59 protein-coding genes (2 of these 59 running past the window's edge) are annotated in these 54,812 nt (G+C 66.2%); 30 read left to right on the forward strand and 29 right to left on the reverse strand.

Features of this window, described 5'->3' with window-relative positions; translation table 11 throughout:
* Nucleotides 1–352, reverse strand: partial view of a VOC family protein gene (locus tag EAH76_RS18145; RefSeq protein WP_140851681.1) — the 5' portion only. 65 nt of this gene lie to the left of the window's left edge; only the first 352 of its 417 coding nucleotides appear in the window; its start codon is at nucleotides 350–352; its stop codon lies beyond the left edge, outside the window.
* 217 nt (nucleotides 353–569) lie between these two features.
* On the opposite strand from EAH76_RS18145, the gene lnt reads away from it, so the two are divergent.
* Both lnt and metK read left to right on the forward strand, forming a co-directional pair.
* Entirely contained in the window at nucleotides 570–2,114 is a 1,545-nt protein-coding gene (gene lnt, locus EAH76_RS18150) for an apolipoprotein N-acyltransferase (RefSeq protein WP_140851682.1), read from the forward strand.
* Between the two features lie 73 nt (nucleotides 2,115–2,187).
* Nucleotides 2,188–3,408 (forward strand): methionine adenosyltransferase, encoded by a 1,221-nt coding sequence (metK, locus tag EAH76_RS18155; protein WP_140851683.1) that lies wholly within the window; start codon nucleotides 2,188–2,190, stop codon nucleotides 3,406–3,408.
* A gap of 42 nt (nucleotides 3,409–3,450) precedes the next feature.
* On the opposite strand, the gene EAH76_RS18160 is transcribed toward metK, so the two are convergent.
* The 3 genes from EAH76_RS18160 to EAH76_RS18170 form a co-directional block, all read right to left on the reverse strand.
* The gene (locus tag EAH76_RS18160; RefSeq protein WP_140851684.1) at nucleotides 3,451–4,080 is read right to left on the reverse strand and encodes a hypothetical protein; all 630 of its coding nucleotides are present in this window, start codon (nucleotides 4,078–4,080) and stop codon (nucleotides 3,451–3,453) included.
* 97 nt (nucleotides 4,081–4,177) lie between these two features.
* A complete protein-coding gene (locus EAH76_RS18165; RefSeq protein WP_140851685.1) occupies nucleotides 4,178–4,780 on the reverse strand; it encodes a phosphatase PAP2 family protein in 603 nt (200 codons plus the stop codon).
* A gap of 61 nt (nucleotides 4,781–4,841) precedes the next feature.
* Nucleotides 4,842–5,651, reverse strand: a complete 810-nt coding sequence (locus tag EAH76_RS18170; RefSeq protein ID WP_140851751.1) for a formate/nitrite transporter family protein — start codon at nucleotides 5,649–5,651, stop codon at nucleotides 4,842–4,844.
* 82 nt (nucleotides 5,652–5,733) lie between these two features.
* On the opposite strand from EAH76_RS18170, the gene trmB reads away from it, so the two are divergent.
* The 6 genes from trmB (at nucleotide 5,734) to EAH76_RS18200 (ending at nucleotide 11,477) form a co-directional block, all read left to right on the forward strand.
* Nucleotides 5,734–6,423, forward strand: a complete 690-nt coding sequence (gene trmB / locus EAH76_RS18175; RefSeq protein WP_140851686.1) for a tRNA (guanine(46)-N(7))-methyltransferase TrmB — start codon at nucleotides 5,734–5,736, stop codon at nucleotides 6,421–6,423.
* Between the two features lie 109 nt (nucleotides 6,424–6,532).
* The gene (locus EAH76_RS18180; protein WP_140851687.1) at nucleotides 6,533–7,384 is read left to right on the forward strand and encodes a glycoside hydrolase family 75 protein; all 852 of its coding nucleotides are present in this window, start codon (nucleotides 6,533–6,535) and stop codon (nucleotides 7,382–7,384) included.
* Nucleotides 7,381–7,674, forward strand: a complete 294-nt coding sequence (locus tag EAH76_RS18185) for a hypothetical protein (protein WP_140851688.1) — start codon at nucleotides 7,381–7,383, stop codon at nucleotides 7,672–7,674. Before EAH76_RS18180 ends, EAH76_RS18185 begins: the two co-directional genes overlap by 4 nt.
* Nucleotides 7,675–7,786: 112 nt before the next feature.
* The gene (locus EAH76_RS18190) at nucleotides 7,787–8,284 is read left to right on the forward strand and encodes a 2Fe-2S iron-sulfur cluster-binding protein (protein WP_140851689.1); all 498 of its coding nucleotides are present in this window, start codon (nucleotides 7,787–7,789) and stop codon (nucleotides 8,282–8,284) included.
* The gene (locus tag EAH76_RS18195) at nucleotides 8,281–9,255 is read left to right on the forward strand and encodes an FAD binding domain-containing protein (protein WP_140851690.1); all 975 of its coding nucleotides are present in this window, start codon (nucleotides 8,281–8,283) and stop codon (nucleotides 9,253–9,255) included. Before EAH76_RS18190 ends, EAH76_RS18195 begins: the two co-directional genes overlap by 4 nt.
* Nucleotides 9,252–11,477 carry a xanthine dehydrogenase family protein molybdopterin-binding subunit gene (locus EAH76_RS18200; protein WP_140851691.1) on the forward strand — a complete coding sequence of 742 codons (2,226 nt, stop codon included), beginning with the start codon at nucleotides 9,252–9,254 and terminating at the stop codon, nucleotides 11,475–11,477. Before EAH76_RS18195 ends, EAH76_RS18200 begins: the two co-directional genes overlap by 4 nt.
* Nucleotides 11,478–11,600: 123 nt before the next feature.
* On the opposite strand, the gene EAH76_RS18205 is transcribed toward EAH76_RS18200, so the two are convergent.
* Nucleotides 11,601–11,873: a UvrB/UvrC motif-containing protein gene (locus EAH76_RS18205; protein WP_140851692.1), complete on the reverse strand. Its 273-nt coding sequence runs from the start codon at nucleotides 11,871–11,873 to the stop codon at nucleotides 11,601–11,603.
* A 172-nt stretch (nucleotides 11,874–12,045) separates the two neighbouring features.
* Nucleotides 12,046–13,128, reverse strand: coding sequence for a GNAT family N-acetyltransferase (locus EAH76_RS18210; protein WP_140851693.1), 1,083 nt, complete (start codon nucleotides 13,126–13,128; stop codon nucleotides 12,046–12,048).
* 83 nt (nucleotides 13,129–13,211) lie between these two features.
* On the opposite strand from EAH76_RS18210, the gene EAH76_RS18215 reads away from it, so the two are divergent.
* Nucleotides 13,212–13,664, forward strand: coding sequence for a DUF2721 domain-containing protein (locus EAH76_RS18215; protein ID WP_140851694.1), 453 nt, complete (start codon nucleotides 13,212–13,214; stop codon nucleotides 13,662–13,664).
* Between the two features lie 154 nt (nucleotides 13,665–13,818).
* Here EAH76_RS18215 and EAH76_RS18225 read toward each other — a convergent pair whose 3' ends face one another.
* Together EAH76_RS18225 and EAH76_RS18230 are read right to left on the reverse strand one after the other, a co-directional pair.
* Nucleotides 13,819–15,396: an amidase gene (locus tag EAH76_RS18225; protein WP_140851696.1), complete on the reverse strand. Its 1,578-nt coding sequence runs from the start codon at nucleotides 15,394–15,396 to the stop codon at nucleotides 13,819–13,821.
* Between the two features lie 527 nt (nucleotides 15,397–15,923).
* Nucleotides 15,924–16,478: a hypothetical protein gene (locus EAH76_RS18230; RefSeq protein WP_140851697.1), complete on the reverse strand. Its 555-nt coding sequence runs from the start codon at nucleotides 16,476–16,478 to the stop codon at nucleotides 15,924–15,926.
* Between the two features lie 190 nt (nucleotides 16,479–16,668).
* Between EAH76_RS18230 and EAH76_RS18235 the strand changes: the two genes are divergently transcribed.
* Complete coding sequence (locus EAH76_RS18235; protein ID WP_010185384.1) at nucleotides 16,669–17,037, forward strand: PRC-barrel domain-containing protein; 369 nt, start codon at nucleotides 16,669–16,671, stop codon at nucleotides 17,035–17,037.
* Between the two features lie 147 nt (nucleotides 17,038–17,184).
* Here EAH76_RS18235 and EAH76_RS18240 read toward each other — a convergent pair whose 3' ends face one another.
* The 3 genes from EAH76_RS18240 to uvrB all read right to left on the reverse strand — a co-directional run bounded on the left by EAH76_RS18240 (nucleotide 17,185) and on the right by uvrB (nucleotide 19,963).
* Nucleotides 17,185–17,403: a type II toxin-antitoxin system HicB family antitoxin gene (locus tag EAH76_RS18240; protein ID WP_140851698.1), complete on the reverse strand. Its 219-nt coding sequence runs from the start codon at nucleotides 17,401–17,403 to the stop codon at nucleotides 17,185–17,187.
* Nucleotides 17,400–17,657: a type II toxin-antitoxin system HicA family toxin gene (locus EAH76_RS18245; RefSeq protein ID WP_140851699.1), complete on the reverse strand. Its 258-nt coding sequence runs from the start codon at nucleotides 17,655–17,657 to the stop codon at nucleotides 17,400–17,402. Before EAH76_RS18245 ends, EAH76_RS18240 begins: the two co-directional genes overlap by 4 nt.
* A gap of 98 nt (nucleotides 17,658–17,755) precedes the next feature.
* Entirely contained in the window at nucleotides 17,756–19,963 is a 2,208-nt protein-coding gene (gene uvrB / locus EAH76_RS18250; protein WP_140851700.1) for an excinuclease ABC subunit UvrB, read from the reverse strand.
* An 81-nt stretch (nucleotides 19,964–20,044) separates the two neighbouring features.
* On the opposite strand from uvrB, the gene EAH76_RS18255 reads away from it, so the two are divergent.
* Entirely contained in the window at nucleotides 20,045–20,608 is a 564-nt protein-coding gene (locus EAH76_RS18255; RefSeq protein WP_140851701.1) for a DUF3617 domain-containing protein, read from the forward strand.
* A 146-nt stretch (nucleotides 20,609–20,754) separates the two neighbouring features.
* On the opposite strand, the gene EAH76_RS18260 is transcribed toward EAH76_RS18255, so the two are convergent.
* The 5 genes from EAH76_RS18260 to EAH76_RS18285 all read right to left on the reverse strand — a co-directional run bounded on the left by EAH76_RS18260 (nucleotide 20,755) and on the right by EAH76_RS18285 (nucleotide 24,673).
* On the reverse strand, nucleotides 20,755–21,210 hold the full coding sequence (locus EAH76_RS18260) for a hypothetical protein (RefSeq protein WP_241659776.1): 456 nt from the start codon (nucleotides 21,208–21,210) through the stop codon (nucleotides 20,755–20,757).
* Between the two features lie 154 nt (nucleotides 21,211–21,364).
* Nucleotides 21,365–22,279 carry an EamA family transporter gene (locus tag EAH76_RS18265; protein WP_206667905.1) on the reverse strand — a complete coding sequence of 305 codons (915 nt, stop codon included), beginning with the start codon at nucleotides 22,277–22,279 and terminating at the stop codon, nucleotides 21,365–21,367.
* A gap of 135 nt (nucleotides 22,280–22,414) precedes the next feature.
* Nucleotides 22,415–22,699 (reverse strand): GIY-YIG nuclease family protein, encoded by a 285-nt coding sequence (locus tag EAH76_RS18275; RefSeq protein WP_140851702.1) that lies wholly within the window; start codon nucleotides 22,697–22,699, stop codon nucleotides 22,415–22,417.
* Between the two features lie 112 nt (nucleotides 22,700–22,811).
* Nucleotides 22,812–23,081 carry a CopG family ribbon-helix-helix protein gene (locus EAH76_RS18280; RefSeq protein ID WP_140851754.1) on the reverse strand — a complete coding sequence of 90 codons (270 nt, stop codon included), beginning with the start codon at nucleotides 23,079–23,081 and terminating at the stop codon, nucleotides 22,812–22,814.
* Between the two features lie 74 nt (nucleotides 23,082–23,155).
* A complete protein-coding gene (locus EAH76_RS18285) occupies nucleotides 23,156–24,673 on the reverse strand; it encodes a fumarate hydratase (RefSeq protein ID WP_140851703.1) in 1,518 nt (505 codons plus the stop codon).
* Nucleotides 24,674–24,813: 140 nt separating this feature from the next.
* Here EAH76_RS18285 and EAH76_RS18290 point away from each other — a divergent pair, with 140 nt between their 5' ends.
* On the forward strand, nucleotides 24,814–26,922 hold the full coding sequence (locus EAH76_RS18290) for an EAL domain-containing protein (protein WP_140851704.1): 2,109 nt from the start codon (nucleotides 24,814–24,816) through the stop codon (nucleotides 26,920–26,922).
* Nucleotides 26,923–27,427: 505 nt separating this feature from the next.
* On the opposite strand, the gene EAH76_RS18295 is transcribed toward EAH76_RS18290, so the two are convergent.
* On the reverse strand, nucleotides 27,428–28,126 hold the full coding sequence (locus tag EAH76_RS18295; protein ID WP_140851705.1) for a hypothetical protein: 699 nt from the start codon (nucleotides 28,124–28,126) through the stop codon (nucleotides 27,428–27,430).
* A gap of 124 nt (nucleotides 28,127–28,250) precedes the next feature.
* Here EAH76_RS18295 and EAH76_RS18300 point away from each other — a divergent pair, with 124 nt between their 5' ends.
* From EAH76_RS18300 to EAH76_RS18320, 4 genes are all read left to right on the forward strand, one after another.
* A complete protein-coding gene (locus tag EAH76_RS18300; protein ID WP_140851706.1) occupies nucleotides 28,251–28,910 on the forward strand; it encodes a response regulator in 660 nt (219 codons plus the stop codon).
* Between the two features lie 172 nt (nucleotides 28,911–29,082).
* A complete protein-coding gene (locus EAH76_RS18310; RefSeq protein ID WP_140851707.1) occupies nucleotides 29,083–30,573 on the forward strand; it encodes an ATP-binding protein in 1,491 nt (496 codons plus the stop codon).
* 401 nt (nucleotides 30,574–30,974) lie between these two features.
* Nucleotides 30,975–32,915: a ribonucleoside-diphosphate reductase subunit alpha gene (locus tag EAH76_RS18315; RefSeq protein WP_140851708.1), complete on the forward strand. Its 1,941-nt coding sequence runs from the start codon at nucleotides 30,975–30,977 to the stop codon at nucleotides 32,913–32,915.
* 85 nt (nucleotides 32,916–33,000) lie between these two features.
* Nucleotides 33,001–33,396, forward strand: coding sequence for an endonuclease domain-containing protein (locus EAH76_RS18320; protein ID WP_140851709.1), 396 nt, complete (start codon nucleotides 33,001–33,003; stop codon nucleotides 33,394–33,396).
* A 77-nt stretch (nucleotides 33,397–33,473) separates the two neighbouring features.
* On the opposite strand, the gene EAH76_RS18325 is transcribed toward EAH76_RS18320, so the two are convergent.
* Nucleotides 33,474–33,734, reverse strand: coding sequence for a DUF2171 domain-containing protein (locus tag EAH76_RS18325; RefSeq protein WP_140851710.1), 261 nt, complete (start codon nucleotides 33,732–33,734; stop codon nucleotides 33,474–33,476).
* Nucleotides 33,735–33,805: 71 nt separating this feature from the next.
* Between EAH76_RS18325 and EAH76_RS18330 the strand changes: the two genes are divergently transcribed.
* From EAH76_RS18330 to EAH76_RS18355, 6 genes are all read left to right on the forward strand, one after another.
* Nucleotides 33,806–34,114, forward strand: a complete 309-nt coding sequence (locus tag EAH76_RS18330; RefSeq protein ID WP_140851711.1) for a hypothetical protein — start codon at nucleotides 33,806–33,808, stop codon at nucleotides 34,112–34,114.
* Nucleotides 34,111–34,311, forward strand: a complete 201-nt coding sequence (locus EAH76_RS18335; protein ID WP_140851712.1) for a hypothetical protein — start codon at nucleotides 34,111–34,113, stop codon at nucleotides 34,309–34,311. The genes EAH76_RS18330 and EAH76_RS18335 overlap by 4 nt, the downstream gene beginning before the upstream one ends.
* Before the next feature lie 275 nt (nucleotides 34,312–34,586).
* On the forward strand, nucleotides 34,587–35,651 hold the full coding sequence (locus EAH76_RS18340) for a ribonucleotide-diphosphate reductase subunit beta (RefSeq protein ID WP_140851713.1): 1,065 nt from the start codon (nucleotides 34,587–34,589) through the stop codon (nucleotides 35,649–35,651).
* A 4-nt stretch (nucleotides 35,652–35,655) separates the two neighbouring features.
* Nucleotides 35,656–36,237 (forward strand): hypothetical protein, encoded by a 582-nt coding sequence (locus EAH76_RS18345; RefSeq protein WP_140851714.1) that lies wholly within the window; start codon nucleotides 35,656–35,658, stop codon nucleotides 36,235–36,237.
* A gap of 354 nt (nucleotides 36,238–36,591) precedes the next feature.
* Complete coding sequence (locus EAH76_RS18350) at nucleotides 36,592–36,828, forward strand: DUF4160 domain-containing protein (protein WP_277754300.1); 237 nt, start codon at nucleotides 36,592–36,594, stop codon at nucleotides 36,826–36,828.
* Nucleotides 36,818–37,084 (forward strand): DUF2442 domain-containing protein, encoded by a 267-nt coding sequence (locus tag EAH76_RS18355; protein WP_206667906.1) that lies wholly within the window; start codon nucleotides 36,818–36,820, stop codon nucleotides 37,082–37,084. The genes EAH76_RS18350 and EAH76_RS18355 overlap by 11 nt, the downstream gene beginning before the upstream one ends.
* Here EAH76_RS18355 and EAH76_RS18360 read toward each other — a convergent pair.
* From EAH76_RS18360 to EAH76_RS18365, 3 genes are all read right to left on the reverse strand, one after another.
* Entirely contained in the window at nucleotides 37,081–37,368 is a 288-nt protein-coding gene (locus tag EAH76_RS18360; protein WP_140851716.1) for a type II toxin-antitoxin system RelE/ParE family toxin, read from the reverse strand. The genes EAH76_RS18355 and EAH76_RS18360 overlap by 4 nt on opposite strands.
* Nucleotides 37,358–37,531, reverse strand: a complete 174-nt coding sequence (locus tag EAH76_RS24005; RefSeq protein WP_161989088.1) for a hypothetical protein — start codon at nucleotides 37,529–37,531, stop codon at nucleotides 37,358–37,360. Before EAH76_RS24005 ends, EAH76_RS18360 begins: the two co-directional genes overlap by 11 nt.
* Before the next feature lie 201 nt (nucleotides 37,532–37,732).
* Nucleotides 37,733–38,431 (reverse strand): DUF6629 family protein, encoded by a 699-nt coding sequence (locus EAH76_RS18365; RefSeq protein WP_140851717.1) that lies wholly within the window; start codon nucleotides 38,429–38,431, stop codon nucleotides 37,733–37,735.
* A gap of 236 nt (nucleotides 38,432–38,667) precedes the next feature.
* Between EAH76_RS18365 and EAH76_RS18370 the strand changes: the two genes are divergently transcribed.
* Nucleotides 38,668–39,255, forward strand: coding sequence for a hypothetical protein (locus tag EAH76_RS18370; protein ID WP_140851718.1), 588 nt, complete (start codon nucleotides 38,668–38,670; stop codon nucleotides 39,253–39,255).
* A gap of 89 nt (nucleotides 39,256–39,344) precedes the next feature.
* Here EAH76_RS18370 and dxs read toward each other — a convergent pair whose 3' ends face one another.
* Nucleotides 39,345–41,270, reverse strand: a complete 1,926-nt coding sequence (dxs, locus tag EAH76_RS18375) for a 1-deoxy-D-xylulose-5-phosphate synthase (protein WP_140851719.1) — start codon at nucleotides 41,268–41,270, stop codon at nucleotides 39,345–39,347.
* Nucleotides 41,271–41,388: 118 nt separating this feature from the next.
* Here dxs and EAH76_RS18380 point away from each other — a divergent pair, with 118 nt between their 5' ends.
* Nucleotides 41,389–41,928, forward strand: coding sequence for a GNAT family N-acetyltransferase (locus EAH76_RS18380; RefSeq protein ID WP_140851720.1), 540 nt, complete (start codon nucleotides 41,389–41,391; stop codon nucleotides 41,926–41,928).
* 7 nt (nucleotides 41,929–41,935) lie between these two features.
* Here the strand turns inward: EAH76_RS18380 and EAH76_RS18385 are convergent, their stop codons facing one another.
* Nucleotides 41,936–42,394 carry a Fur family transcriptional regulator gene (locus EAH76_RS18385; protein ID WP_140851721.1) on the reverse strand — a complete coding sequence of 153 codons (459 nt, stop codon included), beginning with the start codon at nucleotides 42,392–42,394 and terminating at the stop codon, nucleotides 41,936–41,938.
* A gap of 53 nt (nucleotides 42,395–42,447) precedes the next feature.
* Nucleotides 42,448–42,840, reverse strand: a complete 393-nt coding sequence (locus EAH76_RS18390; RefSeq protein ID WP_140851722.1) for a MerC domain-containing protein — start codon at nucleotides 42,838–42,840, stop codon at nucleotides 42,448–42,450.
* Between the two features lie 142 nt (nucleotides 42,841–42,982).
* Here EAH76_RS18390 and EAH76_RS18395 point away from each other — a divergent pair, with 142 nt between their 5' ends.
* The 5 genes from EAH76_RS18395 to EAH76_RS18415 all read left to right on the forward strand — a co-directional run bounded on the left by EAH76_RS18395 (nucleotide 42,983) and on the right by EAH76_RS18415 (nucleotide 47,280).
* Complete coding sequence (locus EAH76_RS18395) at nucleotides 42,983–43,564, forward strand: hypothetical protein (RefSeq protein WP_241659778.1); 582 nt, start codon at nucleotides 42,983–42,985, stop codon at nucleotides 43,562–43,564.
* Between the two features lie 68 nt (nucleotides 43,565–43,632).
* Nucleotides 43,633–44,670: a COX15/CtaA family protein gene (locus EAH76_RS18400; protein WP_140851723.1), complete on the forward strand. Its 1,038-nt coding sequence runs from the start codon at nucleotides 43,633–43,635 to the stop codon at nucleotides 44,668–44,670.
* A gap of 150 nt (nucleotides 44,671–44,820) precedes the next feature.
* Nucleotides 44,821–45,300 (forward strand): 50S ribosomal protein L13, encoded by a 480-nt coding sequence (gene rplM, locus EAH76_RS18405; protein WP_010185350.1) that lies wholly within the window; start codon nucleotides 44,821–44,823, stop codon nucleotides 45,298–45,300.
* Nucleotides 45,300–45,860, forward strand: coding sequence for a 30S ribosomal protein S9 (gene rpsI, locus EAH76_RS18410; RefSeq protein WP_133186622.1), 561 nt, complete (start codon nucleotides 45,300–45,302; stop codon nucleotides 45,858–45,860). Before rplM ends, rpsI begins: the two co-directional genes overlap by 1 nt.
* Nucleotides 45,861–46,008: 148 nt before the next feature.
* Complete coding sequence (locus EAH76_RS18415; RefSeq protein ID WP_140851724.1) at nucleotides 46,009–47,280, forward strand: sensor histidine kinase; 1,272 nt, start codon at nucleotides 46,009–46,011, stop codon at nucleotides 47,278–47,280.
* Between the two features lie 11 nt (nucleotides 47,281–47,291).
* Here EAH76_RS18415 and EAH76_RS18420 read toward each other — a convergent pair whose 3' ends face one another.
* The 3 genes from EAH76_RS18420 to EAH76_RS18430 form a co-directional block, all read right to left on the reverse strand.
* The gene (locus EAH76_RS18420) at nucleotides 47,292–48,059 is read right to left on the reverse strand and encodes a metallophosphoesterase family protein (RefSeq protein ID WP_140851725.1); all 768 of its coding nucleotides are present in this window, start codon (nucleotides 48,057–48,059) and stop codon (nucleotides 47,292–47,294) included.
* Nucleotides 48,056–48,886 (reverse strand): diacylglycerol/lipid kinase family protein, encoded by an 831-nt coding sequence (locus EAH76_RS18425; RefSeq protein WP_140851726.1) that lies wholly within the window; start codon nucleotides 48,884–48,886, stop codon nucleotides 48,056–48,058. Before EAH76_RS18425 ends, EAH76_RS18420 begins: the two co-directional genes overlap by 4 nt.
* Before the next feature lie 69 nt (nucleotides 48,887–48,955).
* The gene (locus EAH76_RS18430; protein WP_140851727.1) at nucleotides 48,956–49,402 is read right to left on the reverse strand and encodes a MarR family winged helix-turn-helix transcriptional regulator; all 447 of its coding nucleotides are present in this window, start codon (nucleotides 49,400–49,402) and stop codon (nucleotides 48,956–48,958) included.
* A 124-nt stretch (nucleotides 49,403–49,526) separates the two neighbouring features.
* On the opposite strand from EAH76_RS18430, the gene EAH76_RS18435 reads away from it, so the two are divergent.
* Entirely contained in the window at nucleotides 49,527–51,473 is a 1,947-nt protein-coding gene (locus tag EAH76_RS18435; protein WP_140851728.1) for an OPT family oligopeptide transporter, read from the forward strand.
* 142 nt (nucleotides 51,474–51,615) lie between these two features.
* On the opposite strand, the gene EAH76_RS18440 is transcribed toward EAH76_RS18435, so the two are convergent.
* Together EAH76_RS18440 and EAH76_RS18445 are read right to left on the reverse strand one after the other, a co-directional pair.
* A complete protein-coding gene (locus EAH76_RS18440) occupies nucleotides 51,616–52,896 on the reverse strand; it encodes a glycoside hydrolase family 130 protein (RefSeq protein WP_140851729.1) in 1,281 nt (426 codons plus the stop codon).
* Between the two features lie 42 nt (nucleotides 52,897–52,938).
* Nucleotides 52,939–54,812, reverse strand: partial view of a glycosyltransferase family 4 protein gene (locus EAH76_RS18445; protein WP_140851730.1) — the 3' portion only. The gene runs 400 nt beyond the window's last position; 1,874 of the gene's 2,274 nt are visible here — the last part of the coding sequence; its start codon lies off the right edge, out of view; its stop codon occupies nucleotides 52,939–52,941.

The raw sequence follows: 54,812 nt of genomic DNA on the forward strand, positions 1-54,812 counted from the left end.
CATAAAAGAACATCGTCGCCTGCTCGCCCGGCTGCCCGACGAAGCGCAGATGCGGCGCGATCCCGAAGCGCGTGCCGGCCGCGGTGAGCCGACGGCTGAGCGCCTGCCAGTCGGGCATCGTCAGCACGACGCCGAAATGCGGTACCGGCACGTCATGCCCATCGACCGGGTTCGAGACCGCGACGGGCTTCGCGGCCGGGTCGAGATGCGCGACGATCTGGTGGCCATAGAGATCGAAATCGATCCACGCGTCGGAGGAGCGCCCTTCGGTGCAGCCGAGCGTCTCGCCATAAAAGGCGCGCGCCGCGGCGAGGTCATGGACCGGGAAAGCGAGGTGAAAAGGACGTGTCATATGTGAGCCCTACCAAATCCTCCCCCGCAGGGGGAGGGGGACCATTTTGCCTCTTCCGGTAAAATGGTGGAGGGGGCGTGCCGCGGGCGCACCGCTCGGGGCGGGCCCCCTCCACCACCAGCCTGAAGAAGGCTGGCGGTCCCCCTCCCCCGCTGCGCGAGGGAGGATTGAAGGCTGGCGTTGCGTTGCTCCGCCGATCCCGCGATAGCCGCACGCGATGACCCAACGCCCCGCGCTCTTCTCGTTCCTGCTCGGCGGAATCGCCGCGGTCGGCTTCGCGCCGCTTGGGCTGTGGCCCGTCACGCTCGGCTGTCTCGCCGCATGGATGCTGCTCGTCCACCAGGCGCCGACCCGCAAAGCGGCGCTATGGCGCGGCTGGCTGTTCGGCTTTTCGCATTTCGCGATCGGCAATAACTGGATCGCCAAGGCGTTCAGCTTTCAGGACGCGATGCCGCATGCGCTCGGGTCGATCGCACCGGCGTTGCTCGCGCTCTACCTCGCGATCTTCCCGATGCTCGCCGCAACCGTGGCGTGGAAGCTGCGCCGCCCGGTGATCGACGCAAGCTATGTTCTGATCTTCGCCACCGCCTGGATCGCGACCGAATATCTGCGCGGCACGCTGTTCACCGGCTATCCGTGGAACCCGCTGTCCGAGATCTGGCTGCCGCTCAGGCATGTTAGCAGCCTTCTATCCTGGGTTGGCACATATGCCATGAGTGGCCTTGCAGTGCTCTACGCAGGTGCGCTCCTAATTTTGATCTCGCGCTGGAGGACTGCCAAGTTTGGATGGACCGGCGTTGCGCTGGTAATGTTCAGCGCGGTACTCACCATTTTCTCGTTTTCCGCCCCTACCGCGGCACCCAGCGCCGCCACCGCGCCACGCATCCGCGTCGTCCAGCCCAATGCCGCCGACGAACAGCGCCCGCGCGACGATTATGCCGAAACCAACCTCCAGGCGCTCGTCAGGCTCAGCGGCAAGCCCGGCCCCGCCCCACGGCTGGTCGTCTGGCCCGAGGGCGCGCTGCGCTACCTGCCCGAAAGCGGCTATCCCTTCCAATATTATGCCGAAACCCCCGGGACCGTCCGCCGCCGCATCGCCGCGGTGCTCGGCCCGCGCGATGTCGTGCTGACCGGCGGCAACGCGCTCAATTTCGATGCCGCCGACGCCATCACCAGCGCGACCAATTCGATCTTCGCGATCGATGCGCGCGCCCGCATCCTCGGCCGCTACGACAAGGCGCACCTCGTCCCGTTCGGCGAATATCTCCCCGCGCGCCCGCTGCTCTCGGCGATCGGCCTGTCGCGGCTCGTCCCCGGCGATTTCGACTTCGCCCCCGGCCATGGCGCCGACGGGCTCGATCTGCCCGCCTTCGGCCGCGTCGGTTTCCAGCTGTGCTACGAAATCATCTTCTCGGGCGAAGTCGTCCAGTCCGGCCACCGCCCCGCCTTGCTGTTCCAGCCGTCGAACGACAGCTGGTACGGCTATTGGGGCCAGTCCGAACATCTGGCGCAAGCGCGGATGCGCGCGATCGAGGAAGGGCTGCCCGTCATCCGGGCAACCCCGACCGGCATTTCGGCGATCATCGACGCGCACGGCCGCATCCTCGCGTCGATCCCGGCGAACACCGCTGGCGCGATCGAACTGCCGATCCCGCGGGCGGCGCCCCCCACCCTGTTCGCGCGCGTCGGCAATGCGATGGCGTTCCTGATCGGGATCATGCTTGCCCTTTCGGCATTTGCATTGCGCCGTTTGGCGCGATAGGGCGTCATATAAGGAAAGCTTTATATCAGGCATGGCAACGGCCGAAGCTCTCCTCAACATGAGGATCTCACGCATGCGTTCCAATTTTCTCTTCACCTCCGAGTCGGTCTCCGAAGGCCATCCCGACAAGGTCGCCGACCAGATTAGCGACACCGTCGTCGATCTGTTCCTCGGCAAGGACCCCTATGCGCGCATCGCGTGCGAGACGCTGACCACCACCAACCTCGTCGTCCTCGCGGGCGAAATCCGCTGCAAGGGCGTGTACGAGAATGGCGAGTGGGCCGATGGCGCGCTCGCCGAGATCGAGGCCGCCGTCCGCAACACCGTCAAGGAAATCGGCTACGAGCAGTCGGGTTTCCACTGGGAAACCTTCGCGTTCCACAACAATCTCCACGGCCAGTCGGCGGAGATCGCGATGGGCGTCGATGAAGGCGCGAACAAGGACGAAGGCGCCGGCGACCAGGGCATAATGTTCGGTTACGCGACCGACGAGACCCCGGGCCTGATGCCCGCGACGCTCTATTACAGCCACAAGATCCTCGAGCGCCTCGCCGCCGACCGCCACTCGGGCGCAGCGCCCTTCCTCGAGCCCGACGCCAAGAGCCAGGTCACGCTCGAATATGAGAATGAGGTGCCGGTCCGCGCGACCGCGCTCGTCGTCTCGACGCAGCACAAGGCGGGCTATTGCCTGCAGGGCGACAACGCCAATCCGGCGCTGTACGAAGAGCTGCGCGCCTATGTCAGCGGCGTGATGCACGACGTCCTTCCAGAGGGCTTCATCAGCGACAAGACCGCGATCTACATCAACCCGACGGGCGCGTTCGAAATCGGCGGCCCTGACGGCGACGCGGGCGTCACCGGGCGCAAGATCATCGTCGACACCTACGGCGGCGCGGCTCCGCACGGCGGCGGCGCCTTCTCGGGCAAGGATCCGACCAAGGTCGATCGCTCGGCTGCCTATGTCGCGCGCTACATGGCGAAGAACGTCGTCGCCGCCGGCCTTGCGCGGCGCTGCACGATCCAGCTGTCGTACGCGATCGGCATCGCCGAGCCGCTGTCGCTCTATGTCGACCTGCACGGCACGGGCACCGTTCCCGAAGCCAAGATCGAGGAAGTGCTGCCCAAGCTCGTTCGCCTGACTCCGAAGGGCATCCGCGAGCACCTCAAGCTCAACGCGCCGATCTACAAGCGCACCGCAGCCTATGGCCATTTCGGGCGCGAGCCCGATGCCGATGGCTTCACCTGGGAAAAGACCGATCTGGTCGACGCGCTTAAGAGCGCCGTCGCCGCCTGATCGAATGCCGAGCGTGGGCTGGTCCCGCGCTCGGCGCCCTCGTTACGGCCGGGTGGCCGAGAAGACCGACGGATCGAACCGCGCCGGCAGAGCGCGCGGCGTCGCATCGGGCATGACCTGCGCGGCCTGGGTCGCCTCGGGCCGCACGGTGAAGCGCAGATCGTCGGCGAGATAGGCGATGATCGGCGAGTCGGCCGGCAGCCGCCCGCTCGTGCCGTGAATGAACATCATCGGCCACGACACGAACAGCGCGCCGCCGATCGCGAGCACGCCCTGCCCCGTCCCCTGCCGCGCCGAGCGGCCCGAAATGCGCACCGGCCCCAATGGGGTCTGCACATAATCGAGCCGCACATCGAGCTGGCCGCGCTTGCCGAAATGGCCGTTGCGCTCGGACCGCATGACTTCGCCGACCGCGATCGATCCGACCGGCACCACCACCTGGCCATGATAGACCAGCGGTTCTGCCACTTCGAGATAGAAGCGATCGCCCGAATGCGCTTCCTTGGTGTTGAGTTCGGTGCGCGTCGTCAGCTGCAGCGGCATTCCCATCGGGAAATAGGCCGAAGGCCCCGTCGCCGCCGCCGGCGCGGCCCATTGCACGCTATATTGCGCCGCCGCGAGCGACGGAATGCAGGTGGCGAGCGCAAGGCTTGCCCAATATGTCAGCTTCATGTCACGCCCCTTTTGTATCGATTAAGGGCCATGAGTATTTCGTTCGGTTTTACCGGCACTTACGAATTTAAATGAAGGTTTCGTTAAGGACGGCGGCTCAGCGCGCGCGTTTGAACAAGCGGACCAAGGCAGGCTCGGCCGCCCGGATGATCAGGCTCGTCGCCTTCTGCGCGACGAAGCCGACCGCAGCCCCGGCGACGGTATCGAGGATGTAATGCTTGCCCCGCGGCATCTGCACCGCCGCGACCCCCGCCGCCGCCGCATAGGCCGGGGCTAGCGCGCCCGGCACGTCCTGCGCGATCGCACCCGCCACCGCGACCGCGCCGGCGGTGTGGCCCGACGGAAACGACGTATCGCCATGCGCTTCGCTCTTACCCGGCGCGAAGTGATGCTTGCCCGTCTCGATCGCCTTTTGCGGGCGCGTGCGGTCGATCGAGCGTTTGATGCCATTTTTGATCGCGGTGGCGAGCACTTCGCTCGCCAGCATCCGCACACCGTTGCGGATCACTGTCGGGCGGCGCAGCACGGCACCGACGACGATCGTCCCGACGCCGAGCAGCAGCAACGGCGGCTGGTCGGCGACTTCGCTCGCCGCCCCCGCCAGCTTGACCGCGGGCGTGTCGCGATGCGCAGCGGCGCGGTGCGTGGCCTTGCGATCGGCGCGGGCGATCTTCCGCGCGGCCTTGGCGATCTTGCTCATGTCCCAATTCCCCATCTGTCGCACGCCCAACGCCGCGGGCAGCCGATTGGCTCCGCCCGCCTCAGGCGCCTTCTTCCTGCACCTGCGCATGCGCGAGCACCGCGAACAAGCCCGCCCCGCCGAACAGATTGCCGAGCACCGCGGGAACCAGGAACGCGAGCGCCTGCCCCCCGCCGATCTTGCCCGAAAAGAGCAGCAGGAAGGTCTCGCTCGACCCGACCACCGAATGGCTGAACCCGCCGATCGCGACGACATAGACGATCCCGAACACCACGAGAAACGCCTGTTCGCGCGCATTGGGCAAGGTCCAGGCGACGATCGCGATCAGGAAACCAGCCGGCACGGCGTTGATGAAGGTATCGAGCACGCCGTGCTCGGTGATCTTCATCGACACCTCAAGCATCGCGCCGCGCATCGCGGGATCGCCGAGCTCGAGCGTCGCAAACGCCCAGGCAACGAGCGCGGTCCCCAGCAGATTGCTCCCCAGCACCACCCCCCACAGCCGCAAGGTACGCCCAAGCGCAGCCCATGACGGCTCGGTCACGAGCGGCAGCATCGCGGTCACCGTGCTCTCGGTGAACAGCTGCATCCGCCCGAGGATCACCATCAGGAAGCCGATCGGATAGCCGATCGCGATCAGCAGCGGGCGCGCCGGCGACGGCGCGGTATGCGCCGCGATGGCCGCCTCGGCGATCAGCGAGGCGTTGATCGCCAAGCCCCCCGCCAGCCCCGACCAGAACAGCGAGGTGATCGGCCGGTCGAGCTCCTCCTGCCCCTCCTCGCGCACCGCGCGGTGCAGCTCGCGCGCATTGGCGGCCTTCAGTTCCTCAACGTCGCCGCCATCGGTATTCTCTTGGTTGGTGTCCGCCATCGCGCCTGTCACATCGTTGAAGCGGTGTAACGACCGCAACGGGACTTTGCTCCGTACGCTGCGCCCGCTAGAGGCTGCGCGGATGACCGATCCGATGACGACCCGCCGCCTCTATGGCCGCCGCCAGGGGCACAAGCTCCGTCTGGGCCAGGCCGATTTGGTCGAGCGCCTGCTCCCCGAAATCAGCGTCCCCGAAGAAGGCCCGCTCGACGCCGTGACGCTGTTCGGCAAGGACTGCCCGCTCGAGGTCGAGATCGGCTTCGGCGCGGGCGAGCATCTCGCCGGCCAGGCGATGGCGCGGCGCGAGACCGGCTTCATCGGCTGCGAGCCGTTCCTCAACGGCGTCGTCGGCGCGCTGGCCCATGTCCGCGACGAAGAGCTCGACAATGTGCGTATCCACATGGGCGATGCGCTCGACGTGCTCGAGCGGCTGCCCGACGCATCGCTGTCGCGCGTCTATCTGCTCCACCCCGATCCGTGGCGCAAAGCGCGCCACGCCAAGCGGCGGATGGTCAATCACGGCCCGCTCGACCTGATCGCGGCAAAGCTCAAGCCCGGCGCCGAATTCCGCCTCGGCACTGACGATCCGACCTATTGCCGCTGGGCGATGATGGTGCTCGGCCAACGCCGCGATTTCGTGTGGAGTGCGCAAACGGCCGCCGATTTCCTGACGCGACCCGAAGACTGGCCGGAGACGCGCTACGAACGCAAGGCCCGCCGCCAGGGACGCGAGGTCTGGTACTTCCGGTATATCTATCAGCCGGTCGCGTAGCCGCTCCCCTCGTCGCGCTGGGCGCACGCCGCACGAGCAATAGCGGAACCCTTGGTCCGCTTGCCTCGTTCGACCTGAATCTTCCCAGCCCCCGAGGGGAAATCCGACCGTGTCCAAATTCCGGCGCCTGCTGGCGACCGCGTTAAGCTGCTGCCTCTTTTCGAGCACGAGTGCGATCGCGCAATCCTGCCCCGCGGGCGGGTTCGATTACATGGGCGTGCCGATCGCGTTCAGCCCGGATCACGCGGCCTATTATTTCGCGACCGACCACAAGCTCGTCGATGCCGATGGCGCGCCCAACGCCTACCACCCCTCCGACGTGCCCAACACCTGCCCCGAGACGGGCCGCGGGATCGATTGCCTCGCCGCGGCGGGCTATCCTGACGGGTCGTGGTGGCAGACCGTGCTCGTCGGCGATCCCGCCGACCCGACCCGGCCCGCGATCCAGCAGGACGGGCCGTACAAGGGTTTCTTCGTCTCGATGACGTCGCTGCGGAATACCGAATTCGCCGGGCCCGCGAGCACCGCCAGCTATGTCGACGCCGCCGCGATCCCCTACATCGTGCTCCCGGCCCCGATCTATCGCACCGACGGCATGGGCGAGATGGGCGATATCGGCTTCGCGACCAACCTCGACACCGGCCGCACCACGCCCTTCGTCATCGCCGACGAAGGCCCGGTCGAGCGGCTCGGCGAGGCGTCGGTCGCGTTCTGGCACGCGCTGGGCGTCCAGGCGCCCAACCCGCGCAACGGCGAGGGGTTGCCCGACGGGCGGATCGCCTATGTCGTCTTCCCGGGGAGCGGCAAGGACGCCAAGATCGGCTGGCCGATCGACAAGGCCGCGCTCACGCGCGAAGCCCGCACCCGTCTCGACGCGGTCGGCGGCCTCGCCGCGCTCCGATCATGCGCGCAACCGACGACCGAGATCGCCTCGGTATCGGCAGTGCGGCTCAGCAAATGATCGCGGCGCTGTCGCTGGCTTTGGCGTTGGCCACCCCCGCCCCGACACCGTCGCACGCCAAGGCCTGGACGCCGCACTCCGCCGCCGCCCTGCTCGACGCGAGCTTCCCGAGCGAGCAGGTCTGCCAGACCGCGCTCGACGCGGCGCGCGAGCATGAGCGGCTGACACCTTCCAAGCCGGTCCATAATCTCAGCTACGCACGGCTGTTCGCGCAGGCGCGCTGCGGCAGCGCAACGCACACTAATGGCGTCATCTGGCGAATCCGGATGCACTGGCCGCGGCGCCCGTGAGATCGCGCGATCGGACGACCGATCGCTGCGACGACCAAGACCCAATATCTCGAACCGGGCGGACCCGAATTCCGAAGCGCGCGTTTACCTCGCCGAACCGCAGGGGTCTGACATGCACTTCACCATCAATGGAACGGCCTATACTGCCGAACCCGACATTCGAACCTCGCTGCTCGATCTGCTGCGCGAGCATCTTGGGCTGACCGGCTCGAAAAAGGGCTGCGATCACGGCCAGTGCGGCGCCTGCACCGTGCTGGTCAACGGCCGCCGTATCAACAGCTGCCTGTCGCTCGCCGTAATGCACCAGGACGACGAGATCACCACGATTGAAGGCCTCGGCACGCCCGAGGATCTCCACCCGCTGCAAGCTGCGTTCGTCAAGCATGACGGCTATCAGTGCGGCTATTGCACGCCGGGCCAGATCTGCTCGGCGGTCGGGATGCTCGACGAGGTCAAGAAGGGCTGGCCGAGCCATGTGAGCGAGACGCTCGGCGACGTCGAGTTCAACGACGGTGAAATCTCCGAGCGGATGAGCGGCAACCTCTGCCGCTGCGCCGCCTATCCCAACATCGTCGACGCGATCCGCGACGTGGCGGAGGCCAAGGCATGAAGACCTTCACCTACGAAAAGCCCGCAAGCGTCGAGGAAGCCGTCGGCTTTGTCGGCGAGGGCACGCGCTTCATCGCGGGCGGCACCAATTTGCTCGACCTGATGAAGCTGCAGGTCGAGACGCCCGACAAGCTCGTCGACATCAGCCGGCTCAATCTTGCCAAGATCGAGGACACCGACGCCGGTGGCCTGCTGATCGGTGCACTCGTGCCGAACAGCGATCTCGCCGCCGATACGCGCGTGCGCGAAAAGTACGAAGTGCTCAGCCGCGCCTTGCTCGCGGGCGCCTCGGGCCAGCTGCGCAACAAGGCGACGACCGGCGGCAATCTGCTCCAGCGGACGCGCTGCTATTATTTCTACGACCCCGCCATGCCATGCAACAAGCGCGCACCCGGCAGCGGCTGCTCGGCGATCGGCGGGTACAATCGCATCCTCGCGATCCTCGGCACCAGCGAGTCGTGCATCGCCACGCACCCCGGCGACATGCCCGTCGCGATGCGCGCGCTCGACGCGACGATCATCACGCTCACCCCGGGCGGCGACCGCCGCCGGATCAGCATCCACGATTTCTATCGCCTCCCCGGCGACACCCCCGAGATCGAAACCGTGCTCGAACCCGGCGAGCTGATCACGCATGTCGAACTGCCCGCCCCCGTCGCCGGCAAGCAGCTCTACCGCAAGGTCCGCGACCGCGCGTCCTACGCGTTCGCGCTCGTCTCGGTCGCAGGCCTCGTCTCGATCGAGAACGGCACGATCGCCACCGCGCAGCTCGCCTTTGGCGGGCTCGGGCCGATGCCGTGGCGCGATAGCCGCGTCGAGGAATCGCTGATCGGCAAGGCGCCGTCCGACGAAATCTTCGCGGCGGCGGCAGACATACTGCTTGCCAATGCACAGGGCTATGGGTCGAACGACTTCAAGATCCCGCTGATGAAACGCACGCTGATCGCGTGCCTGCGTGAGTTGACCGCATGAGCAACACCAACAGCCTCAAGATGGACAAGCCCGTCCCCGCCAGCCTGCTCGACAGCGGCAGCCAGGGGATCATCGGCCGCCCGCTCGACCGCAAGGAAGGCCCGCTCAAGGTCACCGGCCAGGCGACCTATTCGGCCGAGTACCAGATCCCGAACCTCGCCTACGGCTATCTCGTCGGCACCAAGTTCGGGCGCGGCAAAGTCACCAACGTCGATGCCGACAGCGTGCGCGCGATCCCCGGCGTGATCGACGTCGTCACCGACTTCAAGACCTTCCTGCAGAACTCGCAGCAGGGCGGCGAAACCAGCGCGCCGACGCAAGGCGTGCAGGACGTCCACTATTTCGGCGAGATCGTCGCGATCGTGCTCGCCGAAAGCTATGAGGCCGCGCGCGACGCCGGCATTCGCATCAAGGTCGAATACGAAGAAGCCGAAGGCCGCTTCGATTTCGAGGCCCACAAGGACGAAACCACCAAGCCGCCGCCCAACAACATCCCCGCGCACTTCAAGCAGGGCGATGTCGAAAAGGCGATGGCGGACGCCGCGACCTCGGTCGACGTCACCTACACCACGCCGAGCCAGAACAGCTCGGCGATGGAGCCGCACGCCTCGATCGCGGTGTGGGACGAAGACGGCGCGCTGACGCTCTACGGCTCGTACCAGATGCCGACCTCGGACAAGACCCAGCTCGCCAAGTCGCTCGGCGTCAAAGACAAGAAGGTCCGGATCATCGCGCCGTATATCGGCGGCGGGTTCGGCTCGAAGCTCGGCATCGCGCCTGAGTCGGTCGCCGCCGCGGTGGCTGCCAAGCAGCTCGGCCGCCCGGTCAAAGCCGTGATGACGCGCCCGCAGGTGTTCGAAACCACCGTCCGCCGCTCGAACACCGAGCAACGCGTGCGCTTCTCGGTCGATGGCGAGGGCAAGCTCACCGGCGTCGGTCACGAGACGCTGACGAGCAACCTGCCCGGCGAAGGCTTTTTCGAGCCGACCGGCATCGGCACGCATTTCGCCTATTCGGGCGAGAACCGGCTGATCAACCATGATCTGGTCGAACTCGACTGGCTGCTGTCGGGCTCGATGCGCGCGCCAGGCGAAGCGGTCGGCATGATGGCGACCGAGGCCGCGCTCGACGAACTGTGCCACAAGCTGGGCGTCGATCCGATCGACTTCTGGAAGCAGAACGAGCCGAGCGAAGACCCCGAGGAGAAGATCCCCTTCTCGACGCGCCAGCTCGTCCGCTGCCTCGAAGAGGGCGCCGAAAGCTTCGGCTGGTCGAAGCGCAACGCGACGCCAGGCCAGGTGCGCGACGGCGAATGGATGATCGGCATGGGCGTGGCGGCTGCGGTGCGCACCAATATGCTGATGGAATCCTCGGCCAAGGTCGCGATCGACGCGAACGGTCGCGCGACCGTCAGCTCGGCGATGACCGACATCGGCACCGGGAGCTACACGATCCTCGGCCAGATCGCCGGCGAACTGCTCGGGCTTCCGCTCGATCAGGTCAGCGTCGTGCTCGGCGATACCGACCTGCCCGATGCGGCGGGTTCGGGCGGGTCGTGGGGCGCGGGTTCGAGCGGCTCGGCGGTCTATCTCGCGTGCGAGATGCTGCGCGAGAAGCTCGCCAAGGCGATGGGCTGCGACCCCGAGACGCTGACGCTCAAGGACGGCCAGGCGATCGCCGACAACCGCCAGGTTTCGCTCGGCTCGCTCGTCGGCGACGGGATCGAGGCGATCGGCTCGATCGCGCCCGGCAAGATGGAGAAGGACCGCAAGCAGTCGAGCTATGGCGCGCATTTCGTCGAGGTCGGCGTCAACGCGACCACGGGCGAGGTCCGTGTCCGGCGGATGCTCGGCGTGTTCGCGGCAGGCCGTATCCTCAACGCGAAGACCGCGCGCTCGCAATGCCTCGGCGGGATGACCTTCGGGATCGGTGCGGCGCTGACCGAGGACCTCGTCCACGATCCGCGCAACGGCAAGTTGGTGAACCACGATCTCGGCGAATATCATGTGCCGGTGAATGCCGACGTGCCGCAGATCGAGGTCCATTTCCTCGAAGAGCGCGATCAGTTCGCCAACCCCATCCACGCCAAGGGGATCGGTGAGCTCGGCATTTCGGGCTGCGGCGCGGCGATCGGCAATGCGGTGTTCAACGCAACGGGGATCCGTGTGCGCGACTATCCGATCACGGTCGACAAGCTGCTGGATCAATTGCCGCCGGTCTAACCACACCCCACGACCGTCACCCCGGCCTTGTGCCGGGGTCCACCGGGACGCGAGCGCAAAGGGCGCAGTACGCGCGTCACGGTGGGCCCCGGCACAAGGCCGGGGTGACGAAGGCGCTCTAGTTCAGCGCTTGCGCGACCGCCCCTTGGTCATCGGATCGGGTTTCACCGGCTTCTTCCAGCCGGGGGGCGGCGTCATCCGCTGCTGGCTCGTCCCCAGCCCCATCGCGCCGGGCTGCTGGCGGATCAGGCCGACGGTTTCTGCATCAGCCGCTTCCTCGGCACTGGCGCCACCCCGCAACAACGCAAGCTGATCGCGCAACCGCCGCGCCTGCTCGAAATCGAGCGCCTCCGCCGCAGCTTCCATTTCCAGGCGAACGCGTTCGATCTCATCCATTTGGCGTAAACGCGGCGGAACGCGCTTAGCTCCGGCGTGGCCTCTTCCCACCAACCTGTCACCCCGGGCCTGTCCCGGGGTCCACCGCACCGCGAACTCGACCGCCCGAGCATGGCATCTCGGCGGACCCCGGGGACAAGCGCGAGGTGAAGGGAGAATGATGGTTCCGCCGCTACCCCACCCGATTCCCACTCGCCGCCCAGCGCCCCTTGAGCATCGCCCCAACAAACGCCGGCACCCCCGGCCGCACCAACAGCCAGTCGCGGAGCGCCGGCCCCCGCTCCGCGCCGAGCGTCGTCTTGTAACCACTATCCCCCGCGCCCCAATCGACGCTGCGCAGCCCCGCCGCCCGCGCGCGCACGAGATTGCGATAGTAAAGCAGCTTGCCCGGCGAATGCCTGGCGAACGCCGGGTCGTAACTGTTGGCGATCGCATAGCGCGTCGTCCCCGCGTCGAGATCGAACGAGAATGCCGCCGGCGCGCCATCGATGTTCAGCACCGCAGCCGACAGCATCCCCGCCAGCAGCGGATCCCGCGCCACCTCGCGCCAGAAGGCGCCGTGGCCCGCGCGCGTGAACTTGGCATCGCGCCCATCGGTCTTGGCCGTAATCCAGCTCTTCTGCTCGACCGCCGCGAGCTGGTCGAACGTCGCATCCCAGTCGCGCGCCCCGACGAAGCGCCAGTCGAGCACGCCCTGCGCGGCCAGCGTTTTCTCATGATAGCGGTTCTTGCGCAGCGTCGATCCGCGCGGCCAGTCGGGCTGCTGCAAATCGAGCAGATAGCTGTCCGCCACGAACCGATCGAGCACCGCCCACCCCTTCGCCCGCGCACGCGGCAGTAGCGCGGCGAGCGCCGGATCGCCATCGACCAACGGGCCGATCCGCAAAGCGTTGACGCTGCGCGCCAGCGTGTCGAGCACCGCATCGAGCGCGGGCACATCGGCATGGCGGTGGATCGGAAAGCTGCGAAACGGCCAATAGCTTCCCGGGATCGTCGCGACACGCGCGATCGCCGGGCCGACGCGCACGAACGGCAGCGCGATCACCGGCAGATCGTCTTCCTCGACCAGGATCGTCCGCGCAGCACCGCCATAGGCCGCAAGCGCCGCAGCATACCAGGCGTAGCGCAGGAACGCATGGCTCGGCGCCGCCGCATCGGCTACGAGGTCGATCGCGCCCGACAGCCCCGCGCCCACGCTCGCACGCGTGCGCGACGGCAGCCGGGTAAAGTCCGAGAGCAGCATCGGCTTGGTCATCGCGCCGAGTCTAAGCCCACGGGGTTACCAATCTGTGGCCAACGGGTTGCGCCCGCGTCGGCCGCATCGCACAAAGGGCCATCATGAACCCCTATCCCGCCGTCTCGACGATCGCCCAGACGATCCAGCTGTCGCTTTCGCCGATCTTCATGCTCGCCGCGATCGGCCAGTTGCTCAACGTGCTCGCAGGGCGGCTGGCGCGCGTGGTCGATCGCGCGCGCGTCGTCGAGGAATGGCACCCGCTGTCGAGCGGCCCCGAACATGACCGCCACGTCTGGGAGTTGCGGCTGCTCGACCGCCGCATGACGGTGATCAACCGCTCGCTCGTGCTCGCGGTGTCGAGTGCGGCGATGACGTGCATCGTCGTCGCCTTGCTGTTCGTCGCCAGCCTGTTCGCCCTGCATATCGGCACCGTCGTCGCGGTGATCTTCATCATCGCGATGGCGCTGTTGATTGCCTCGCTGTTCGGCTTCCTGATCGAGGTGCGCATCTCGCTCTCGGCGATCCACGTCCGCGACGAACTGCTCGAACGCTGACTTGCCCCCACCGTGGAAGGATCGCCTCCCCCTAGCCGACTGCCTCCCCTCCCTGGAAGGGAGGGGTCGGGGGTGGGTCGGCCTAGGGCAGGTGTCCGGCCGAACAACGGGCCGACCCACCCCCAGCCCCTCCCTTTCAGGGAGGGGAGTAACTTCAGCGCGCGCCATCCAACCCAGGCCCGGCATCGTTGGTCATAGCGTACGTCGGCACGACGCGCGCATGCGCCGCCTGCTCATAAACATACCCCGCGTTGAGCACGCTCTGATCCTGCCACGCCGTCGCGATGAACGACAGCCCGACCGGCACCCCGCGCACCAGCCCCATCGGCACCGTCAGATGCGGATAGCCCGCCACCGCCGGCAGCCCGGCAGCACTCGGCCCCTCGCCGCCATCGCCCGACACCGTGTCGGACAGCCACGGCATCCCGTAAGTCGGCGCAACGATCAGCGTCGCGTTTGCATTGGCAAGCATCGCATCGATCCCCTCCTTGCCCGCCAGCCGCAGCGATTTCGCGCGCGCGCCGAGATATTCGGGATCGGTCAGCCCCCGCGTCTGTTCGGCCACCTCGAAGGTCTCCTGCTGGAAGAACGGCATTTCGCGCGCCGCTTCGGCGCGATCGAAGGCGATGACATCGGCGAGCGTGCGCGTCTTCACCGCCTGCGGGGTGGTGGCGAGATAGGAATTGAGATCGGCCTTGAGCTCGGTGTGCAGCACCTGCGACTCGGCCGCACCCAAGCCCTCGAGCTTGGGCTGCACGACATCGACCAGCACCGCGCCCTGCGCCTTGAGGACCGCCAACGCTGCGGCATATTGCGCCTTGAGCAGTTCGGGCATGTCGGGATGCAGCACCGCCACACGCACGCCTGCAAGCGATGCGCTCGCCAGCGGCGCCGCGAAATCATGCGCATATTTCGCCGTGCCCTTGGTCGCCGGATCGGCCGGATCGACGCCGATCATGCCGTTGAACAGCAACGCTGCGTCCTTCACGCTCCGCGCCATCGGCCCGGGCGTATCCTGGCTATGGCTGATCGGCACGACATGCGTGCGGCTGATCATGCCGAGCGTCGGCTTCAACCCGACCAGCCCGTTCATCGCCGACGGACACACCACCGACCCATCGGTCTCGGTCCCGACCGCGACCGCGGCGAAGCTCGCCGCGACCGCCGCGCCCGACCCGCTCGACGATCCGCACGAGGTCCGGTCGAGCGCATAGGGATTGCGCACCAGCCCGCCGACCGCGCTCCACCCGCTCATCGAATGCGTCGAGCGGATATTGGCCCATTCGGACAAATTGGTCTTGCCGAGGATCACCGCGCCCTGCTTGCGCAGACTCGCCACCAGCGGCGCGTCGCGCAGCGTGACATTGTCCTTGAGCGCAAGGCTCCCCGCGGTCGTCGCGATCGGATCCTTGGTCTCGATATTGTCCTTGATTAGCACCGGCACGCCGTCGAGCGGCCCGAGCGGCCTGCCCGCCTTGCGCCGGGCGTCGGCGGCGCGCGCCTGCGCGATCGCATCGGGATTGGTCGCGATCACCGCGCGCAAGCTCGGCCCGGTACGATCCATCGCCGCAATCCGCGCGAGATAGGCCTGAGTAATCGCCGCGCTGCTCGTGCCCGACGCCATCATCGCCTGGACCTGATCGATCGATTTTTCGGCAACGTCCGGAAGCGTCTGCGCGTGCGCGGCTCCGGCAAGAACGGTCGAAAGCAACAGCGACAGCGTGAAGCGCATCTTGGTCTCCGGTCGAGCGACGCAGCCAGACCGGCGCGCCCTTACGCGATCATGGGTCATCGCTGGATCGGCGACAAGCCGATCGTCACCGCCGAACAGCGCAATTTCAACGCGCCCGCGCGCCCTACCCCTGACATGAAAAGAGGCTGCCGATGCCCTCATCAAGGACATCGGCAACCTCCTGACATGGTCAGCGGCCGGAAGCTCCAGCTTGGAGGACCATGCGTACCGCAAAGCCTCGACTCTAGGTGGCGTTGATTGGGGGAGAATACCCCCCGCCCCAGCGTCGCAGGACTAGCCTTAAAGGCCTAGCGGTGCGTCCTCCGAACGAACTGAACCGACCCCATTGCTGAACCATGAGACATCGGATCACCTCCTTTCGCTAGTTAAAACAGCGTGACCAGGCCTGGTCACGACTCGTGTTTGAATCATATTTTTGGGTGAAACAAGTCTTGTAATATCGCCATGTTTCGACGATTCTCTTCCGCCTGCCCGAAGCGCATTCGTCCGCGCCGCGCGGCCCCCGATCAGCGGCGGCAATCCTCGGTAACGCGGCCGACTTCGGCCCAGGCGGGAACGACCAGCGTCGGCATCCCCGACTGCTCGACCAGGAACCGCCCACGGCTGAACGCCATCGCATCGAGGATCGGATCGCGTGGGGTCAGCGCGGTCGCGACATAGGCCGGCGCGCCCCCCGTCGGCTGAACCGTCACGCTGCGCGCCAGGCCCGAAGTGCGCAGCGTGAGCGGCGCGCTCGCCCGCCCCTGCCGCGAGAGATAGACCATGTTGGTCTGGCGATCGCAGCGCAGCGTCAGCAGTGCGTCGACACCCGGCGTCCCGAACAGCGCGATCGATCCGCGCGCATCGACCCGGTAGCTCCAGTCGCCCGGTGTCACCGGCCAGTCGCGCCAGTCGGCGGCTTGCGCGACGGGCGCGGGCGGCGGCGAAACCGGACGCGGCGGCGCGACGCGAGGCGCCACAGCGCGCGGCGGCGTGGGAGAGCCGACACACCCGGCAAGGATGGCAAGCGTGGCGAAAACGGCGCAGCGTGCGGGGGCGAAGCGAGCGGGAATCAGCGACATGGCAGGTCTATGCGCGAAGCGACCGCCCCGCTCAACCGCTCCCGCCTGCACCCACCCCGAATCCGCGTCCACTCGCACCGGCCGAGCCAAGCTGTGCGCGGGAACCCGCCCCCGGGGTTCGATCGTTGAGCCGACATGGAACCGAGGCGGCCCGAGCGCCGTTACGCTCGCGACACGAAGGATGAAATTCATGGCCCAGACCGAACCGACCCAATTGCTGCTCCAGTCGAACAAAGCCGACACGATGCCGATCCGCAGCCGCGACGGCGACAAGATCGGCACGCTGTTCTCGCTGATGGTCAACAAGCGCACCGGCCGCGCGGTCTATGCGGTGCTGTCGATCGGCGGGTTTCTCGGGATGGGCAAGGCCTATTACCCGATCCCCTTCTCGCTGCTCGCGTTCGATCCGGTCAACGACACCTATGTCGTGACGATCGACCGGCGCGTGCTCGAGGGCGGCCCGAGCTGGGCAGCGAATGCGCCCGAGTTCGACCAGGCCTATGCCGACCGGGTTTCGAAATACTACGATGTGGCGAGTGAGGATCTGTCGCTGGGTTAAGGTTTAGAAACGTTCAACGACCCGCGAAGCAGCTTCAAGGCGGTGTGCTTTACGTTCTGCCTTCCAGAACACCCGCTTATATTTTCGAAGATGCACCCACCATTGCGGGGCGCGGGTCAACTGACCTTTACGAACATGCGCCATAAGTCACGCCGCGAACTTAGCGGTGCGATGGCGCGGTTCCGGGATCGGGTAGCCATTCTCCCGAGCGCCCTCGAGCCATAGCTCCATCGCGATCTGCAGTTCTGCTATCGCCTCGACCGGCGTATCCGCATACGCCGAACACGTCCCCAAATCGGGAACGTCCGCAATCCAGCAGCCATCCTCGTTCGACCAGAATAGGTTGATGTTGTAATGCGGTGTCATCGGTCGTCGATCGTTAGTCCATATTGTTCGATCATATCGAGAAATTGGCGAATTTGATAGCCCTTGGCGTCCTTACCTTGCGGCTGAACCACCAGCATCCGCTGGGCGATCGGATGCTTGTAAGATCGGTGGCTTCCCTTCTGCCGAACTGGCAGAAAACCGAATGCCAATAAGAGCCGTTCGAAATCACGAAACGACAACGACGCTCCAGGATTGTCGGAAACGGATACAAACAGTATTGCAATTTTCGTCACGGCTCACACCCTATGCTTGCTGTTCACACAACAAGCTCGTGAAGGAGTTCAGCCGAGCTTTGAATCGACACTACTATAAATGATATTCTGCAGCAAGGTCACCGCGCCCGCCGCGAACTCCCTGCCATCCCAGCCCGCATCTTCTGGCTCTTGCCATACCGCGTCTTGCGCGTCCCCGGCTTGCCCTCGTTAGAACGCCCCATAACCGGCGCCTTCTGCTGCTCGACCGGCAGCCCAAGCTCTTTCTGCTCCAACTGTCGGATCTCATCGCGCAGACGCCCGGCCGTCTCGAACTCGAGATCCGCCGCAGCCGTCCGCATCTGCTTCTCGAGATCCTCGATATACGCGCGCAGGTTATGCCCGACCATGTGCGGCCGGTCCTCGTCGATCTCGATCGTCACCTGATCGCGCTGCGACACGTCCTGAATGATGTCGCCGATGTTGCGGCGGATCGTCGTAGGCGTAATGCCGTGCTCGGCGTTATACGCCAACTGCTTCTCGCGCCGCCGCCCGGTTTCGTTCATCGCCCGCTCCATCGAGCCGGTGATGCGATCGGCATAGAGGATCACGCGACCGTCGACGTTACGCGCCGCGCGGCCGATCGTCTGGATCAGCGACGTCTCCGAGCGCAGAAACCCCTCCTTGTCGGCATCGAGGATCGCGACCAGCCCGCACTCGGGAATATCGAGCCCCTCGCGCAGCAGGTTGATGCCGATCAGCACGTCGTACACGCCGAGCCGCAGATCGCGGATCAGCTCGATACGCTCCAACGTCTCGACGTCGCTGTGCATGTAGCGCACGCGCAGGCCCGCCTCGTGCATGAACTCGGTGAGATCCTCCGCCATCCGCTTGGTCAGCGTCGTCACCAGCGTCCGATAGCCGAGCTCGGCGGTCTTGCGCGCCTCGACGATCAGATCCTGCACCTGCTCCTCGACGGGCTTGATCTCGATCGGCGGGTCGATCAGCCCGGTCGGGCGGATGACCTGCTCGGCGAACACCCCGCCGGTCTGCTCCATCTCCCACGCGCCCGGCGTCGCCGAGACGTAGGTCGTCTGCGGCCGCATCGCGTCCCATTCGTTGAAGCGCAGCGGCCGGTTGTCGATCGCCGACGGCAGGCGGAAGCCATATTCGGCAAGCGTCAACTTGCGGCGGTGATCGCCGCGCGACATGCCGTTGATCTGGCCGACGGTGACATGGCTCTCGTCGACGAACAGCAGCGAATTCTCGGGCAGATACTCGAACAGAGTGGGCGGCGGCTCGCCTGGCATTCGCCCGGTGAGGAAGCGCGAATAATTCTCGATCCCCGCACAGGACCCGGTGGCCGCGATCATCTCGAGATCGAAATTCGTCCGCTGCTCCAACCGCTGCGCCTCGAGCAGCTTGCCCTCGGGCACGAGCTCCTTGAGCCGCTCGGACAGCTCGAACTTGATCGCCTCCATCGCCTGCTTGAGCGTCGGCCCCGGCGTCACATAGTGCGAATTGGCATAGACGCGGACCGAATTGAGGCTCGCGATCTTCTTGCCCGTCAGCGGATCGAACTCGACGATCTCCTCGATCTCGTCGCCGAAGAACGAGATCCGCCACGCGGTGTCGTCATAATGCGACGGGAACAGCTCGAGATTGTCGCCGCGCACGCGGAAATTGCCGCGCTGGAAGGCGGCGTCGTTGCGCTTGTACTGCAACGCCACGAGCTTGCGCACGATCTCGCGCTGGTCGACCGTCTGCCCCTTCTTGAGGTCGAAGATCATCGCCGAATAGGTCTCGACCGAGCCGATGCCGTACAGGCACGACACCGAGGCGACGATGATCACATCGTCGCGCTCGAGCAAAGACCGAGTGGCAGAATGCCGCATCCGGTCGATCGCCTCGTTGGTCGAGCTTTCCTTCTCGATATACGTGTCCGAGCGCGCGACATACGCCTCGGGCTGATAGTAATCGTAATAGGACACGAAATATTCGACGGCATTGTCGGGGAAGAACGACTTCATTTCCCCGTACAGCTGCGCCGCCAGAATCTTGTTCGGTGCAAGGATCAGCGCCGGCCGCTGCACCGCCTCGATCACCTTCGCCATGGTGAAGGTCTTGCCCGAGCCCGTCACGCCGAGCAGCACCTGATCACGCTCACCCGCCTGCGTCTGCGCGACGAGTTCGGCGATTGCGGTCGGCTGATCGCCCGCGGCGGTATATTCGGAGGCGAGCGTGAAGCGCTTGCCCCCTTCGGCCTTGGGCGGACGCGCCGGGCGATGGGGGACGAAGCTCTGCCCGGTTTCGGGCTCGTCGAGACTGGTGCGAATCTGGATTGCCATAAGTCAGCAATATGGGAAGGAACACCGCAACAGACAACGCACGCCGGCAGCCGGTGCGCGCACCCCCGGGGAGATTCTTCCATGACGTTCCGTACGCTGGCCACGCTGCTCGCTTTGCCCACCCTCGCGCTCGCCGCCTGCTCGCCCTCGGGCCCGGTCAAGCGCCAGGCCGGCAGCTGGTCGCAGAAGATCGAGATCCTCAAGCTCGAGGGCCGCGGCGCGACGCCCGAGACCAAGACGCAGATGCAGAAGATGTTCGATTCGATGGCGGGCACTTCGGTCTGCCTCACCCCCGCTGCCGCCGCCAAAGAAGATTTCGGCAAGGCGATGGAGCAGATGGCGTCGCGCGGCCAGAACTGCACCTTCGACAAGAAGGAGGTGTCGGGCGGCACGATCCATGTCGCTGCTACCTGCAAGCAGCCGACCGGCGGCACCGTCAAGATGACGATCGACGGCACCAACAGCGCGACCAAGCAGGACATGACGATGCAGACCGAGGGCTATGCCGTGGGCGGAGCCAAGGAAGGCACGATGCAGATGCACATCACCTCGACCCGCGCCGGCGACTGCAAGCCCGGCGACATCACCCCGCCCGACGCGCCGGCGGCAGGGCCCGCGCCGGTCGCCCCCGCCGCCAAGCCGTAAACGCAAGGGGCGGACTGATCGCGGTCGCTTCGTCACCCCGGGCTTGTCCCGGGGTCCACCGGGCCGCAAATTCTGCGGCGGCGGCATCGGCGTCATGGTGACCCCCGGCACAAGGCCGGGGTGACGGTTTTGGGGTCTACCGGCCCCTACCCCACGCGCCGATACGCCACCCGCCACATCGTCCAGCCGATCAGCGCCGCAACCGCCGCCAGGATCAGGCTGGTCGCGATCGCGCTCATCCATCGATACAGCAACGTCTGCGCGTCCCCCGGCGGCATCGCGAAGATGCCAAAGCCGTAAGTCTGCCCGCCAAGGAACAGCGCGAAACCGGCGAGCGCACCGACGCTCACCGCCATCCACGGGCCGCGTCGGCCGAGCGCATGGCAGACGATCCAGATCGGCCCGCCGATCGCGACCGCCGCCATCGCGGTAATCACCGCGCCGAGGAGGAAGCCGATCAGCATCGGAAACGGATCGAACCCGCTACCGATCGAAACCAGCACCGCGGCGAACAGCCCCCCGACCACGCCCCCCGCCCCAAGCGCGAGCCCCGCGCGATCGAGCGATGCTTCATATCCCGCCGGTACCATCGATGCCGCCACGTCAGATCCCCCCCGCGCGGCTTAGCATCCTCCCGCGCCGCGCCCAAGCAGATCTCGTTACGTATCCGTACCTAGCTTGTCCTGAAATACGCGAGCCGATATCGTACGCCGCCCGCTCGGTCGATCCGTCGAACCCGCGCACCACGACTGCGGTTCACAGGCTGCCGACCAAGGCGAGCACGACACCGATCGCGACCAGTACCAACCCGGCGACCTCGCTCCGGCTGGTCTTCTCGCCGAGATAGAAATGCGCGAACGCCATGGTGAAGGCGACCTCGATCTGCCCGACGATCCGCACCAAAGCGACCGGCGCCGAGGCGAACCCGGTGAACCAGCACGCCGAGGCGACCGACGACATCAGCCCGACCTGCCCCGCAACCCGCCATTCGGAGAAAACGCGGGCGACCTGCTCGCGCTCGCGCAGATAGACATAGGCGCCCTGCAGCACCGTCTGCACCGCGACCGTCACCGCAAGCACAATCAGCGCGGCGCGGATATGATCCGGCGTGCGCACCTCCTGCGTCGCGGCGCGGATGCCGATCGTCGTAAGCGCGAAGGCGAAGCCCGAGGCGATCCCATAGCGCGCCGCCGGCTGCCCGAGCGCGCGCAGGAAGGCGAGCGGCGACATCCGCTTGCCACCCGTCGACAGCACCATGACGCCCGCCACGCCGAAACCGATGCCCGTCCAGGTCGACGCGCTGAGATGATCGCCGAGCAGCAGCACCGACAGCAAGGCGCTTTGCACCGCCTCGGTCTTCGAATAAGCCGTCCCGACGACGAAATTGCGCTCTCCAAACGCCATCAGCAGCAAGTTGGTGGCGATGATCTGCGCGATCCCGCCGCCGAGGCAGAACGGGAGAAACCACGCGCCGAGCGCGGGAAACGGCGCCGGCGCCACGAAATATTGATACCCGACGACGAGCAACACCGCGACCGGCAGGCCGTAGAGATAGCGCACCAATCCAGCGGCATTGACCGACAGCGTGCGCGAAACGCGCCGCTGCACCGCCGTCCGCCACGCCTGCAACGCCCCGCCGATCAGCGCGGCGGGGAGCCATAGGGGCATCATGACGCGTAACCGCGGCGTAGACCGGAGCCGCCGCACAACCCGTCGCCCCGGCGCAGGCCGGGGCCGCTGCGTTCGGGGCACCCGGTTCGCAAAGCAACCCAGCGGCCCCGGCCTGCGCCGGGGCGACGATCGGGGCTAGTTATTGATCGTCTCCCATAGGTCGTCCCAGTTCGGATTGGCCTCGACGATCAGGCGGCATTTCCACACGCGGTCCCAGTCTTTCAAGCGCTTCTCGCGAACGATGGCGTCCTCGATCCGCTCGTGCGGCTCGATATAGACGAGCCGCGTGCACCCCCACTTCCGCGCGAACGCTGACCCCCGCCCCTCGCGATGTGCCTGGATGCGCGCGATGTCGGCGGTCACGCCAACGTACAACACGCCGAACGCCTTATTGGTCATGATGTACGTGTAACCGCCCATCCCCCACCCCCGTCGCCCCGGCGAAGGCCGGGGCCGCTGGAAAACGTAGCGGTACCTAGATCATCGGTCACACCCAACAACCTCGCGGCCCCGGCCTTCGCCGGGGCGACGGTCAGGAAAGCCGCAACCCCTCGCGCTCAGTCTCCGACCCCCAGCTTTCGAGCCAGCCAATCGTTTCCGCAGCAGTGAGATGCCGTCCGGTTTCCTGATACGCCGTCCAGGCATCCAACGCCTCTTGCCGGAAGCCTTCGCGCGCCTCTTCGCGATCGACATATTCGCGAATCGCCTCGCGCATGATCCAGTGCGCCGAGCGGTCGCGTTGCTGCGCCAGCGCCTGGATCCGGCCTTTCATTTCAGGATCGAGCTTCAGCCACGTCGCCATGACATCCACCTCGGTAGTTAGAGGTACTACCCTGTACTAATAGCGGATCGCGACCTGCCCGACAATCGCCCCGCTCAGGCCAGCAACCCCTCGCGCGCGATCTTCTCCTTCCACACCAGCGGCGCCAACTGATGGACGTTCGCCCCAGTCGAATCGACCGCGACCGTCACCGGAAAATCCTCGACCTCGAACTCGTAGATCGCCTCCATCCCGAGATCCGCGAAACCGACGACCTTCGAACCCTTGATCGCCCGCGCAACCAGATACGCCGCCCCACCGACCGCCATCAGATAGGCCGATTTGCCCTCGGCGATCGCCTTGGTCGCATCCGGCCCGCGCTCGGCCTTGCCGACCATCGCGAGCAGCCCCTGGTCGAGCATCATCCGCGTGAACTTGTCCATCCGCGTCGCCGTCGTCGGACCCGCTGGTCCCACCACTTCGTCACCGACCGGATCGACCGGCCCGACATAATAAATCACGCGCCCGGCGAAATCGACCGGCAGCGGCTCGCCCGCATCGAGCATGTCCTTGATCCGCTTGTGCGCGGCATCGCGCCCGGTCAGCATTTTGCCGTTGAGCAGCAGCCGGTCGCCCTGCTTCCAGCCCTGCACCATCTCGGGCGTCAGCGTGTCGAGATCGACGCGGATCGCGGCGCTGTCGGGCTGCCAGTCGACCTTGGGCCATTCGTCGAGCTTGGGCGCCTCGAGGAAGCTCGGCCCCGAACCATCGAGCACGAAATGCGCATGGCGCGTCGCCGCGCAATTCGGGATCATCGCGACGGGCTTGCCCGCGGCGTGGCACGGCGCGTCCATGATCTTGACGTCGAGGATCGTCGACAGCCCGCCCAGCCCCTGCGCACCGATGCCGAGCGCATTGACCTTGTCGAAGATCTCGATCCGCAGCGCCTCAATGTCGTTGCGCGGGCCCCGCGCCTTGAGCGGCCCCATGTCGATCGGCTCCATCAGCGCCTGCTTCGCGAGCAACACGCAATGTTCGGCGGTCCCGCCGATCCCGATGCCGAGCATCCCCGGCGGGCACCACCCTGCCCCCATCTGCGGCAGCATCTCGAGCACCCAGTCAACGATCGAATCGGACGGGTTCATCATCTTGAACTTCGACTTGTTCTCGCTGCCGCCGCCCTTGGCCGCGACATCGACCGAGACGCGCGACCCCGGCACCATGTCGACGTGGAGCACGCACGGCGTATTGTCCTTGGTGTTGCGGCGCGTGAAGGCGGGGTCGGCGAGCACCGACGCGCGCAGCTTGTTCTCGGGATTGAGGTACGCAAGCCGCACGCCTTGATCGACGATCTCCTGCAGCGAGCGGCTGGTATCGTCGAAGCGGCAGTCCATGCCCCATTTGATGAACACGTTGACGATGCCGGTATCCTGGCAGATCGGGCGATGCCCCTCGGCGCACATCCGGCTGTTGGTCAGGATCTGCGCGATCGCATCCTTGGCGGCGGGCCCCTGCTCGGCGTCATACGCTTCGCCCAGCGCGCGGATATAATCCATCGGGTGATAGAAAGAGATGAACTGCAGCGCGTCGGCGACGCTTTCGATCAGATCGGCTTCGCGGATGATGGTCGTCATGGGGCTACTCCTGTCGCCGCGGCCTTAAGGCCAAGTCCGCCGCGCGCCAAGCCGTCCGCCGCGCGGCCCCGCGAAGCGATCTTGCCGCGACCGTCGGCACACAAGGATTTTAGAAAGGATCACGCCGTATAACCGCAAGGATGTACGTCTCGCCGCTTATCCTATCGATTATTGCTCTCGCGCTCGCGCTGAGCGGCGGTGCCGCCGGCCTGTTCTGGGCGCGCCGGCGCACCCCGGTCGTCTATGCCGAATGCGATTCGCGCGATCGCCTCGCCCGGCTGCTGGTCGATGAATTCGAAGCGCATTCGAACGGCTGGTTCTGGCGCACCGATGCCGAGGGCTGCCTGAGCTATGTCTCGGCCAAGGTCGCCGCCGAGCTCGAATCCGCCGATGCGCCCGTGCTCGGCAATCCCCTCCCGGCGGTGTTCCGCATGGACAGCGCCTCGCCCGAAACCGAACGGACGCTTGGCTTCCACCTGGCGGCGCGCACCGCCTTTTCGAATTATTCGGTGCGCCCGGCAAGCACCGCCAAGGTCGGCCGCTGGTGGTCGATCTCGGGGCGGCCGTTCACAGACGAGACGGGCCAGTTCGTCGGCTTCGTCGGCAGCGGCAGCGACCTCACCGAGACGCGCCGTGCCGATGCCGAAATCACGCGGCTCGCTTTGTTCGATGGCCTTACCGGGCTCGCCAACCGCCAGCGGCTGCGGCTCTCGCTCGAACAGACGCTGAGCGCGAGCAGCGTCTCGCCGCGCACCAGTGCGCTGTTCCTGCTCGATCTCGATCGCTTCAAGTCGGTCAACGACACGCTCGGCCACCACACCGGCGACGCGCTGCTCAAGCAGGTCGCGCAGCGCGTCCAGCGCGCGATCGGCGCGGACGGGCTCGTCGGGCGGCTCGGCGGCGACGAATTCCAGGTGATCCTGCCCAACGAGACCGACCGCGTCCGGCTCGGCGACCTCGCGCGGCGGGTGATCTTCGACCTGTCGCAACCCTATACGATCGAGGGCTCGGCGATCAGCATCGGCTGCTCGATCGGCGTCGCGATCGCGCCCGAGGACGGGCACGATGCCGAAACCCTCGTCCGCAACGCCGATCTCGCGCTCTATGCCGCCAAGGGCGACGGGCGCGGCATCCACCGCTTCTTCCGGCCCGAAATGCTCGCCGGCGCGCAGAGCCGCAAGCAGCTCGAAGACGATCTGCGCGACGCGCTCGCCGCCAACCAGTTCTTCGTCGCCTATCAGCCCGTCGTCAGCACCACGACCGAGCGGATCGTCGGCTATGAGGCGCTGCTGCGCTGGGAGCATCCGACGCGCGGGCTGATCAGCCCGGCCGACTTCGTCCCGGTCGCCGAGGATTGCGGGCTGATCGAATCGATCGGCGAATGGGTGCTGCGCACCGCCTGTCTCGATGCGGCCGACTGGCCGAAGGACGTGCGCGTCGCGGTCAACGTCTCGCCGATCCAGTTCGCCAACCCCGCGCTGCCGACGGTCGTCACCTCGGCGCTCGCCAAATCGGGGATCGCGCCGCACCGGCTCGAGCTCGAGATCACCGAAGGCGTGTTCGTCGATGAAAACGCCGCGACCGAGCAGATGTTCAAGACGCTCAAGGGCTGCGGCGTGCGGCTCGCGCTCGATGATTTCGGGACGGGCTATTCGTCGCTCGGCTATCTGAAGAAGGCGCCGTTCGACAAGATCAAGATCGACCAGAGCTTCGTCCGCGGTGCTGCGATCGCGGGCAATCGCAACGCCGCGATCATCAAGGCGATCGTCAGCCTGGCCGAGACGCTGGGGATGGAGACGACCGCCGAGGGGGTCGAGAATCACGACGAGATCGCGCTGATCCGCGAGCTCGGCTGCAGCCACATCCAGGGCTATGTCTATGGCAAGCCGGCGCGCGCGGCCGACGTGCTCGAACAGCTGGCGGCGGGCGCGGGCCGTGCGATCGCCAGCGGCTATCGCATCAGCCGCAGCCCGCGCACCGCGATGCTGCGCACCGCGAAGATCCAGGCGGGCGACGTCGTCGGCGAGGTGCGGATCCGCAACCTTTCGACGACGGGCGCGATGATCGACGGGATCGATGTCGAGGCCGGGACGGGCGAGCTCGAAGTGTTGATCGAGCTGCTCGACGACCAGATGTTCCCCGCCACGCTGCGCTGGGCGGCCGACGGCAAGGCCGGCCTCGCCTTCACCGAGAATTTCAACCTCGACCGCCTCGCGACCCCACCGGCCCCGGTCCGCAAGGCGGGATAAAGCCTCCCCTCCCTGCCCGGGGGGGGCCACACCTGCCGAGCGCCGCTGCTAGGTGGGAGCCATGGTTATCCTTCGCCTCCCTCCCTGGAAGCGAGGGGATCGAGGGGTGGGTCGCTCTCAATGGGAACGATCCGTCCGACTAGGGGCCGCCCCACCCCCAGCCCCTCCTGCCAGGGGGGAGCCACATTTGCCGAGCGCCGCCGCCGGGTGGGAGCCATAGTTATCCTTCGCCTCCCCTCCCTGGAAGGGAGGGGAGCGAGGGGTCGGTCGCTCTCAATGGGAACGTCACGCCCGACTACGGGCCGACCCACCCCCGGCCCCTCCCTGCCAGGGGGGAGCCACATTTGCCGAGCGCCGCCGCCGGGTGGGAGCCATGGTTATCCTTCGCCTCCCCTCCCTGGAAGGGAGGGGATCGAGGGGTGGGTCGCTCTCAATGGGAACGTCACGCCCGACTACGGGCCAACCCACCCCCAGCCCCTCCCTTTGAGGGAGGGGAGCCGACGCCTCAGCTCGCGCGGTTCGCGGTTGCAGCGGGGGCTGCAGCTGGGGCGGCAGCGGGGGCTGGTGCCTGGGTTGGTGCGGTCGTGCCCATTGCAGGCGGCGGCGGTGGCGGCGGGGCGTCGTTCGCACCAGGGCCGCCATCGGGCCCGGCGCCCGGGCCCCGTGGTCCGCCATCCCGCGGACCGTGGCGCGGACCATCGGGACCATCGGGCCCGCCCGGACCGCCCGGTCCACCCGGTCCACCCGGGGCGTGACGCGGCGGGCCCATCGGGCGCAGCGCGACGACTTTGCCGTCGGCCGCGACGAGGAACGAGGCATGGATCATCCCGCGGCCATAATGGCCCTGGACGGTCACCGCCTGCCCCGCGCTGACGAGGCCGGTGCCATCGCCCTGCCGCCCGAGATCGACCAGCGCACGCCCGCTGCCATTGGTCAGCACGAACATCGGCCCATAGGTCTCGGCAACACGGCCGCGCACGCTGATCACGCTGCCATTGTCGGTCAGTGAGCGGATCGCCACCGGGTTGAGCGGCGCCATCTCGACCGAGGGGCCGGTCATCTGCGCGATCGTCGCGCCGCCGCCGATGCCGAGCGCGAGCAGCGCGGCGCCGACGATCGCGGTGCGCACCGGCAGCTTGCGGCGCGGGCGGTCGTCCGTCACGGTGTCGTAATGGGCCTGGGGGCCTTCGATTTGGTCGGTCATCATTTTCACTCCTGCTTGGTTGATGACCGCTTTCTACGGGAGCGTTCCGACACCGCGCTGAACTTGTCGGTTCAGTCTCGGTTTAGGCAGTCCACCTAGCGCGCGGTGCAAAGGACTTCAGGACATGCGGATATTGTTGGTCGAGGACGACACGGCGCTCGCCGAGGGAATCGCGAAAGCGTTGCGCGCCGAGCATTTCGCGGTCGATGTCGCGGCCAATGGCGAGGACGGCGCGCATCTCGGCGATACCGGCGGCTATGACGCGGCGGTGCTCGATCTCGGGCTGCCGATCAAATCGGGGATCACCGTGCTCGAGGAATGGCGCGCCGCCGGGCGCGTGCTGCCCGTGCTGATCCTCACCGCGCGCGACGGCTGGTCGGAAAAGGTCGCGGGCTTCCGCGCCGGTGCCGACGATTATCTGACCAAGCCGTTCCGCGTGGAGGAGTTGGTGATGCGGCTCCGCGCTTTGGTGCGCCGCGCGACGGGCAATGCCGCGGCGCGGATCGTGTGCGGGCGCGTCGCCTTCGATTCGCAGACCGGCCAGGTCGAGCTAGACGGCCTCCCGCTGCGCCTCACCGCGCTCGAATGGCGCGTGCTCTCGGCGCTGATGCTGCGCAAGGGCGTGGTGGTCGAGCGGCTGTATCTGCTCGACCATGTCTATGAGGGCGACTCGGACCCCGATTCGAACTCGCTCGAGGTGATCATCGGGCGGCTGCGCAAGAAGATCGGCGCCGAGGCGATCGAGACCGTCCGTGGGCGCGGATATCGCATGGTGGAGGGGTGAGCGCGCCGGTCGCCACAATCGCGCCGCACGTGAATGGAGCGCCGCGCGTGGGCGGAGCGCCGCCCCTCCCCTTCAGGGGAGGGGTTGGGGGTGGGGCCGTGTCTCACCGAGCGTGTCGCCCGTTACAGCCCCACCCCAACCCCTCCCCTGAAGGGGAGGGGCTTACGACGTCATGACCCTCCTCCCCCGCTCGCTCTACGGCCGCCTGCTCGTCACCGCGCTCGTCGCCACGCTCGCCGCGCTCGCCTTTGCCGCGGTGACGATCGGCGCGGTGCTCGATCGCTTCGTGATGCACGGGCTCGACGACCGGCTCGACGCGCAGATCGCGGTGCTCGAGCAAGCCGTCCGCCCAAACGGAACGATCGATCGCGCCCGCCTCGTGCTCGCCGCACCCTATGACGATCCCCAAGGCGGCTGGGGCTGGCGGATCGACGCCCCCGGCCGCACGATCACCTCGCCCGCCGCGCCCGAGCTCGCCGCGCTGCAACCGCGCGGCCCCCGCTTTCCGCCGCCGCCAGCGTCGCCGCCAGTGCCGTCCCCGGCAGCATCGGCCGCTTCACCACCGGTCGCTCCCCCGCCACCGCCCATGCCAGACGCCCCGCGCGCCCCGCACGGTGTCGGCGACGGCCCCCTCGATCGCCCGCTCGACCGCAACGGCGACCGCGCACAGGCGCTCGACTGGTACGGCCACGACGGCATGCGCCACGCCCGCAGCCTCACCCTCGCCACCCCCGCCGGCCCGGTACGGATCACCGCCGCGGCACCGCGCGCGATCGTCGATCGCCCCTTGCGCGCCGCAATGGCGCCGCTGCTCGGCGCGCTGCTGCTGCTCGGTCTCGCGCTCGGCGCGGCGACGCTCGTCCAGCTCCGCATCGGCCTGCGCCCCTTGAAGACGATGCGCACCGGCCTCGCCGCGATCCGCGCCGGCACCGCACGCACCCTGCCCGAGGATCAGCCGACCGAGCTCGCCCCGCTCGCGCACGAGATCAACGCGCTGCTCGCCGAAAATGCCGCCGCGCTCGCCAATGCGCGCGGGCACGTCGCCAATCTCGCGCACGGCCTCAAGACCCCGCTCGCCACGCTCGCGCTCGCTCTGCCCGCGCATGATCCCGACGGCACGCTCGCCGCGCAGGTCGCGCGGATCGACCAGGCGGTGCGCCACCATCTCGGCCGCGCGCGCGCCGCGACGCCCGGCAGCGGCCTGCGCTTCGCAACCCCGCTCGCCCCCGTCGTCGCCGACCTGACGACCGCGCTCTCGCGGATCCACGCCGAGCGCGGCGTCACCGCCAGCGCGACGATCGCCCCCGCGCTCAGCGTCGCGGTCGATCGCCAGGATCTCGACGAGCTGATCGGCAACCTGCTCGACAATGCCTGGCGCTTCGCCACCACCCGAATCGCCGTCACCGCCGCCGCCGCGCCCGACCCGCGCTTCATCCGCCTGAGCATCGCCGACGACGGCCCGGGAATCGCCCCCGAGGCGCGGACGTCGGCGCTCGCCGCCGGCCAGCGGCTCGACGAACGCGGCGATGGCCACGGCTTCGGCTTGTCGATCGCCTACGAACTCGCGACGCTCTATGGCGGGACATTGGTGCTCGAAGCGGCGACGCTCGGAGGCCTGGACGCGATCGTGACGCTGCCGGCGGCGCTTTTCGCCGAGGCGTGAAAAAAAGTTCACGTTCCCGCTTCGGTCTCTTGCGTTTGAGCGAGGCCAGCTTTGACCGCGCGTCGCGCGTAGCGGGCTCGCCCGGCCGTCCGCCAGACGTCGCCGATTAGCGACGAACCGAGTCCCGAATGTGTCATTTACCGTCTTGTGTCCTCGCGCAATCCGGCACAATCTGTAGGGGTTGAGTTCGGGGGCGAACCCAAGCGCTAGTGAATCACACGCCGCAACCCTATATTGCGGCAATGATCTGGTCTGCGATTGCATCGCAGCATGGTCTGTTTTTGTTCTCGCGTTCGCCCACGGAATGCTATGCTGGGAGCTCGCTTCCCGATTCGAACGGATCGGGAACAGACGCGGTCCCGGTCGACACAGGTTTGAACGAGTTTACAGGGACGCGAAATATGGATTTTCGGGATACCGGGGAAGTGAGTACCGACATGGCCACCGATATGATCGAGGCGCTCGCCGCCGCAGCAGCGCCCGCCGATGACGGCAAGGGCACGGCTGACCGCAAGCTCTCCGCGCGCAGCGATTCGAAGGAGATCCACGTCCAGCTCTATCCCGTAGAGGTCGATCATTCGCGCGACGCGCTGCTGACCGATTTCGGCAAGGACACGCTCAAGGACCGCTATCTGCTCCCGGGCGAGACCTTCCAGGACCTCTTCGTCCGCGTCGCCTCGGCCTATGCCGATGACGCAGGCCATGCCGAGCGGCTGTACGGCTATATCTCGAAGCTGTGGTTCATGCCCGCCACGCCGATCCTGTCGAACGGCGGCACCGGGCGCGGCCTGCCGATCTCGTGCTTCCTCAACTCGGTGCCCGACAGCCTCGGCGGCATCGTCGACACCTGGAACGAGAATGTCTGGCTGGCGTCGCGCGGCGGCGGCATCGGCACCTATTGGGGCAACGTCCGCGGCATCGGCGAGCCGGTCGGCCTCAACGGCAAGACCTCGGGCATCATCCCGTTCGTCCGCGTGATGGATTCGCTGACGCTCGCGATCTCGCAAGGCTCGCTGCGCCGCGGTTCGGCGGCCTGCTATCTCGACATCTCGCACCCCGAGATCGAGGAATTCCTCGAGATCCGCAAACCCTCGGGCGATTTCAACCGCAAGGCGCTCAACCTCCATCACGGCGTGCTGATCACCGACGCCTTCATGGAAGCGGTGCGCGCGGGCGAAGAGTGGAACCTGACGAGCCCGAAGGACGGCTCGGTCCGCGCGACGGTCGACGCCCGCTCGCTCTTCCAGAAGCTCGTCGAGACGCGCCTCGCCACCGGCGAGCCGTACATCGTCTTCGCCGACCACGTGAACAAGGGCATGCCCAAGCATCACCGCGACTTGGGGCTCAAGGTCTCGACCTCGAACCTGTGCTCGGAAATCACGCTGCCGACCGGCAAGGACCATCTCGGCAATGACCGCACCGCCGTCTGCTGCCTGTCCTCGCTCAACCTCGAGACGTGGGACCAGTGGAAGGACGAGAAGGGCTTTATCGAGGACGTGATGCGCTTCCTCGACAACGTCCTGCAGGACTTCATCGACCGCGCCGAACCCGGCATGGAGCGCGCCGCGTATTCGGCGATGCGCGAGCGTTCGGTCGGCCTCGGCGTGATGGGCTTCCACAGCTTCCTGCAGGCGCGCGGTCTTCCGTTCGAGGGCGCGATGGCCAAGTCGTGGAACCTGCGCATGTTCCGCCACATCAAGGGCCAGGTGGATGAGGCCTCGATGCACCTCGCGACCGAGCGCGGGCCCTGCCCCGACGCCGCCGACATGGGCGTGATGGAGCGCTTCAGCTGCAAGATGGCGATCGCGCCGACCGCGTCGATCTCGATCATCTGCGGCGGCACCTCGGCGTGCATCGAGCCGATCCCGGCGAACATCTACACGCACAAGACGCTGTCGGGCTCGTTCTCGATCAAGAATCCGTATCTCGAGAAGCTGCTGATCGAGAAATCGAAGAACTCGGACGCGATCTGGAACTCGATCCTCGAGCAGGGCGGTTCGGTCCAGCATCTCGACTTCCTCGATCAGGAGGAGAAGGATTGCTACAAGACTAGCTTCGAAATCGACCAGCGCTGGCTGATCGAACTCCAGGCCGATCGCACGCCGTTCATCGACCAGTCGACTAGCTTGAACCTGTTCATCCCGGCCGATGTCGAGAAGTGGGACCTGCTGATGCTCCACTTCCGCGCGTGGGAATTGGGCGTGAAGTCGCTCTACTACCTGCGCTCGAAGAGCATCCAGCGCGCTGGCTTTGCCGGCGGGGTCGAGAACGACAACACGATCGAGAAGCCGCAATACGAGTTCGAAACGACCGATTACGACGAGTGCCTGGCGTGCCAGTGAGGTGAATGACGGAGGGCCTCCTGACCTTCCTCCCTCTCCCCTTGTGGGAGAGGGAAGGGGCCCGCGCCCGCAGGGCGTGGGAAGGGTGAGGGGGAATGCGGACGGCCTGACCAAGCGTCAGCTGCTGCCCGCGCTAACCCCGTTCCGCTCGCGCGACCTCCGCCGCAACGCCACCGAGCCTGAAAAGCGTATGCGCCGCGCGATCCGCTCGGCCTTCCCGGAGGCGAAGTTCCGCTTCCAGGTACCGCTCGGCCCGTATCACGCCGATTTCTGCTCGCACGCCGCCCGGCTGGTGATCGAGATCGACGGCGCTACCCACGCGCAGACCGCGACTTCGGACGAAGCGCGTACGCGCTTCATCGAAGGCGAAGGCTACCACGTGCTGCGTTTCTGGAACACCGATGTGATGGCCAATATCGATGGCGTGATCCAAGCGATCGCGGAGCATCTGCCGGGCATGTGCAAAGGGGCCACTCAGTGACTGAGCGGCCCCCTCACCCTTCCCACGCCTGCGGCGCGGGCCCCTTCCCTCTCCCACAAGGGGAGAGGGAGTTAGGATCATTTCTCTTCTTCGAACGTCACCGCCACGTCGGCGTTGGCGGACAAGCGCACCTTGCCGTCCTCGACATCGGCAACCAGGCCGAGCGAGATGTAATGGTGATGCCCTTCATGCGAACCCGAACCTTCGGTGACCTGCGCGCCCGAATCCTTCTTGGTCAGCTTGATGCGGCCGCCCTCGACATGGTCGACGGTGCCGACATGGACGCCGTCTGCGCCGATGACTTCGGCATGTTCCTGGATCTGCGATGCGTCGACCATGATGGTAACTCCTGTGCTATGATTGCGAGCCCCCAACGCGCCGTCCGGCCATTGGATGCACGGGAGTGTCTATGATGCGAATATTACGCCTGCGCAACGCTTTGCTCGGCCTGCCGATGCTGCTCGCGGCGTGCGCGCATCAGGTGTCGAGCGCGGTGCAGCACACCGCGGACACGCCCGGATTCCTGCTTGGCGTGTGGCACGGCTTCATCTTCCCGGCCGCCTGGGTGCTGTCGCTGCTGATGCCCGATGTCGCGGTCTATGCCGTCCCCAACCAGGGCGGCTGGTACGATTTCGGCTTCTTCATCGGCATCGTCTTCCTCGGCGTCGGCGCGAACCGCACGCGCACCGTCTATGTCACGCGCGTGGTACGGCGATGAGCCTGTCGATCCTTATCATGTACGCCGTCGCCGTGCTGTTCAGCGTGATCGGCGCCGGCCTCCTGCTGTCGCTCACGCGGCCGAGCGCGCCGGGCAAGGTCTACGCCTTCCGCATGATCGGCATCATGGCGCTGTCGCTCGGCATCGTGCTGTTCATGTCGGCCAGCGCGATGTGGCGCTGGAGCGTGGCGGCATGACCCATGCTCATCCTGGAGCGGCGAGCCACCACGGCACCGTTGCCGAGGCGCAACGCACGATAAACGCCTCCCCTCCCTGGAAGGGAGGGGACCGAGGGGTGGGTCGCTCTCAATGGGAACGGAACGCCCGCCACGGGCCGACCCACCCCCAACCCCTCCCTTCCAGGGAGGAGAGTCATCAGACCTCACCCCGCGCGGCCTTCCCGTCGCGGCAGGGGCAGCCCGTGCAGCCCCAGTTTTAACCCATTCCCAGAACACAGTCCCGGAGTACCCCAATGTCCCTCACCGAAGCCCGCAAGCAGTACAAGCCGTTCGAATACCCCTGGGCGTTCGATTTCTGGAAGCGCCAGCAGCAGATCCACTGGATGCCCGAGGAAGTGCCCTTGGGCGAGGATTGCCGCGACTGGGCGCAGAAGCTCAGCGACCACGAACGCAACCTGCTGACGCAGATCTTCCGCTTCTTCACCCAGGCCGATGTCGAGGTGCAGGATTGCTATCACGAGAAATACGGCCGCATCTTCAAGCCGACCGAGATCAAGATGATGCTGGCCGCGTTCAGCAACATGGAAACGGTGCACATCGCCGCGTACAGCCATCTGCTCGACACGATCGGCATGCCCGAGAGCGAATACGGCGCCTTCCTCGAATATAGCGAGATGAAGGACAAGCACGATTACCTGCAGACCTTCGGCGTCGACACCGACGAGGACATCGCCAAGACGCTCGCGATGTTCGGCGGCTTCACCGAGGGGCTGCAGCTCTTCGCCAGCTTCGCCATGCTGATGAACTTCCCGCGCTTCAACAAGATGAAGGGCATGGGGCAGATCGTCACCTGGTCGATCCGCGACGAGAGCCTCCACTGCGAGGGCATCATCAAGCTGTTCCACGCCTTCTGCGCCGAGCGCAACTGCATGACCAAGTCGGTGCGCGACGACATTGCCGACATGTGCCAGCACACCGTCCGGCTCGAGGACAATTTCATCGACCTCGCGTTCGAGATGGGCCCGGTCAACGGCATGACCCCCAAGGAGATCAAGAAGTACATCCGCTACATCGCCGACTGGCGGCTGGGGCAGCTGGGGATGAAGCCGATCTACATGATCGACGAACACCCCCTCCCCTGGCTCGCGCCGATGCTCAACGGCGTCGAGCACGCCAACTTCTTCGAACAGCGCGCCACCGAATATTCGAAGGCGGCAACACGCGGGAATTGGAACGAGGTGTGGGACGGGTTCGACAAGCGCCAGAAGGCGAAGGCGGGGGTTGGCGTTCCGGTGGCGAACGAGGATGCTGGCGACGCGGGGGATATGTTCTCGCGGGCGGGCGTGGCAGCGGAATAGATAATTGGCGACGCTGAGACGCAAAACACCATTGAGGTCGATACAGACCGTTCGTGCGCGCGGAAAATATGAGCCGCTTGAAATACAGATTTCTCGGCAAACCGACGTAATCGAAGAGCATGAACGGTCTATCGCTTGGCATACTGCGGTTCAGTCTTGGACGAATATCATTTCTCTCGTCTTTGGAGTTATCACGACTGCTCTTTTGGTTTATCTAACATACCAACAAATAAATATTAACTTGGAGCAGTCGGACTCTGCCAAAAAGCAGGTTGCTTTAGAGTATGCTAAGGTATCCCCACAGTTTGGTGTGAAAATGGCATTCTTCCCCCCAGCTAAAGATGTAAGCCCAAAGGAATACTTTCCAAAATCTATTTCAATCCGTCTTTTACGGGGCGATGCCACCATCAACAATGTCTTGGTTTCACAGGACATTGGAGTGGGTTATGTCCCTGTCGCAGGGAAAATGAGGAACCAGAGCAATTGCAAAGTACGAATTCAAAATTATTTTGAACAAGGAAGCTCTGCGGACATCAACTCAAATCTGATGGCTTCTAAAATTGCAAGTGATCCAGTTTTTTTTTAGATAATTTTTCTAAATACATTGTATTATTACCTGAAAAAACTTATGTAAAGATTACTTATGTTGACATATTCGGACAAAATAAAAGCGTTATATTTTCAGGAGAAAAAAACGACCTTGAAAAGGTTCCGGACACAGAGTTTTCGAGAAACTCCCTTTTTGAAATGGTCGATGTAGATTTCTTGCCGCCCAATCAATTTCATGCCGCTCATATGTTCAACGTAGTCGGACAAAAGCCAAAAACCTTAGGCTGTAAGAAAATATTAGCGATGTGACTCACGTTTTTTCTGATCAGCTTAACCGACTGGTGGTCCGTCTGGACCAACACACATTATCTAGCTCTTCATCGGGATCGTCATCCGGATGTATTTCGACGACCATCCGCCACCGCATATGCATGCCAGCTATCAGGGGCTTGAAGCGTTCGTCGCGATTGAAACCGGTGAGATCGTCACAGGTACTCTACCCAAGGAGGCGGCCAAGCTCGTCAAGCAATGGACGCTCGACCATCACGACGAACTTATGGCAAACTGGCACCGCGGCGTTGCGTTAATGCCGATGGAGATGATCTCCGGAGCGGACAATGATGATTAAGCTCATCCACATCGAGCCTCGCACCGATGCCACCGTGCGGCTCTCCTTCTCCGACGCCACCACCGCACGCTGGTCCGCCGCCGACTACATCACCCGCGACACGGTGATGACCCGCCCGCTCGCCGACCCCGCCTTCTTCGCGCGCGCCTTCATCGAAAGCGGGGCGCTGGCCTGGCCCAATGGCTTCGAGCTGTCCGCCGATGCACTGCATCGCCGGCTCGATGCGGCCGGGGAACTGGTACGAACGGCTGCCTAAACGAGAGGCGGATACCGTCGCCGCGTATGCAGCACGGTAAGAACATCGATCTCCCCCTCGGGCGCGATCGCATAGACGATCCGATACGGCAGCCCAGGCACCGCAAAAGACCGCGTCCCCGCAACCTCGCCAACACGCCCAAGCTTCGAGAACTGACCGAACATCATTGCGGTCTGGAGGATCCGGCTCACCACCCGCTCGGCGGCACGCTCATTGTCCTGCGCGATCCAATCGCGGATCGCGACCAGATCGTCTCGCGCCTGCGGCGTGAGGTTAACCTTCAAGCTTGAGGTCGCGCCACACCTGCTCGACCGGGATCATCGCCGCACGATCGCGGCTTTGTGCCAGTCCGCGTTCGATCTTCGCGCGCTCCCAGGCCGCATAGCCGGGGTCGTACGGGCCCTCATGCTTGGAAACCTTCTCTGCGGGAATTGCGTCAGGCTTCATGCTCGCAAGTGTATCACCGTTTGCGCATTACGAAAATCGCCGTTTGCGCCACCATCCCTATCCTCCCCCGCCAGGGGGAGGTGGCGGCCGTAGGCCGACGGAGGGGGCGGAAGCGGTGTCCTCTGCAAGGGAGGGCCCGCTTACCTCCCCCTCCGGCGCATACGCGCCACCTCCCCCTGGCGGGGGAGGATTAAACGCCCCTCACCCCCGCAACCACGACAGCACAAACGGCCGCCGCGGCGCGCTCGTCCCGTTAGGCGTCGCCACATCGATGTCCTGCCGGTTGAACTGCCGATACAGCACCACGCTCAGCACCGCGGCATAGAAGCACCACACCGACGCGAACGCATAGCCCTTGACCAGATGCACGATCGTCAGCCCGATCACGTTAAGCAGCCCATACCCCCGCACCACGCGGTGCGTCGACAGCAGCAGCGCCCCGCACGTCGCAAGGATGTAGAGCAGCGACACCCACATCTGGCTGGTGATCGGGTTGGTATAGGTGATCGAATGCTGCTCGATCACCGCGCAGGTCGGCGCGACGACGAGGCCGGTCATGTTCCACGCGAACACCATCGCCCCCACGCCGCACAAAGCCAGGATCGCGCGCCGCCGCCACCCCGGCGGCTCCATCAGCACCACCGCGACGGGCATCAGCAGCGGCAGGATCCCGATCGCGTAGAGCGTGAAGAGGAACACCGTGTGGTCGACCGCCACCGCCCCGAGCCGCCCCGCGAGCGCGAGCCACACCATCCCCTCGGAAAACTGGTGCACCGCGAACAGCAACGGCACGCACGCGAACAGCAAGGCGCGCGGCTCGCGGACATGCCGCAGCGTCGCCACGCCGACCACCCCGAGAACGGCGGAGGCGGTAAAACTGGCGGTGGCCGAAAAGCACATGAGCGCGGACTTTCAGGAAGCAGGAGGCCTCCAGATGCGCAACATCGCGGGCGATTGCCAGCGGCATCTCGCCTCCCCCCGCCCCCACCGCGCGGCCCGCTGGGCAACACGGCCGTCCCACACCGGCCAGGCCGCTCGGCCAAGGCCACGCCCCGTCCGGTCTGCAACAAAAACCGGCTGTCCTACACGAACCATTTGGGTTAAATGGTGTGCCGCCCAAAAACGGAGGTGGCACAATGTCCGATTTCGAAGACCTGTACCCCCGCGAATATTTCCGCGTCGAGGCCGAGCGCCGGATCCGCGCCGAAATGGCCGAAGCCCGCCTGCGCGTCCGCAAGGACGGCTGGACCGCCGATCGCCAGCGCGATTTCCTGGCGACGCTTGCCGATACCGGCTGCGTCTCGGTCGCGGCCGAAGCGGCGGGGATTCGCCCGCGTTCGGCCTATCGCTTGCGCCGCCACCCGGCGGGCGCGGGCTTTGCCAAGGCGTGGGACGAGGCGCTGATGGTCGCCGCCGGTCGGCTCACCGCGATCGCGTTCGAGCGCGCGGTGGTCGGCACGCCGCGCGAGGTGTGGCGCGGCGGCATGCTGATGTCCGAGACGAGCGTGCCGTCGGACAAGATGATGATGTTCCTGCTCCAGCACCTGTTGCCGAGCACTTTCGGCGGGCGCGGCGTCGAGCAGCAGAGCGTCGAGCAGCGCATGGCCGATGCGCGCTTCACGCTGCCCACGTCGCTCGAGTCGCTGGTCGATGTGCCGGGCGACGTCGATATGCTGCTCGAGGTCGATTACACGCCGATGCCGCCGCGCGACGAGGGCGCCTGACGCCCGCGTGATGGTGTGACTTTCGTGTGACTTTCCGCGTTCCGAGAGCACAGCCCCTCCCGTTTCCGGGAGGGGCTGTCTAGCAGCGCTTACGCCCGCGCGCCCTCGACCACGCCGCCCGAATTGTGACGCAGCGCTTTCAGCACCGTCTCGACGATCGCCTCGGCATCGAGCCCGGCCTGGGCATATTGCAGCTCGGGCTTGTCCTGGTCCTGGAAGATGTCGGGCAGCCGCATCGTGCGCAGCTTGAGCCCGGCGTCGATCAGCCCGGTGTCGCTGGCGAAGGTCAGCACGTGCGCGCCGAGGCCGCCGACCGCACCTTCCTCGATCGTCACCGCGACTTCGTGCGTCGTCAGCAGCTTGCGGATCAGTTCCTCGTCGAGCGGCTTGGCGAAGCGCAGATCGGCGACCGTGGTCGACAGCCCCTTCGCCTCGAGCGCCTCGGCCGCGCGCAGCGCCTCGCCGAGCCGCGTGCCGAGCGACAGGATCGCGACCTTGTGCCCCTGCCGCACGATCCGCCCCTTGCCGATCTCGAGCTGCTCGGGCGTCTCGGGGAGCTCCACGCCGGTGCCGTTGCCACGCGGATAGCGCACCGCGATCGGCCCGCTGTCGTGGAGGATCGCGGTGTGCGTCATGTGCACCAGCTCGGCTTCGTCGGCCGGCGCCATCACCACCATGTTGGGCAGCGTGGCGAGATAGGCGACGTCGAACGACCCGGCATGCGTCGCGCCATCGGCCCCGACCAGGCCAGCACGGTCGATCGCGAAGCGCACCGGCAAATTCTGGATGCAGACGTCGTGGACGACCTGGTCATAGGCGCGCTGCAGGAAGGTCGAATAGATCGCGCAGAACGGCCGCATCCCCTGCGCGGCAAGGCCCGCCGCGAAGGTCACGGCATGCTGCTCGGCGATGCCGACGTCGAAGAAGCGCTCGGGATGCGCCTTGGCAAAGGCGTCGAGCCCGGTGCCCGACGGCATCGCCGCGGTGATCGCGCAGATCAGCGGATCGGTCTCGGCTTCCTTCGAAAGCTGCGCGCCGAACACGTTCTGATATTGCGGCGGCCCGGGAGGCGCCTTGGTCTGGACGCCCGAGATGACATCGAACTTCTGCACGCCGTGATACTTGTCCGCGGCGGCCTCGGCCGGGGCATAGCCCTTGCCCTTCTTGGTCACGACATGGACGAGGATCGGGCCCTCTTCGGCATCGCGGACATTCTCGAGCACCGGGATCAGCTGGTCGAGGTTATGCCCGTCGATCGGGCCGACATAATAGAAGCCGAGTTCCTCGAACAAGGTGCCGCCCATCGCCATGCCACGGGCGAATTCGTCGGTCTTGCGCATCCCCGCCGCGATCGGCCGCGGCAGCTTCTTGGCGACGCGCTTGGCGAGATCGCGCAGGCCGAGGAATTCGCGGCTCGACACGATGCGGCTGAGATAGGCCGACAGCCCGCCGACCGGCGGCGCGATCGACATGTCATTGTCGTTGAGGATGACGACCAGCCGGTTGCCCGCTTGGGCGGCGTTGTTCATCGCCTCATACGCCATGCCCGCCGACATCGCGCCGTCGCCGATCACGGCGATGCCCTTGCCGGGCTTGTCGGCGATCTTGTTGGCGACGCCGAAGCCCAAGGCAGCCGAGATCGAGGTCGAGCTGTGCGCCGCGCCGAACGGGTCATATTCGCTCTCGGAGCGCTTGGTGAAGCCCGACAGGCCGCCACCCATGCGCAGCGTGCGGATCCGCTCGCGCCGACCGGTGAGGATCTTGTGCGGATAGCATTGATGCCCGACGTCCCAGACGAGCTTGTCGTTGGGGGTATCGAACACATAGTGAATCGCAACCGTCAGCTCGACCACGCCGAGCCCCGAGCCGAGATGGCCACCGGTGACACCAACGGCTGCGATCGTCTCCTGGCGGAGCTCGTCGGCAAGCTGGCGAAGCTGGGTGGGGGCAAGCGTCCGAAGATCGGCGGGAATGTTCACCGTGTCGAGCAGCGGCGTTTGGAGAATATCGACCATCCGGCCTGCTTAGCGCGGTGCAATCCGCCTGTCGATTACCTCGATCGCCGTGCGGACATTCTTGACGCGCGGTGCTCCGCAGCATCACATCGCGCCGATCGTCCCGGGGGGAAATGCCATGACCGCGCTCAGCCACCGCCTCGCCACCGAGGCCGACATCCCCGCGATCGCCGCGCTGATGGAGCGCGCGATCGATGCGTTGCAGCACGGTTTCCTCTCGCCCGACGAGATCGCGGCGAGCCGGCTGAGCATGGGGCTCGACACGCAATTGATCGCTGACCGCACCTATTTCTTGGTCGAGCAGGAGGGCCAGCTCGCCGGCTGCGGCGGCTGGAGCTACCGCGCCACGCTCTATGGCGGCAACGCCGGCGCGGCGCCGCGCGATGCCCGGACGCTCGATTCGACGACCGAGCCGGGGCGAATCCGCGCGATGTACACCGACCCCGGCTTCGTCCGCCGCGGCATCGGACGCCTTATCCTTGCGCTGTGCGAGGACGCCGCGCGCACCGCCGGCTTCGCTCGGGTCGAGCTGATGGCGACGCTGTCAGGCGAACCGCTCTACCGCGCGGCGGGCTATCAGGAGATCGAGCGGGTCGCCAGGATGGCCGACCGCGGCACGCCGGTGCCGGGCGTGCGGATGGGCAAGGATCTGGCCTAGCCGCAGTTCAGCCGCAGTCGGCGCACTTCCCGCGCACTTCGATCACCGGACGCACCGGCGAGAAACCCGCAGCTTCCGCCGCCGAGCGCACGCCCTTGGTGATCCGGTCGTCATCGAGATGCGTCGTCTGCCCGCAGCTGTCGCACACCAGAAAGATGCAATCGTGGAGGCAATCGGGGTGCGCGTTGGCGATATAGGCGTTCGAACTTTCGACCCGCCGCGCCAGATTGGCGCCGACGAACAGGTCGAGAATTCGATACACGCTGTTGGCAGCAACGCGCCGCCCCTCGGCCTTGGAGACCGCCTCGGCAATGTCATAGGCCGAGGCCGGCTTGTCGAACCCGGCGAGCGCGCGAAAGATATTGGCGCGCATCGCGGTCCATTGCTCGCCCGAACGCTCGAGCGTCGCCTGCGCGGCAACGGCGAGATCGGCGCCTTGCGGCTCGGTGTGGTGATGCATGGTCATGGGGCTGAGATAGGCGGTGCGGGCCCTCCCCGCAACGGCCCGACTCAGTGGGGTCAGTTGGCGGCGCGACGGTTGAGGTCGTGGCCGAGCGCGAGCGTCGCCACGCCGATCAGCGTCCACACCGTCTCCATCCCCGAACCGTCATGCGGCAAGGAGATCGCGCCGGCCATCGTGCCGAGCCCGGCCGAGCCGACCACTGCCGGCATCATATAGCCATGCGTGAAGATCCCGCGCCCGAGGGCGAACACGCCGAAGCCGATCGCGATCGTCAGCCCGATCTCGTGGAACAGCGGGTTGAGCAACAGCCCACCCGCGGTCGAGGCGAGCGCGATGAACACCGAGCTCGCGATGCAATGCACCATGCACAGCCCCGACAGGCCGATCGCCATCGTGTCGAACCGCTGTTCGATCCACCGGATGGCGGGGGTTTGTGCGAGAGTCGTCATGTTGCTCGCCATGTGGCATGTCGGCGGTCAGGTTACAACATATCATCCGTGATTTTTTGTGACGATGATACGACCGATCTGGCGCGTCACCCCTATTGGCGCCTAGCATTCGCCACCATTCCAAGGCCTTGGAGAACCCGTCATGCGTCCCGTGCTTGTCACTCTGCTGTTGCTGTGCGCCACGCCTGCCTTCGCGACGCCTGCCGCAGCGGGGCCGGAAAGCATCGACATGTCAGATGCGACCAGGCCCTCCAACGCCGAGATGACGGCGATCTACGACGCCGATCAGGCGGTGCGCATGAGCAAAACCCCGATCGACTGGAAACTGGTGCGTCCGGCCGACCGTGCCCGTCGGACCCGGACGCAAGAGCTGCTCGGCACGGGGTCGCTCCACAGCGCCGACGATTTCTATCATGCCGCGTACGTCTATCAGCATGGCGACCTGCCCGAGGATTATCTGACCGCACACGCACTGGCGGTGATCGCGGCCGCACGGGGCAAGCCCGCGGCCGCATGGATCGCGGCCGCGACGCTCGACCGCTATCTCCAGAGCATCGGGCAGCCGCAAATCTATGGGACGCAGTTTCGGCGTTCGACCGGTTCAGACTGGTCGCAAGAGCCGTATCGTCGCGATCTCCTGTCGGACGCGCTTCGCCGAGCAAACGGGGTCCCCCCGATCGCCGAGCAGGAGGAAAAGCGCAAAGGCCTGCCCACCCAGCCCTAACGAGGCGGATCGCAGGTCGGACGCATTGTCCAATCGACGCGGCCCCCGGCGAAGCGTAGGATCATCCGATGCTCCAGGCGTCCTCGCTCCCCTCCACCGTCCGCCCGCGGACGCTCTCCACCTGGCTGCTCGTCGTGGCCGCGCTGATCGTCGCGATCGTCGCGATCGGCGGAATCACGCGGCTGACCGAATCGGGGTTGTCGATCACGCAGTGGAAACCGCTCAGCGGTTCGATCCCGCCGCTGACCGACGCACAGTGGCAGGCCGAGTTCGCCAATTACCGCACGATCCCGCAATATGAGGCCTTCAACCAGGGCATGACGCTCTCCGGGTTCAAGGCGATCTTCTTCTGGGAATATCTCCACCGCATGCTCGGCCGCGTGATCGGCCTCGCTTTTCTCGTGCCGCTCGTCTGGTTCGCGGTGCGGCGGCGGATCCCGCGCGGCTATCTCGTGCGCTTCGTCGCGCTCTTCTCGTTGATCGCGCTGCAGGGCACCTTCGGCTGGCTGATGGTGCGTTCGGGGCTCAGCGGACGAACCGAGGTCGCGCCGGGCTGGCTCGCGACGCATCTGCTCACCGCCTTGTTCACGCTCGCCGGCATGGTGTGGACGGCGCTCGACTTGCGCGCGCTCGCCGACACCCGGCTGGCGCGCCCTGCCCGCCTGCGGCTGATTCCAGCGATCGCGATCGTCCTGCTGTTCGCGCAGATCCTGTTCGGCGCGCTCACCGCGGGCTTACGCGCCGGCTACGCCTTTTCGAGCTGGCCGCTGATGGGCGACGCGCTGTTCCCGATGGCGACGCCGTTCACCGATCCGCTGTGGCGCAATCTGTTCGACAATCCGATCGTCGTCCAGTTCGTCCATCGATGGCTCGCCTTCGCGGTCGCATTCGGCGTGATGACGCTCGCCGCGCGCGCGCGCCGCGCCGGGGCGCCCCGCACGGGGCTGGTGCTGATTGGCTTGGTCTGCGCGCAGATCGTGCTCGGCATCATCACGTTGCTCAGCGGCGTCGAGATCGGCGTCGCGGTCGCGCATCAGGCCAATGCCGCGCTGCTCGTGATTGCCGCTGCCGTGGCGGCCCATGCCGTCGGACGCCGCACGGTCTGACCCGCGCAAAGCTTGCCGGTATCCCGGTACCCGTCAGCAAACCCGCACTTTGCTTGACTTTCGCAAGGCCAAGCAGCAATAGCGCCACCAACGGTGCCGTCCTCGAAGGGGCGGCATCTGTCATTTTAGCATGTAAAGGTCACAAGCCCCATGAAGGCGCTGATGAAGACCACCAAGCCGGCATTGCCGCATGAGGTGGAGAAGAAATGGATCATCGTCGATGCCGACGGTCTGGTCGTCGGCCGTATGGCGTCGATTATCGCCAACATCCTGCGCGGCAAGCATAAGCCGAGCTTCACCCCGCACGTCGATTGCGGTGACAATGTCATCATCATCAACGCGGACAAGGTGCGGTTCACGGGCAACAAGCTCAAGGACAAGATCTACTATCGCCACACCGGTTATGCCGGCGGCATCAAGGGCGTCGCGGCCGGCAAGATCCTCGAGGGTCGTTTCCCCGAGCGGATCATCGAAAAGGCCATCGAGCGGATGATTCCGCGCGGTCCCCTGGGTCGCGCCCAGCTGCGCAACCTGCGCGTCTTCGCCGGCACCGAGCATCCGCACGAAGCGCAGAACCCCGAAGTCCTCGACATCGGCAGCATGAACCGCAAGAACAAGGTGGGCAACTAATGTCCGACAACCGCCAGTCCCTCGCCGATCTCGCCGGCCTGACCAACACGCCGGCACCGGTTGCAGCGCCTGCCGCTGCGACGACCGCGCCTGCTACCGGCGAAGATTACGTTGCTGCCCCCGCAGCGCCGACGCACGAGCCGATGCCGCTGCGCGAGCAGATCCTCGACCAGTACGGCCGCGCCTATGCGACCGGCCGTCGTAAGGACGCCGTCGCTCGCGTCTGGATCAAGCCCGGCACCGGCAAGATCACGATCAACGGCCGCGACCAGGAAGTGTATTTCGCACGTCCGACGCTGCGTCTCGTCATCAACCAGCCGTTCGGCGTGACCGAGCGTGACGGTGCCTATGACGTCGTCTGCACCGTCAAGGGCGGTGGTCTTTCGGGCCAGGCCGGCGCGGTCAAGCATGGCATCAGCCAGGCGCTGACCCGCTTCGAGCCGATCCTGCGCGCGCCCGTCAAGGCAGCCGGGTTCCTGACCCGCGACAGCCGCACGGTCGAGCGTAAGAAGTACGGCAAGGCGAAGGCCCGTCGTAGTTTCCAGTTCTCGAAGCGCTAAGCTTTCCAAGTCTTTGGTACGCGAAAGGGCGGTCCGGCAACGGGCCGCCCTTTTCGGTTCTGGCGGGGTTGCGGGGCGCAAGATCACATTGCCTTGCTTACGCGCCCGCAGAAGCGCACGCAGCGATGCACGAAGAGGATGTCCGAACTTGACTGACGATCGCACGCCTGTCGCGGCGCAGACCGCCTTGCTCGATGGCCCGTCGGACGACGTGGTCGAGACGCCCGACTGCGCGACGAACGAACCTACGTCCTTCACCGCGGCGATCGAGCAGGTCGGGGCCGGATCGCTGCTCGGCTATCGGCTGCAGCAGCAGGCGATCCTGTCCGATTTCGGGCTGTTCGCGCTGCAATGCCGCGACAATGAGGCCCTGCTCGCCAAGGCGGCCGAGATGGCGGCCGACGGGATGCGGACCGGGCTGTGCAAGGTGCTCGAATACCGACCGGAACAGCACGACCTGCTCTTTCGCGCCGGCGTCGGCTGGCGTGCCGGGGTGATCGGGGTCGTCAGCCTCGCCGCCGACGACAAGTCGCCCGCAGGCTTCGCCTTCCAGAACGGCACCCCCGTCATCTCGAACCACCTCGAGGGCGAGGACCGCTTCCGCACGCCGCAGATCATGGTCGAGCACGGCGTCCGCCGCGCGATCAACGTGCTGATCTCGACCACGGCGGGTTCGTGGGGCGTGCTCGAAGTCGACAGCCCCAGCGCCGGCCAGTTCGAGGCCGCCGACATCGCCTTCCTGCAGGGCTTCGCCAATTTGCTCGGCGTCGCGATGGACCGGCAGGACTATGAACGCCGCCTCGCCGAGGCGCTCGACTATCAGAAGGTGCTCGTCCGCGAGGCGAGCCACCGCGTCAAGAACAGCCTGACCATGCTGTCGAGCATCCTCCACCTCCAGTCGCGCGGCAATCCGCTGCCCGAAGTGTCGAGCGCGCTCAACGAAGCCTCGGGCCACATCATCGCGATCGCGCGGACGCACGATCAATTGTGGCGCCAGGACACCGGACGGATCGAACTCCCCGCGCTCGCCGAGGATCTCTGCGCGAGCCTTTCCGGGCAGCTCCCCAACGTCAGGATCGAATGCGAGGCCGACGCGGTGTCGCTCCATGCCGATCAGGCGGTCGCGGTCGGGCTGCTGATCACCGAACTCGTCACCAATGCGGCCAAACACGCTTATGACGATGCCGGCGGTCGCGTGCTCGTCTCCGCGCGCGCCGAGGGCGACTCGGTCGTGATGACGGTGTGCGATTTCGGCAAGGGGCTCCCGCCGGGGTTCGACCTCAACAACCGATCCTCGGCAAGCCTCGGCGTCCAGCTGATCCGCACGCTCGCGCGCAGCCTCGACGGCGTCGTCGAGGTCCGACCCGGGGAGGGCGCCTGCATCGCCGTCACCTTCCCCGCCCGGCCCGCCGACGGCTGATCAAGCTCGGGTCAGCCGACCCGTTCGCGCTCGAGCGGCCGGTCGGGCGCCGGGGTCATCGTCCGCAACAACACGTCGAAGCGGCCATCGGCGACGCGGATCTCGTTGAACGACGGCGGCGTCGTGCGCGTGCGCTCCGACAGCGTTCCCGCGCCGATCATCCGCACGATATTGCCGTCGACGTCGTGCGCGATGTCGAACGGGTCGTGGACATGCCCGGTGAGCACCGCATTTGCGCCGGCCGCCACCAGCGCCTTGAGTGCCTTCGCGCCATTATGCGTCTGCGCCGAGGTCCGCGTCTCGGGCTCGACCAGCGGGTGATGGCAGGCGATGAAGATCACTTTGCCCTCGGGCACCTCGGCCAGCAACGCGAGCGTACGATCCAGCGCACCGCGGCTGACCTTGCCCTTCGACCAATTGAGCCGCCACTGCGCGCGCGCGGTCGTCACCAAGGGCACGATCGCGACACCGGGCAGATTGAGCGGTTGTTCGACCATCCGCTCGATCTTGGTCATCCGCCGATAGGGGCGGAAGAAGCGGTCGATCGGGTTGAAATAGGGCAAATCGTGATTGCCGACCTCGACCGTCACCGGCACCCCGAGCCCCTGCAGCCATTCGAGCCCGGCCGCAAACTCGCGGCGCCGCGCGCGCATCGTCAGATCGCCCGTCATGATCACCGCGTCGGGCTTCTCGGCGCTGACCAGCGCGCCGAACCACGCGACGGCGGCGGCATCCTCGCGCCCGAAATGGACGTCGCTGACATGGAACAGGCGCATCACGCTTCCTTTTTCGTCGTGATGAAGAGGTCGCGCGTCGTGCCGATCCGGATCTCGCTACCGGGGTCGAGCATCACGGGTTCGCCATCGACCAGCGCAAGCGCCGGCTTGTCGCCGCGCGTGCGAAACTGCGTGGCATGGCATTGCGTCACTTCGGACGCGGCGACCCAATCCCCCGTCACCCATTCCCAGCCGAGCCGCGTCAGCGCGCGGAAATCGCGCGCGTCGATCGCGGCGATGTCGAGCTGACCCGGCTCGGCGCGCACGAAGACCGCTTGCGCGCCGGGCTTGAGACCGGGGACGCCATCGAGCCGGATGCCGCGGCCGAAGGTGCGCCGCCACGCGTGGCGCAGCGCGCGGAACAGGCCGCGCACCCGCCCGGCCCGCACCAATTCGCGCGCGCGCACCCAGCTCGCGGCAGGCCCGAGGATGAGACCGACCAGCGCGCGATGCTCGGGCAGCTCGACCACCGGAAGCGCGATCCGACGCCCGCGCGTGATCGCCGCGGTGACGATCGTGGCGGGATCGATCGACCCGTGCAGCAGCTTGGCGAGCATGTTCATCGTGCCGCCGGGCAAGATCAGCACCGCGCCACGCCACTGCGCCAGCGCGTTGACCGCGGCGTTGATCGTCCCATCACCAGCGAAGAGCACGGCGGTATCGACCCCCGCCGCATCGAGCGATTCGGGTGTCGGCAAGGCATCGTCGGGGAAAGCGGTGCGCCCGACCAAGGTCAGCCCCCGCTCGGCGAACAACGCCGTAATCGCGTCAGCCTTGGCGGGCGTGGCGGTGCCCGATTTGATATTGGTGATAAACCAGAGTTTCTGCATGGCGCGCTCAACGCATGGTGCCGCCAGAAGTACCGCCTGCGCAACGCAAAAAAGCCCGGGGTGGACGGGTCAGCCGTTCGCCACGTCTTTTGCCGGTTGTGGATCGGCCAGGTTGCCGCGGATCTGCTGCAACGTCGCCACCACCCGCGCTTGGTCGGCATCCGAGATCCCCGCCAGCGCGCTGTCCAGCATTTCGTCGGCGAGCAGCCCGAGATCGTCGAGCAGCGGGCGCGCGCGATCGGTCAGATAGATCTGCCACGCGCGCCGATCGTTCGGATCGCGCCGCCGCTCGACCAGCTCGGCTTCGGCGAGCCGATCGATCATCCGGCACGCGGTGATCGGCTCGACCTCAAGCAGTTCGGCAAGCCCGCCCTGGTTGATCCCCTCGCCTCGCTGGAGGATCTTGAGCACGCGCCACTGCGTCCGCGTCACGCCGATCGTACGCGCCCGCTCGTCGAAGCGGCGCCGCATCAGCCGCGAGACGTCGCTGATCATGAAGGCGATCGAATCTTGCATTCATCCCTCTATCATAAGCATAGTTAAGATATCCAGCTTTCGATTGGCGCGCCGATCGGGCAGAGCGTTCGTCCCCCACCAAAAAGCGCTGTCGCCGCAGGCGTCGCTTGTGCCAGATGGTGCGATGACCGCACCCCGCCCTACCCCGATCGCCGAACTCACGCTGCGCGGCGTCCTGCTTGGCGGCGTCATCACGCTGCTGTTCACCGCCGCCAACGTCTATCTCGGGCTCAAGGTCGGGCTGACCTTCGCCACCTCGATCCCCGCCGCGGTGATCTCGATGGCGATCCTCAAGCTGTTCAAGGGATCGACGATCCTCGAGAACAACATCGTCCAGACCGTCGCGAGTGCCGCGGGTACGCTGGCGGCGATCATCTTCGTGCTGCCGGGGCTGGTGATGATCGGCTGGTGGCAGGACTTCCCCTATGTCCAGACCGCCGCGATCACGATGACCGGCGGCATCCTCGGCGTGATGTTCTCGGTCCCCCTACGCCGCGCGCTCGTCGTCGATACCGATCTGCCCTATCCCGAGGGCGTCGCCGCCGCCGAAGTGCTGCAGATCGGCGCCGGATCGCGCGAGGGCGAGGCGGAAGCGCGGCAGGGCCTGCTCGTGCTGATCTGGAACAGCATCGCTTCGGGCGCCTTCGCGATCTTCACCCAGACCAAGATCATCACCGACACCGCCGCGACGACCTTTCGCGTCGGTGCCGGCGCGACGGGGATTTCGGGCAGCCTGTCGTTCGCGCTGATCGGCGTCGGGCATCTCGTCGGCATTTCGGTCGGTGCGGCGATGGCGCTGGGGCTGGTGATCGGCTGGTTCGTGCTCGTCCCGATCCTGACCGCGGCGCACCCCGCCCCGGGCGATATCGCCGCCTGGGTCAACACCGTCTGGAAGGGCGATGTCCGCTTCTTCGGTGCGGGCGTGATCGGCATCTCGGCGATCTGGACCTTGGTCAAGATCGCCGGGCCGGTGATCGGCGGCGTCCGCTCGGCGCTCGCCGCCAGCGCAGCGCGCGGCAAGGGCGAGACGCTCGCGCTCGAGGAACGCGATCTGCCGATCGTGTGGGTCGCGCTCGTTGCGGTGCTGACGCTGCTGCCGATCGCGTGGCTGTTGTGGGACGTCATCGCGGGCGGTGCGCTGGTCGGTTCTGCGGTCTTGCTGATTGCGGGCGCCTTGGTGTTCGTGCTGGTCGCAGGCCTGATGATCGCGGCGGTGTGCGGCTATATGGCGGGGCTGATCGGCGCGTCGAACTCGCCCGTGTCAGGGATCGGCATCCTCGCCGTGATCGGATCGTCGCTGATGCTGGTCGGGCTATTCGGCCAGCATCCCGGCGCCGACACGACCCGCGCGCTGATCGCCTATGCGCTGATCGTGACCGGCATCGTGTTCGGCGTTGCGACGATCTCGAACGACAATCTGCAGGATCTGAAGACCGGCCAACTCGTCGGCGCTACGCCGTGGAAGCAGCAGTTCGCGCTGGTGATCGGCGTGGTGTTCGGCTCGCTGATCATCCCGCCGGTGCTCAACGTGCTCAACAGTGGGATGGGTTTCGTCGGCGTTCCCGGCGCCGGGCCGAACGCGCTCGCCGCACCGCAGGCCGGGCTGATCTCGGCGCTCGCCAAGGGCGTGCTGTCGGGCGACGCGAATTGGGCGATGCTGGGCTATGGCGTGCTCGCCGGGGTCGTGCTGATCACGCTCGACGAACTGCTCGGGCGCCTCAAGCTCCTGCGCCTGCCGCCACTGGGCGTCGCGCTCGGCATCTATCTGCCGATGGCGGTGATCCTGCCGACCGTGCTCGGCTCGGTGTTCGGCTGGATCTATGGCCGCTGGGCGCGGCGCAGCGCCAATCCGGAAGTCGCCGAGCGGATGGGCACGCTCACCGCGACCGGCATGATCGTCGGCGAAAGCCTGTGGGGCGTCGTCTTCGCGCTGGTGGTGTGGCTGAGCGGAAGCGATGCGCCGCTCAAGCTGATGTCGGGACATGAAACCGAAGCATTGATCGGAGGAACGCTGTTGTTCTTCGCGATCGCGGCGCTGCTGTATCGCCGCGCGATGGCGGCGACGCGCTGACAATCCCTCTCCCTCCGGGAGAGGGTGGCCGAGCGCAGCGAGGCCGGGTGAGGGCAGTCCACGCTGGTAAGGTGACCGCCCTCACCCTTCCCGCTGGGCTTCGCCGAGCGGGCCTCTTCCCTCTCCCGAAGGGAGAGGGAGTTTAGGCCATCGCCTCGAGCAGAGTCTTGATGTTGATGAACGCGAACGCGACCGAACTGTCCGCCACGCCATACGGCACGAACAGCGTGTCGCCATGCCGGATGGCGCCGCAGGTATAGACGACGTTGGGCACATAGCCCTCGCGGTCCTGGTTCGCCGCGGCGAGGATCGGCTCGCGCGTGCGGCCGATCACCTTGGCCGGGTTGGTCTTGTCGAGCAGCACCGCGCCGATCGCATATTTGCGCATCGCGCCGACGCCGTGCGTCAGCAGCAGCCAGCCCTCGTCGAGCTCGATCGGCGGCCCGCAATTGCCGATCTGCACCAGCTCCCACGGGAACAGCGGGCCGAGCAGCTTCTCGCCCTCGTCCCAATGCGTCAGCGTGTCGGACTTGATCAGGTACAGATTCTCGCCGTCCTGCCGGCCGATCATCATGTACTGGCCGTTCACCTTGCGCGGGAACAGCCCCATGCCCTTGTTGCGCGACGCCGAGCCCGACATCGGCACCAGATCGAACGCGCGGAAGTCGCGCGTGCGCATCAGCTCGGACTGGATCGTCGAGCCGTTATAGGCGGTATAGGTGCCGAGCCACTCGTAGCTGCCATCGTCATGCTGGAACTGGACGAGGCGGAGATCCTCGAGCCCCTTCGACTGCGCCGCGGTGATCGGGAAGATCACCGTACCCGACAGCGTCGAATCGCGGTGGCGATAGACCGTGATCGGCCCCTCGGGCAGCTCTTCCTCATCGAGACCGACCGCGTCGGTCGCGGTCGCGAACGGCGGCTCGGGCGCGAGCTTCAACTGGTTGCCGTCGGTGATGATACCCTCGCGGAACGCAACCGAGGAGATATGCCCCTCGCCCACCGCGCGCAGGCTCATCAGGATGCGCTGCGACCCAGCGGGCATGCCCGACTGGTCGAAATGCGGCACCGCGCTGGGGTTCATCAGCGCGGCCGCGGCATAGCTGTATTCGTGGCAGAAATAGGCGCCGATCAACTGGCGCTTCTCGTCGCCGATCTCGCTGCCGTCGAGCCCGAGCATCGACTCGATCTCGTCGTAGCGCGTCATGAAGACACGCCGCGTCTGCCAGTGTCGCGCCTCGAAATCCTTGAGCACGACCTCGAGCTCGGCGCGCGTCTCGGTCGCATCGAGCGCCATCACGGCATTGACGATCCGCTCGGTACGATTGCCGCCGTTGCCGCCCCAGGCCAGGTGAAATGGCCGCACGACGACCCGCGAAGGGTCGGCGTGGAGTCGCAATGGGTGTTCAAACAGCTCGATCACAATATCGCCTCGCGTAACGCCTTGGCGACGTCGCGAGCGAGGCTACGCGACGGCGCGATCCGGTCCTGCCACGCTTTGCGCCCGCTTTGCCAGCCCGGAAATGGTGCAACCGGCCAATTGCAGTGCCAAAATCGACTCGGCACCCTGATTTCGGTTGAGCCCGGTCGGCATCAGGCCGTCGAAGCAACCGCCGTCCTGCGCCGTTGCCAGCGGCAGATCGAGGTCGTTCTGGCCGAGATACCAGCGATAGGCGCGATTGGCCTCTTCCACCCAGCGCGTATCCTGCGATGCATCGAACGCGGCACTGCAGGCGTCGATCGTTGCCTGCGCTTCGAGCGGCTGCTGGTCGAACTGCAGCGGCTCGGCATAGACGCGCCCGAAGCTCTCACTGCCGACCGCGCGGAAGCGGCCGTCGGGCGAGGTCTGCTTGGCGACGATCCATTCGAGCGTCGTCAGGCCGCATTGGATCATGTCGTCGCGCTTGAGCGCGATCCCGGCGCGCAACAGCGCCTCGGGCAGCCGTGCATTATCATAAGCGAGCACGATCTCGAACCATTCCCATTGCGGGCGGCGCGCATCCTCGAGCAACGCGACGAGTTCATCGCCGAAGCGCGTCAGGATCGTGCGTGCAAGCGTATGGCCCGGCACCGCTTCCAGCATCGCCGCCGCACCCAGCATCGCAAAGCCGTGCGCTCGCGGCGAACCAAGTTCGAGCGCCAGCGACGCGGTTATGTCGAACATCGACGCCGCCCACATGCGGTGCTTGTCCATCTGCGCATCGCGCGCGGTCACGCCGAACGCCCACAGGGTACGACCGTTCGAATCTTCAGACCCGAAATCCTCGCACCAGGTGCGATCGAAGTTCATGAAGTTGCGGAAGCGCCGCGCCTCGGGATTCCACGCATATTGCAGGAACGACGCATAAATCGTCATCCACTTGTCGCGCTGCACCGGGTCGAGCGACGTCATCTGGCTGACCAGCATGAGCGCGCGGGCATTGTCGTCGATGCAATAGCCGTGACGGCGATCGGGGATCGAGAAGATCGAGTGCTGCAGCATGCCAGTCGAATCGCTCATCCGCTCGACCGCAGCGAAGTCAGGCGCCAGCGGCGTCAACGCGGCCGTGCTGCTCGGCATGCGCAAGGGCTTCGCGGCGACCATCTGCGCAATTTCGCGCATCGCGACTTCGGCGAGACGCGGCCAGATCATCGTGCGACCGCGCGCATAGGCACGCTCCGAAAGCTTGATCCGATTGCGTTCGCTGCCAAGCAGCGCGTTGATCTCGCGAGCAAACGCCGCAGAGTCCCCGAAATCGACCAGCACGCCATGTCCATCCGCAAGGATTTCCGTCGCGTGGACATAGGGCGTCGAGACCACCGCCTTGCCGACGCCGACAGCGTAGGACAAGGTTCCCGACGTGATCTGCGCCGGGTTGAGATACGGCGTGGCGTAGATGTCCGCCGCCTGCAGATAATCGATGAGCTCGTCATGCTCGAGAAACGCATCGATGAATTCGATATTGCGTCCGACGCCGTGATCGAGTGCCAACGCCTTCAACTTGTCGCGATACTTCTCGCCCTCATGCGCAACGAGGTTGGGATGCGTCGCGCCGAGGACGGCGTAGAGTACGTTCGGATTCTGCTCGACGATTGCGGGCAGCGCGTTGATCATCACCTCGATGCCCTTGCCGGGCGCGAGCAGACCGAAGGTGAGGACGACATCGCGATCTTCCCAACCGAAACGCGCCTTGAGTGTATCGGGAGCGACGAACTCGCGATCCGGAACACCATGCGGAATCATCACGATCGACCGGCCAGCCGCGCCATAGACGCGTTCGAGAATTTCACGGCCGCGTTCGGCCATCACCACGACCCGCGAGGCACGGCGCAACAGGCCCTCCATCACGCGGCGCTGAT

Origin of the sequence: Sphingomonas glacialis (assembly GCF_006439055.1) — a bacterium.
In the GTDB taxonomy this organism is placed as follows: Bacteria; Pseudomonadota; Alphaproteobacteria; order Sphingomonadales; family Sphingomonadaceae; genus Sphingomonas; species Sphingomonas glacialis_A.

Coding starts and splice junctions, on each gene's coding strand:
- lnt (WP_140851682.1), top strand. CDS start 570: ATGACCCAACGCCCCGCGCTCTTCTCGTTCCTGCTCGGCGGAATCGCC.
- metK (WP_140851683.1), top strand. CDS start 2,188: ATGCGTTCCAATTTTCTCTTCACCTCCGAGTCGGTCTCCGAAGGCCAT.
- EAH76_RS18160 (WP_140851684.1), bottom strand. CDS start 4,080: ATGAAGCTGACATATTGGGCAAGCCTTGCGCTCGCCACCTGCATTCCG.
- EAH76_RS18165 (WP_140851685.1), bottom strand. CDS start 4,780: ATGAGCAAGATCGCCAAGGCCGCGCGGAAGATCGCCCGCGCCGATCGC.
- EAH76_RS18170 (WP_140851751.1), bottom strand. CDS start 5,651: ATGGCGGACACCAACCAAGAGAATACCGATGGCGGCGACGTTGAGGAA.
- trmB (WP_140851686.1), top strand. CDS start 5,734: ATGACCGATCCGATGACGACCCGCCGCCTCTATGGCCGCCGCCAGGGG.
- EAH76_RS18185 (WP_140851688.1), top strand. CDS start 7,381: ATGATCGCGGCGCTGTCGCTGGCTTTGGCGTTGGCCACCCCCGCCCCG.
- EAH76_RS18190 (WP_140851689.1), top strand. CDS start 7,787: ATGCACTTCACCATCAATGGAACGGCCTATACTGCCGAACCCGACATT.
- EAH76_RS18195 (WP_140851690.1), top strand. CDS start 8,281: ATGAAGACCTTCACCTACGAAAAGCCCGCAAGCGTCGAGGAAGCCGTC.
- EAH76_RS18200 (WP_140851691.1), top strand. CDS start 9,252: ATGAGCAACACCAACAGCCTCAAGATGGACAAGCCCGTCCCCGCCAGC.
- EAH76_RS18205 (WP_140851692.1), bottom strand. CDS start 11,873: ATGGATGAGATCGAACGCGTTCGCCTGGAAATGGAAGCTGCGGCGGAG.
- EAH76_RS18210 (WP_140851693.1), bottom strand. CDS start 13,128: ATGACCAAGCCGATGCTGCTCTCGGACTTTACCCGGCTGCCGTCGCGC.
- EAH76_RS18215 (WP_140851694.1), top strand. CDS start 13,212: ATGAACCCCTATCCCGCCGTCTCGACGATCGCCCAGACGATCCAGCTG.
- EAH76_RS18225 (WP_140851696.1), bottom strand. CDS start 15,396: ATGCGCTTCACGCTGTCGCTGTTGCTTTCGACCGTTCTTGCCGGAGCC.
- EAH76_RS18230 (WP_140851697.1), bottom strand. CDS start 16,478: ATGTCGCTGATTCCCGCTCGCTTCGCCCCCGCACGCTGCGCCGTTTTC.
- EAH76_RS18235 (WP_010185384.1), top strand. CDS start 16,669: ATGGCCCAGACCGAACCGACCCAATTGCTGCTCCAGTCGAACAAAGCC.
- EAH76_RS18240 (WP_140851698.1), bottom strand. CDS start 17,403: ATGACACCGCATTACAACATCAACCTATTCTGGTCGAACGAGGATGGC.
- uvrB (WP_140851700.1), bottom strand. CDS start 19,963: ATGGCAATCCAGATTCGCACCAGTCTCGACGAGCCCGAAACCGGGCAG.
- EAH76_RS18255 (WP_140851701.1), top strand. CDS start 20,045: ATGACGTTCCGTACGCTGGCCACGCTGCTCGCTTTGCCCACCCTCGCG.
- EAH76_RS18265 (WP_206667905.1), bottom strand. CDS start 22,279: ATGATGCCCCTATGGCTCCCCGCCGCGCTGATCGGCGGGGCGTTGCAG.
- EAH76_RS18275 (WP_140851702.1), bottom strand. CDS start 22,699: ATGGGCGGTTACACGTACATCATGACCAATAAGGCGTTCGGCGTGTTG.
- EAH76_RS18280 (WP_140851754.1), bottom strand. CDS start 23,081: ATGGCGACGTGGCTGAAGCTCGATCCTGAAATGAAAGGCCGGATCCAG.
- EAH76_RS18285 (WP_140851703.1), bottom strand. CDS start 24,673: ATGACGACCATCATCCGCGAAGCCGATCTGATCGAAAGCGTCGCCGAC.
- EAH76_RS18290 (WP_140851704.1), top strand. CDS start 24,814: ATGTACGTCTCGCCGCTTATCCTATCGATTATTGCTCTCGCGCTCGCG.
- EAH76_RS18295 (WP_140851705.1), bottom strand. CDS start 28,126: ATGACCGACCAAATCGAAGGCCCCCAGGCCCATTACGACACCGTGACG.
- EAH76_RS18300 (WP_140851706.1), top strand. CDS start 28,251: ATGCGGATATTGTTGGTCGAGGACGACACGGCGCTCGCCGAGGGAATC.
- EAH76_RS18310 (WP_140851707.1), top strand. CDS start 29,083: ATGACCCTCCTCCCCCGCTCGCTCTACGGCCGCCTGCTCGTCACCGCG.
- EAH76_RS18315 (WP_140851708.1), top strand. CDS start 30,975: ATGGATTTTCGGGATACCGGGGAAGTGAGTACCGACATGGCCACCGAT.
- EAH76_RS18325 (WP_140851710.1), bottom strand. CDS start 33,734: ATGGTCGACGCATCGCAGATCCAGGAACATGCCGAAGTCATCGGCGCA.
- EAH76_RS18330 (WP_140851711.1), top strand. CDS start 33,806: ATGATGCGAATATTACGCCTGCGCAACGCTTTGCTCGGCCTGCCGATG.
- EAH76_RS18335 (WP_140851712.1), top strand. CDS start 34,111: ATGAGCCTGTCGATCCTTATCATGTACGCCGTCGCCGTGCTGTTCAGC.
- EAH76_RS18340 (WP_140851713.1), top strand. CDS start 34,587: ATGTCCCTCACCGAAGCCCGCAAGCAGTACAAGCCGTTCGAATACCCC.
- EAH76_RS18355 (WP_206667906.1), top strand. CDS start 36,818: ATGATGATTAAGCTCATCCACATCGAGCCTCGCACCGATGCCACCGTG.
- EAH76_RS24005 (WP_161989088.1), bottom strand. CDS start 37,531: ATGAAGCCTGACGCAATTCCCGCAGAGAAGGTTTCCAAGCATGAGGGC.
- EAH76_RS18365 (WP_140851717.1), bottom strand. CDS start 38,431: ATGTGCTTTTCGGCCACCGCCAGTTTTACCGCCTCCGCCGTTCTCGGG.
- EAH76_RS18370 (WP_140851718.1), top strand. CDS start 38,668: ATGTCCGATTTCGAAGACCTGTACCCCCGCGAATATTTCCGCGTCGAG.
- dxs (WP_140851719.1), bottom strand. CDS start 41,270: ATGGTCGATATTCTCCAAACGCCGCTGCTCGACACGGTGAACATTCCC.
- EAH76_RS18380 (WP_140851720.1), top strand. CDS start 41,389: ATGACCGCGCTCAGCCACCGCCTCGCCACCGAGGCCGACATCCCCGCG.
- EAH76_RS18385 (WP_140851721.1), bottom strand. CDS start 42,394: ATGACCATGCATCACCACACCGAGCCGCAAGGCGCCGATCTCGCCGTT.
- EAH76_RS18390 (WP_140851722.1), bottom strand. CDS start 42,840: ATGACGACTCTCGCACAAACCCCCGCCATCCGGTGGATCGAACAGCGG.
- EAH76_RS18395 (WP_241659778.1), top strand. CDS start 42,983: ATGCGTCCCGTGCTTGTCACTCTGCTGTTGCTGTGCGCCACGCCTGCC.
- EAH76_RS18400 (WP_140851723.1), top strand. CDS start 43,633: ATGCTCCAGGCGTCCTCGCTCCCCTCCACCGTCCGCCCGCGGACGCTC.
- rplM (WP_010185350.1), top strand. CDS start 44,821: ATGAAGGCGCTGATGAAGACCACCAAGCCGGCATTGCCGCATGAGGTG.
- rpsI (WP_133186622.1), top strand. CDS start 45,300: ATGTCCGACAACCGCCAGTCCCTCGCCGATCTCGCCGGCCTGACCAAC.
- EAH76_RS18425 (WP_140851726.1), bottom strand. CDS start 48,886: ATGCAGAAACTCTGGTTTATCACCAATATCAAATCGGGCACCGCCACG.
- EAH76_RS18430 (WP_140851727.1), bottom strand. CDS start 49,402: ATGCAAGATTCGATCGCCTTCATGATCAGCGACGTCTCGCGGCTGATG.
- EAH76_RS18435 (WP_140851728.1), top strand. CDS start 49,527: ATGACCGCACCCCGCCCTACCCCGATCGCCGAACTCACGCTGCGCGGC.